The organism is Cellulomonas telluris, from assembly GCF_004886325.1.
Lineage (GTDB): Bacteria > Actinomycetota > Actinomycetes > Actinomycetales > Cellulomonadaceae > Cellulomonas > Cellulomonas telluris.
Map to the genome: position 1 here is coordinate 284292 of NZ_QXFN01000003.1, position 57671 is coordinate 341962.

General features: G+C 75.6%; 52 protein-coding genes and 1 riboswitch (2 of these 53 cut by a window edge). Of the genes, 33 read left to right on the top strand and 19 right to left on the bottom strand.

Annotated elements, in window-relative coordinates; genetic code table 11:
• Positions 1-19, bottom strand: partial view of a class I SAM-dependent methyltransferase gene (locus tag FB586_RS10215; protein WP_136519215.1) — the start only. 1175 nt of this gene lie to the left of the window's left edge; 19 of the gene's 1194 nt are visible here — the first part of the coding sequence; the start codon lies at positions 17-19; the stop codon falls past the left edge of the window.
• A gap of 208 nt (positions 20-227) precedes the next feature.
• Here FB586_RS10215 and groES point away from each other — a divergent pair, with 208 nt between their 5' ends.
• The gene (gene groES / locus FB586_RS10220; RefSeq protein WP_136519216.1) at positions 228-521 is read left to right on the top strand and encodes a co-chaperone GroES; all 294 of its coding nucleotides are present in this window, start codon (positions 228-230) and stop codon (positions 519-521) included.
• A gap of 188 nt (positions 522-709) precedes the next feature.
• Here the strand turns inward: groES and FB586_RS10225 are convergent, their stop codons facing one another.
• Positions 710-1006: a WhiB family transcriptional regulator gene (locus tag FB586_RS10225; protein WP_136519591.1), complete on the bottom strand. Its 297-nt coding sequence runs from the start codon at positions 1004-1006 to the stop codon at positions 710-712.
• A 368-nt stretch (positions 1007-1374) separates the two neighbouring features.
• Here FB586_RS10225 and FB586_RS10230 point away from each other — a divergent pair, with 368 nt between their 5' ends.
• The 4 genes from FB586_RS10230 (at position 1375) to FB586_RS10245 (ending at position 6264) form a co-directional block, all read left to right on the top strand.
• Positions 1375-2574 carry a MerR family transcriptional regulator gene (locus FB586_RS10230; protein ID WP_168800522.1) on the top strand — a complete coding sequence of 400 codons (1200 nt, stop codon included), beginning with the start codon at positions 1375-1377 and terminating at the stop codon, positions 2572-2574.
• Positions 2575-2754: 180 nt separating this feature from the next.
• Positions 2755-3435, top strand: coding sequence for a response regulator transcription factor (locus FB586_RS10235; protein ID WP_136519217.1), 681 nt, complete (start codon positions 2755-2757; stop codon positions 3433-3435).
• A gap of 94 nt (positions 3436-3529) precedes the next feature.
• Positions 3530-5050 carry an IMP dehydrogenase gene (gene guaB, locus FB586_RS10240; protein ID WP_136519218.1) on the top strand — a complete coding sequence of 507 codons (1521 nt, stop codon included), beginning with the start codon at positions 3530-3532 and terminating at the stop codon, positions 5048-5050.
• 89 nt (positions 5051-5139) lie between these two features.
• Positions 5140-6264: a GuaB3 family IMP dehydrogenase-related protein gene (locus tag FB586_RS10245; RefSeq protein WP_136519219.1), complete on the top strand. Its 1125-nt coding sequence runs from the start codon at positions 5140-5142 to the stop codon at positions 6262-6264.
• A gap of 88 nt (positions 6265-6352) precedes the next feature.
• Here FB586_RS10245 and FB586_RS10250 read toward each other — a convergent pair whose 3' ends face one another.
• The 4 genes from FB586_RS10250 to FB586_RS10265 are packed head-to-tail and all read right to left on the bottom strand — an operon-like array spanning position 6353 to position 10413.
• A complete protein-coding gene (locus tag FB586_RS10250; RefSeq protein ID WP_281276661.1) occupies positions 6353-7246 on the bottom strand; it encodes an ABC transporter ATP-binding protein in 894 nt (297 codons plus the stop codon).
• Positions 7243-8295 carry a FecCD family ABC transporter permease gene (locus FB586_RS10255; RefSeq protein WP_222928341.1) on the bottom strand — a complete coding sequence of 351 codons (1053 nt, stop codon included), beginning with the start codon at positions 8293-8295 and terminating at the stop codon, positions 7243-7245. Before FB586_RS10255 ends, FB586_RS10250 begins: the two co-directional genes overlap by 4 nt.
• Positions 8292-9341: a FecCD family ABC transporter permease gene (locus FB586_RS10260; protein ID WP_136519220.1), complete on the bottom strand. Its 1050-nt coding sequence runs from the start codon at positions 9339-9341 to the stop codon at positions 8292-8294. The genes FB586_RS10255 and FB586_RS10260 overlap by 4 nt, the downstream gene beginning before the upstream one ends.
• A gap of 16 nt (positions 9342-9357) precedes the next feature.
• Positions 9358-10413, bottom strand: coding sequence for an iron-siderophore ABC transporter substrate-binding protein (locus FB586_RS10265; RefSeq protein WP_136519221.1), 1056 nt, complete (start codon positions 10411-10413; stop codon positions 9358-9360).
• 300 nt (positions 10414-10713) lie between these two features.
• Between FB586_RS10265 and FB586_RS10270 the strand changes: the two genes are divergently transcribed.
• The 7 genes from FB586_RS10270 (at position 10714) to FB586_RS10300 (ending at position 18386) form a co-directional block, all read left to right on the top strand.
• The gene (locus tag FB586_RS10270; RefSeq protein WP_136519222.1) at positions 10714-11475 is read left to right on the top strand and encodes a DeoR/GlpR family DNA-binding transcription regulator; all 762 of its coding nucleotides are present in this window, start codon (positions 10714-10716) and stop codon (positions 11473-11475) included.
• The gene (pfkB, locus tag FB586_RS10275) at positions 11472-12425 is read left to right on the top strand and encodes a 1-phosphofructokinase (RefSeq protein ID WP_136519223.1); all 954 of its coding nucleotides are present in this window, start codon (positions 11472-11474) and stop codon (positions 12423-12425) included. The genes FB586_RS10270 and pfkB overlap by 4 nt, the downstream gene beginning before the upstream one ends.
• A 1-nt stretch (position 12426) precedes the next feature.
• Complete coding sequence (locus FB586_RS10280; protein WP_136519224.1) at positions 12427-12894, top strand: PTS sugar transporter subunit IIA; 468 nt, start codon at positions 12427-12429, stop codon at positions 12892-12894.
• Positions 12891-14414, top strand: coding sequence for a PTS fructose transporter subunit IIC (locus FB586_RS10285; protein ID WP_136519225.1), 1524 nt, complete (start codon positions 12891-12893; stop codon positions 14412-14414). The genes FB586_RS10280 and FB586_RS10285 overlap by 4 nt, the downstream gene beginning before the upstream one ends.
• 40 nt (positions 14415-14454) lie before the next feature.
• The gene (locus tag FB586_RS10290) at positions 14455-14772 is read left to right on the top strand and encodes an HPr family phosphocarrier protein (RefSeq protein ID WP_136519226.1); all 318 of its coding nucleotides are present in this window, start codon (positions 14455-14457) and stop codon (positions 14770-14772) included.
• Positions 14769-16484 (top strand): phosphoenolpyruvate--protein phosphotransferase, encoded by a 1716-nt coding sequence (gene ptsP / locus FB586_RS10295; RefSeq protein WP_246036685.1) that lies wholly within the window; start codon positions 14769-14771, stop codon positions 16482-16484. The genes FB586_RS10290 and ptsP overlap by 4 nt, the downstream gene beginning before the upstream one ends.
• 288 nt (positions 16485-16772) lie before the next feature.
• A complete protein-coding gene (locus FB586_RS10300) occupies positions 16773-18386 on the top strand; it encodes a succinic semialdehyde dehydrogenase (protein WP_136519227.1) in 1614 nt (537 codons plus the stop codon).
• A gap of 9 nt (positions 18387-18395) precedes the next feature.
• Here FB586_RS10300 and FB586_RS10305 read toward each other — a convergent pair whose 3' ends face one another.
• The 4 genes from FB586_RS10305 to FB586_RS10320 form a co-directional block, all read right to left on the bottom strand.
• Entirely contained in the window at positions 18396-19619 is a 1224-nt protein-coding gene (locus FB586_RS10305) for an MFS transporter (protein ID WP_136519228.1), read from the bottom strand.
• Positions 19620-19682: 63 nt separating this feature from the next.
• Positions 19683-20900 carry an acetate kinase gene (locus tag FB586_RS10310; protein ID WP_136519229.1) on the bottom strand — a complete coding sequence of 406 codons (1218 nt, stop codon included), beginning with the start codon at positions 20898-20900 and terminating at the stop codon, positions 19683-19685.
• Between the two features lie 5 nt (positions 20901-20905).
• Entirely contained in the window at positions 20906-23092 is a 2187-nt protein-coding gene (gene pta / locus FB586_RS10315) for a phosphate acetyltransferase (RefSeq protein ID WP_136519230.1), read from the bottom strand.
• A gap of 94 nt (positions 23093-23186) precedes the next feature.
• Positions 23187-25742 (bottom strand): phosphoketolase family protein, encoded by a 2556-nt coding sequence (locus FB586_RS10320; RefSeq protein ID WP_136519231.1) that lies wholly within the window; start codon positions 25740-25742, stop codon positions 23187-23189.
• A 187-nt stretch (positions 25743-25929) separates the two neighbouring features.
• Here FB586_RS10320 and FB586_RS10325 point away from each other — a divergent pair, with 187 nt between their 5' ends.
• Positions 25930-26862, top strand: coding sequence for an SURF1 family protein (locus FB586_RS10325; RefSeq protein ID WP_246036686.1), 933 nt, complete (start codon positions 25930-25932; stop codon positions 26860-26862).
• Between the two features lie 63 nt (positions 26863-26925).
• On the opposite strand, the gene FB586_RS10330 is transcribed toward FB586_RS10325, so the two are convergent.
• Together FB586_RS10330 and FB586_RS10335 are read right to left on the bottom strand one after the other, a co-directional pair.
• Positions 26926-28686, bottom strand: coding sequence for an ABC transporter ATP-binding protein (locus tag FB586_RS10330; RefSeq protein ID WP_136519232.1), 1761 nt, complete (start codon positions 28684-28686; stop codon positions 26926-26928).
• Entirely contained in the window at positions 28683-30539 is a 1857-nt protein-coding gene (locus FB586_RS10335) for an ABC transporter ATP-binding protein (protein WP_136519233.1), read from the bottom strand. Before FB586_RS10335 ends, FB586_RS10330 begins: the two co-directional genes overlap by 4 nt.
• A gap of 130 nt (positions 30540-30669) precedes the next feature.
• Here FB586_RS10335 and guaA point away from each other — a divergent pair, with 130 nt between their 5' ends.
• From guaA to FB586_RS10355, 4 genes are all read left to right on the top strand, one after another.
• Positions 30670-32256 carry a glutamine-hydrolyzing GMP synthase gene (guaA, locus tag FB586_RS10340; RefSeq protein WP_136519234.1) on the top strand — a complete coding sequence of 529 codons (1587 nt, stop codon included), beginning with the start codon at positions 30670-30672 and terminating at the stop codon, positions 32254-32256.
• Positions 32257-32305: 49 nt separating this feature from the next.
• A complete protein-coding gene (locus FB586_RS10345; RefSeq protein WP_136519235.1) occupies positions 32306-32758 on the top strand; it encodes a DUF3817 domain-containing protein in 453 nt (150 codons plus the stop codon).
• Positions 32759-32775: 17 nt separating this feature from the next.
• Complete coding sequence (locus FB586_RS10350; protein WP_136519236.1) at positions 32776-33918, top strand: glycosyltransferase family 4 protein; 1143 nt, start codon at positions 32776-32778, stop codon at positions 33916-33918.
• Positions 33919-34132: 214 nt separating this feature from the next.
• Positions 34133-34600 (top strand): aromatic ring-opening dioxygenase LigA, encoded by a 468-nt coding sequence (locus tag FB586_RS10355; RefSeq protein WP_136519237.1) that lies wholly within the window; start codon positions 34133-34135, stop codon positions 34598-34600.
• 84 nt (positions 34601-34684) lie between these two features.
• Here FB586_RS10355 and FB586_RS10360 read toward each other — a convergent pair whose 3' ends face one another.
• Together FB586_RS10360 and FB586_RS10365 are read right to left on the bottom strand one after the other, a co-directional pair.
• Positions 34685-35074 (bottom strand): hypothetical protein, encoded by a 390-nt coding sequence (locus FB586_RS10360; RefSeq protein WP_136519238.1) that lies wholly within the window; start codon positions 35072-35074, stop codon positions 34685-34687.
• Complete coding sequence (locus FB586_RS10365; protein ID WP_136519239.1) at positions 35071-36558, bottom strand: PspC domain-containing protein; 1488 nt, start codon at positions 36556-36558, stop codon at positions 35071-35073. Before FB586_RS10365 ends, FB586_RS10360 begins: the two co-directional genes overlap by 4 nt.
• A gap of 160 nt (positions 36559-36718) precedes the next feature.
• On the opposite strand from FB586_RS10365, the gene FB586_RS10370 reads away from it, so the two are divergent.
• A complete protein-coding gene (locus FB586_RS10370; RefSeq protein ID WP_136519240.1) occupies positions 36719-38080 on the top strand; it encodes an ATP-binding protein in 1362 nt (453 codons plus the stop codon).
• Positions 38081-38115: 35 nt separating this feature from the next.
• On the top strand, positions 38116-38727 hold the full coding sequence (locus FB586_RS10375) for a LuxR C-terminal-related transcriptional regulator (protein ID WP_246036729.1): 612 nt from the start codon (positions 38116-38118) through the stop codon (positions 38725-38727).
• An 18-nt stretch (positions 38728-38745) separates the two neighbouring features.
• Here FB586_RS10375 and FB586_RS10380 read toward each other — a convergent pair whose 3' ends face one another.
• Positions 38746-39384 (bottom strand): HIT family protein, encoded by a 639-nt coding sequence (locus FB586_RS10380; protein ID WP_136519242.1) that lies wholly within the window; start codon positions 39382-39384, stop codon positions 38746-38748.
• A 140-nt stretch (positions 39385-39524) separates the two neighbouring features.
• Here FB586_RS10380 and FB586_RS10385 point away from each other — a divergent pair, with 140 nt between their 5' ends.
• The 8 genes from FB586_RS10385 to FB586_RS10420 all read left to right on the top strand — a co-directional run bounded on the left by FB586_RS10385 (position 39525) and on the right by FB586_RS10420 (position 47515).
• Positions 39525-39869, top strand: a complete 345-nt coding sequence (locus tag FB586_RS10385) for a hypothetical protein (protein ID WP_136519243.1) — start codon at positions 39525-39527, stop codon at positions 39867-39869.
• Between the two features lie 67 nt (positions 39870-39936).
• Positions 39937-40431: a DUF456 domain-containing protein gene (locus FB586_RS10390; protein ID WP_136519244.1), complete on the top strand. Its 495-nt coding sequence runs from the start codon at positions 39937-39939 to the stop codon at positions 40429-40431.
• An 85-nt stretch (positions 40432-40516) separates the two neighbouring features.
• Entirely contained in the window at positions 40517-43075 is a 2559-nt protein-coding gene (gene pcrA, locus FB586_RS10395) for a DNA helicase PcrA (protein ID WP_136519245.1), read from the top strand.
• Between the two features lie 56 nt (positions 43076-43131).
• Complete coding sequence (locus tag FB586_RS10400; RefSeq protein WP_136519246.1) at positions 43132-43362, top strand: ribbon-helix-helix domain-containing protein; 231 nt, start codon at positions 43132-43134, stop codon at positions 43360-43362.
• Entirely contained in the window at positions 43359-43709 is a 351-nt protein-coding gene (locus FB586_RS10405) for a type II toxin-antitoxin system PemK/MazF family toxin (protein WP_136519247.1), read from the top strand. The genes FB586_RS10400 and FB586_RS10405 overlap by 4 nt, the downstream gene beginning before the upstream one ends.
• A gap of 183 nt (positions 43710-43892) precedes the next feature.
• Positions 43893-45074, top strand: a complete 1182-nt coding sequence (gene sucC / locus FB586_RS10410) for an ADP-forming succinate--CoA ligase subunit beta (protein ID WP_136519597.1) — start codon at positions 43893-43895, stop codon at positions 45072-45074.
• A gap of 38 nt (positions 45075-45112) precedes the next feature.
• Positions 45113-46000, top strand: a complete 888-nt coding sequence (gene sucD, locus FB586_RS10415; protein WP_136519248.1) for a succinate--CoA ligase subunit alpha — start codon at positions 45113-45115, stop codon at positions 45998-46000.
• A 216-nt stretch (positions 46001-46216) separates the two neighbouring features.
• Positions 46217-47515, top strand: coding sequence for a cell division protein PerM (locus FB586_RS10420; protein WP_136519249.1), 1299 nt, complete (start codon positions 46217-46219; stop codon positions 47513-47515).
• On the opposite strand, the gene FB586_RS10425 is transcribed toward FB586_RS10420, so the two are convergent.
• Entirely contained in the window at positions 47512-48108 is a 597-nt protein-coding gene (locus FB586_RS10425) for a hypothetical protein (protein WP_136519250.1), read from the bottom strand. The two genes, FB586_RS10420 and FB586_RS10425, sit on opposite strands and share 4 nt — an antisense overlap.
• Positions 48109-48219: 111 nt before the next feature.
• On the opposite strand from FB586_RS10425, the gene purN reads away from it, so the two are divergent.
• Entirely contained in the window at positions 48220-48840 is a 621-nt protein-coding gene (gene purN, locus FB586_RS10430) for a phosphoribosylglycinamide formyltransferase (protein WP_222928356.1), read from the top strand.
• A 21-nt stretch (positions 48841-48861) separates the two neighbouring features.
• Here purN and FB586_RS10435 read toward each other — a convergent pair whose 3' ends face one another.
• Positions 48862-49836 carry an NAD-dependent epimerase/dehydratase family protein gene (locus FB586_RS10435; RefSeq protein WP_136519252.1) on the bottom strand — a complete coding sequence of 325 codons (975 nt, stop codon included), beginning with the start codon at positions 49834-49836 and terminating at the stop codon, positions 48862-48864.
• Positions 49837-49967: 131 nt separating this feature from the next.
• On the opposite strand from FB586_RS10435, the gene FB586_RS10440 reads away from it, so the two are divergent.
• The gene (locus FB586_RS10440; RefSeq protein ID WP_136519253.1) at positions 49968-50744 is read left to right on the top strand and encodes a TetR/AcrR family transcriptional regulator; all 777 of its coding nucleotides are present in this window, start codon (positions 49968-49970) and stop codon (positions 50742-50744) included.
• A gap of 49 nt (positions 50745-50793) precedes the next feature.
• Positions 50794-50882: riboswitch (ZMP/ZTP riboswitch) on the top strand.
• 31 nt (positions 50883-50913) lie between these two features.
• The gene (purH, locus tag FB586_RS10445) at positions 50914-52530 is read left to right on the top strand and encodes a bifunctional phosphoribosylaminoimidazolecarboxamide formyltransferase/IMP cyclohydrolase (RefSeq protein WP_136519254.1); all 1617 of its coding nucleotides are present in this window, start codon (positions 50914-50916) and stop codon (positions 52528-52530) included.
• A gap of 152 nt (positions 52531-52682) precedes the next feature.
• Here purH and FB586_RS10450 read toward each other — a convergent pair whose 3' ends face one another.
• Positions 52683-53945: an NAD(P)/FAD-dependent oxidoreductase gene (locus FB586_RS10450; RefSeq protein ID WP_136519255.1), complete on the bottom strand. Its 1263-nt coding sequence runs from the start codon at positions 53943-53945 to the stop codon at positions 52683-52685.
• A gap of 53 nt (positions 53946-53998) precedes the next feature.
• Between FB586_RS10450 and FB586_RS10455 the strand changes: the two genes are divergently transcribed.
• A complete protein-coding gene (locus FB586_RS10455) occupies positions 53999-54481 on the top strand; it encodes a DUF3017 domain-containing protein (RefSeq protein ID WP_136519256.1) in 483 nt (160 codons plus the stop codon).
• 103 nt (positions 54482-54584) lie between these two features.
• Here the strand turns inward: FB586_RS10455 and FB586_RS10460 are convergent, their stop codons facing one another.
• Positions 54585-55682: an aquaporin gene (locus FB586_RS10460; RefSeq protein ID WP_136519257.1), complete on the bottom strand. Its 1098-nt coding sequence runs from the start codon at positions 55680-55682 to the stop codon at positions 54585-54587.
• A gap of 259 nt (positions 55683-55941) precedes the next feature.
• On the opposite strand from FB586_RS10460, the gene FB586_RS10465 reads away from it, so the two are divergent.
• Together FB586_RS10465 and FB586_RS10470 are read left to right on the top strand one after the other, a co-directional pair.
• Entirely contained in the window at positions 55942-57159 is a 1218-nt protein-coding gene (locus tag FB586_RS10465; RefSeq protein WP_136519258.1) for an NADP-dependent isocitrate dehydrogenase, read from the top strand.
• Positions 57160-57331: 172 nt separating this feature from the next.
• Positions 57332-57671, top strand: the beginning of a protein-coding gene (locus FB586_RS10470) for a malate dehydrogenase (protein ID WP_136519259.1). The gene runs 650 nt beyond the window's last position; only the first 340 of its 990 coding nucleotides appear in the window; it begins with the start codon at positions 57332-57334; the stop codon falls past the right edge of the window.

The following is a 57671-nucleotide window of genomic DNA, read 5'->3' on the forward strand; positions in this document are numbered from 1 at the left end:
CCAGCCCGGCGAGGTCCACACGCCCAGCCTGCCACGCCCCGTGCCCCACGACGCGCTGGCACTCCGGTTGACCGAGTGCTAACGCGTTCCTAGAGTGACGGTTGGCACTCTCCTGGTGAGTGTGCCAACCGTGCCAGTGGCTCCGGCACCCGCGACGACGGCGGCCCGACGGTACGGCGCAGACATTTTCCGCTGAAGAACAACTCATGCGAAGGGGAGGTCCGCCTGTGTCGGTCTCCATCAAGCCCCTCGAGGACCGGATCGTCGTCAAGACCCTCGAGGCCGAGACGACGACCGCGTCGGGTCTCGTGATCCCGGACAGCGCCAAGGAGAAGCCGCAGGAGGGCGAGGTCCTCGCGGTGGGCCCGGGCCGCATCGACGACAAGGGCAACCGCGTCCCGCTCGACGTGTCGGTCGGTGACAAGGTCATCTACTCCAAGTACGGCGGCACCGAGGTGAAGTACGACGGCGAGGAGTACCTCATCCTCTCCGCGCGCGACGTGCTCGCGATCGTCGGCTGACACCCGGCCACGGCCCGCCGGGCGTCGCCCGGTGACCACGAGAGCCCCCTCCCGTCCGCGGGAGGGGGCTCTCGTGCGTCCGCCTCCCTGCCGCCGGCGGCGGGCAGGGCCCGGACGTGCGACCGCCCCGGAGGGGACGCCGCTCGTCGTCGAGCGACGCCCGCTCCGGGGCGGTCGGGTGGAGGAGGTCAGGCGGTGACGCGGCGGCCGGCACGCTCGGCGAGGACCGCCGCGCGCTCGTCCTCGGACAGGCCGCCCCACACGCCGTAGGGCTCGCGCACCGCGAGCGACTGCTCGCGGCACTCGTTGATCACGGGGCACGTGGCGCAGATGGCCTTGGCGGCCTCCGCGCGACGGCGGCGGGCCGAGCCGCGCTCGCCCTCCGGGTGGAAGAAGAGGTCCTGGTCGGCGTCGCGGCAGGCTCCTTCGAACTGCCACTCCCACAGGTCCATCACCGGTCCGGGCAGACGCGAGATCTCGGCCATGTGCTCCTCCTCGTACGACGTCGTCCGGCGGGTCACGCCGGACGGAAGCTGCGGGGTGTGCGCCCGCCGCCGGGACCGGGGTCCCTGCGTGGCGCGTTCCTGCGATGTGCCGTAACCGTACAACCGCGCCAGAAGTTGTTCAAGGCCCTCTTCTGAATCGAAGTCCTGCAACGATCTGGACGCGTGGCCAGGAGGCGGATGGGATCGCGACCACGGCGTCCTCGCTGGTGAGGCACGAGTTGACGGAAGCGTTGCAGCGGTGGACCGCGTGGCGCGGTTCTGGCGCGATCTGCCGTCCCCGCCGGTTCGCCACGGCGCGATCGGGGGAGGGGCCGGTGCTCCGGACCGCCGGCTGGCAGAATCGCGCCATGACCGAGCCGGAGGACCCCGTGACGGGGGAGCCGACGGCGCCCGGCGCCGGGCGTCCCGACGCGCCCGGCACCCTCGACGCGGACGCCGAGGCGGCCGCGGACGGGCACGCCGCCGCGGGTGCCGCCACCGGTGCCACCGCGGACCCCGACGGCCACGCCCCCCTGGGCTCCGCCCCGCTCACCGTCGCCGCCGTCGCGCGCCGCCTGGGCGTCGCACCCGCCACGCTGCGCACCTGGGACCGTCGCTACGGCCTGGGCCCCTCCGAGCACTCCGCGGGGGCCCACCGCCGGTACTCCGCGCACGACCTCGAGCGGCTCCTGGTGATGCGCCGGCTGACGCTCGAGGGCGTGGCGCCGTCCGAGGCCGCACGCCTCGCGCTCGCGTCCCCGGGCGCGGGCGTGCCGACGCCGCACACCAGCACGGACGTCACCGCGCGCTTCCCCGGCGACGACGTGCCGTCCGGGCCCGTGGACGAGGCCCCGCCCGTCGTGGAGGTGCCCCTGCCGGACCCGGCGCGGCACGCGGCCCCCGTGCAGCGCCTTCCCGTCGAGCCGCGGACCGGGGCGACGCCGAGCACCGCCGCGGCGGTCGTCGCCCTCGTGGACGCGGCGCTCGCCGGACGGTCGGACCGCTGCGCCGGACTCCTGACCGTCACGGCCCCGGAGGGGGTGACGGGCTGGTGGACCGCGCTGGTGGAGCCCGCGCTGCGGGCGCTCGCGCAGCGCACGGTCGTCGAGCGGCCGGGTGTCGACGCCCAGGCGACCCTCACCGCCGCGGCGCTCGGAGCGCTGCGTGCGCACACGGCCCAGGCGCCCGCCCCCGGTGCACCCGTCGTGCTGCTGCTGCCCGCACCGGGGGAGCCGCGCCCGCTCGTGGTGCACGCGCTCGCCGCGGCGCTCGTGGGCGGCGGCGTGGACGCCCGCCTCGTCGGCGGGCCCGTCTCGACCCGCCACGCGGGGGAGCTCGCCGTGATGACGCGCGCCCGGGCGGTCGTCACCGTCTTCGAGCGTCCCGCCCCGGACCTGTCGGTCGTCGCCCGGCTCGCGCAGGAGCGCCCCGACCTGCCGCAGTACGTCATGGTCCGCGACGGGGCCGCCGAGCGCGTGCCCCTCGACCGGTCCGTGCACCGCGCCCGGACGTTCGTCGGGCTGCTGCACGAGGCGCTCGCCGCCGTGGCGGAGTCGTCGCCGCTGTGACCAAGGCGACCGTCCAGTAACGTCGACGCACCCGAACGGCTGATCGCGGCGCGTCCGGGGGCCTCCAAGCGGGAGGAAACGGTGTCGCGACGCGACCGCCGTCCATCGCCAGGGCTAACGTGACGCTCCGTTGACGCCGATGCAGCCATCAGGGTGACCGGCGCGCGCGAGGAGGATCACATGGCAGGCGTCGTGGTGTGCCACGGCTCGGCGGCCGTCCGGGAACGGCTCGTCGTGACCTCGATCGGGGTGCCCTCGCTCGCCCCCGTGCGCGCGGCCGCCACGGCCGACGAGCTCGTCGCGCTCGCGCGCCGGATCGCGCCGACGGTCGTGCTGCTGGACGCGCACCTGCCCGGTGCCGGGCCGGCCGAGGCGATTCGCCGGCTGCGGTCGGTGGCGCCGTCCGCGGCCGTCGTGCTGCTGGCCGGGCCGGAGGACGGCGAGGCGCTCGACCGCGCGCTCGCGCTCGGGGCACGCGGGTTCCTCGCGCCCGACGTCGGTCGGGCGGAGCTCGCGGCCGTCGCCGCGCACGTGCAGGCGAGCCCCGCCGCCGCGGCCGCCGCCGCGCCGTCGGCCGGGTCGGTGCCGCACCCCGTCCCGCCGCTGCAGGAGTCGCAGCCGCCGCGCGTCGAGGCACCCGTGGGGGCGCGTCCCGTGGACGGCACGCCGGTGCTGACCAAGCGGGAGATCGAGGTGCTGGTCGGCATGAGCCACGGCCGCTCGAACGCGCAGATCGGGCAGGAGCTGTTCCTCTCCGAGGACACCGTCAAGACGCACGCCCGCCGGCTGTTCCGCAAGCTCGGTGCCGCCGACCGCGCCCAGGCGGTCGCCATCGGCCTGCGCCGCGGCATCATCGACTGAGCGTCGCTCCCGGGGGCGCGCGGCCCGTCCACGTGGTGGTACTCACCTGTCCGCACCGGTCGGGTACGCCCCGCCGGGGCCGTATCCTGGACCGATGACGGAGCTGGCACCCGGCGCCCCGGCCGACCCGTTCGCCCGCATCGGGCTCACCTACGACGACGTCCTCCTCCTCCCCGGAGAGACCGACGTCATCCCCAGCGAGGTCGACACGACCTCGCGGCTCACCCGCGAGATCTCGGTGCGCGTGCCGCTGGTCTCCGCGGCGATGGACACCGTCACCGAGGCCCGCATGGCGATCGCCATGGCGCGCCAGGGCGGTGTCGGCATCCTCCACCGCAACCTGTCCATCGCCGACCAGGCCCACCAGGTCGACCGCGTCAAGCGCAGCGAGTCCGGCATGATCACGGACCCCGTGACGGTGTCGCCGGACGCGACGCTCGCCGAGCTCGACCGCCTGTGCGGCACGTACCGCGTGTCGGGTCTGCCCGTCGTGGACGCGGACGAGCGCCTGGTCGGCATCATCACGAACCGCGACCTGCGGTTCGTCCCCCCGGGCGAGTTCGAGACCCGGCGCGTGCGCGACGTCATGACGTCGATGCCGCTGATCACCGCCCCGGTCGGCATCGCCCGGGACGACGCCGCGGCCCTGCTCGCCAAGCACAAGGTCGAGAAGCTGCCCCTGGTGGACGCCGCGGGCAAGCTCGCGGGCCTCATCACGGTCAAGGACTTCGTGAAGTCCGAGCAGTACCCGCACGCCACGAAGGACGCCGACGGCCGCCTCGTGGTCGGCGCGGCGATCGGCTTCTTCGGCGACGCCTGGGAGCGCGCGGGCGCGCTCGTCGAGGCCGGTGTGGACGTGCTCGTCGTCGACACGGCGAACGGGCACGCCCGCCTCATGCTCGACATGGTCCGCCGGCTCAAGGCGGACCCCGGCACGGCGCACGTGCAGGTGATCGGCGGCAACGTCGCCACCCGCGAGGGTGCGCAGGCGCTCGTCGACGCCGGTGCCGACGCCGTGAAGGTGGGGGTCGGGCCGGGCTCGATCTGCACCACGCGCGTCGTCGCGGGCGTGGGCGTGCCGCAGGTGACGGCCATCTACGACGCCGCGCAGGTGTGCCGCCCGGCCGGCGTGCCGGTCATCGGCGACGGCGGCCTGCAGTACTCGGGCGACATCGCGAAGGCCCTCGTGGCCGGCGCGGACACCGTCATGCTCGGCTCGCTGCTCGCCGGCTGCGACGAGTCGCCCGGCGACCTCGTCTTCGTCAACGGCAAGCAGTACAAGCACTACCGCGGCATGGGCTCGCTCGGTGCGATGGCCTCCCGCGGGCGCGTCTCGTACTCCAAGGACCGGTACTTCCAGGCCGACGTCGCCACCGACGAGAAGATCGTCCCCGAGGGCATCGAGGGGCAGGTGCCGTACCGCGGCCCGCTGTCCGCCGTCGCGCACCAGCTCGTCGGCGGTCTGCACCAGTCGATGTTCTACGTCGGCGCCCACACGATCCCGCAGCTGCAGGAGCGCGGGAAGTTCATCCGGATCACGCCGGCGGGGCTCAAGGAGTCCCACCCGCACGACATCCAGATGACCGTCGAGGCGCCGAACTACACGGGCCGCTGACGCCGCCCGCACCGCACCACCCGCGGCCCGTGCCGCCGCCCCACCGGGCGGCCGCACGGGCCGCGTGCGTGCGCCGGTAAACTCGCACGGTGAGCACCGACATCGAGATCGGACGTGGCAAGCGCGGCCGACGCGCCTACTCCTTCGACGACATCGCGGTCGTGCCGTCGCGGCGCACCCGGGACCCGGAGGAGGTCTCGGTCGGCTGGCAGATCGACGCCTACCACTTCGACCTGCCCGTGCTGGCGGCGCCGATGGACTCCGTCGTGAGCCCCGCCACCGCGGTCGCGCTGGGCAAGGCCGGCGGCGTCGGGGTCCTCGACCTCGAGGGCCTGTGGACGCGCTACGAGGACCCGACGCCCCTGCTCGAGGAGATCGCGTCGCTCGAGGCGGGCCGCGCGACCGCGCGCATGCAGGAGATCTACGACGAGCCGATCAAGCCCGAGCTGATCCGCGCGCGCATCCAGGAGGTGCGCGACGCCGGCGTGACCGTGGCGGGCGCGCTGAGCCCGCAGCGCACGCAGGAGCACTGGCGCACGGTCGTCGACGCCGGGGTCGACCTGTTCGTCATCCGCGGCACCACCGTCTCCGCCGAGCACGTGTCTGGGCGTGCCGAGCCCCTCAACCTCAAGCGCTTCATCTACGAGCTCGACGTGCCCGTGATCGTCGGCGGTGCGTCGACGTACACGGCCGCGCTGCACCTCATGCGCACGGGCGCCGCGGGTGTGCTCGTCGGCTTCGGCGGGGGAGCGGCGCACACCACGCGCGTGTCCCTCGGCATCCACGCCCCCATGGCGACGGCCGTCGCCGACGTCGCGGCCGCGCGCCGCGACTACCTCGACGAGTCGGGCGGCCGGTACGTGCACGTCATCGCGGACGGGGGCGTCGGGCGCTCCGGCGACCTCGTGAAGGCGATGGCGTGCGGCGCGGACGCCGTCATGCTGGGTGCCGCCCTCGCCCGCGCGGAGGAGGCCCCGGGCCGTGGCTACCACTGGGGGTCGGAGGCGCACCACCCGCAGCTGCCGCGCGGCGAGCGTGTGCACGTGGGCACCGCCGGCACGCTCGAGCAGATCCTGTTCGGCCCCGGCCAGACCGCCGACGGCACCGTGAACCTCATCGGCGCGCTGCGCCGGGCCATGGCCACGACCGGCTACTCGGACCTCAAGGAGCTGCAGCGCATCGAGGTCGTCGTCTCGCCGTACCAGCCGCACTGACGCCGGGCCCGACACCGGGCCGCAGGACCGACGAGGGCGGCCACCCGCACGGGTGGCCGCCCTCGTCGCGTCCCTGGGTCGGGTGGCGTCAGGGGACGCGCTGCGTCAGGGGCTCCTCGCTGCGCACGGTGCCCCGGGCGTCGTCGACGTCGCGCGGTGCGCCGCCGTGGTGACGGCCGAGCGGCAGGACCAGCGGCGACCCGGCGACGGGGTCGGGCACGACGCGCGACTCCATCCCGAACACGTCGCGCACCATCTGCTCGGTCACGACCTGCGAGGGGTCGCCCTGCGCGTACAGCCGCCCCTGCCGCACCGCGACGAGGTGGTCGGCGTAGCGCGCGGCGAGGTTGAGGTCGTGCAGGACCATGACGACCGTCGTGCCGCGCTGCCGGTTGAGGTCGGTCAGCAGGTCGAGCACCTCGACCTGGTGGGCGACGTCGAGGAACGTCGTCGGCTCGTCGAGCAGCAGCACGTCGGTGCGCTGCGCGAGGGCCATCGCGATCCACACGCGCTGGCGCTGCCCGCCGGACAGCTCGTCGACCGGCCGGTCGGCGAGCTCGAGCGTGTCGGTGGCGCGCAGGGCCTCCTCGACGATGGCGTCGTCCTCGGCGGTCCAGCGCTTCAGCCAGCCCTGGTGGGGGTAGCGGCCGCGGCCGACGAGGTCGGAGACCGCGATGCCCTCGGGTGCGACGGGCGTCTGCGGCAGCAGGCCCAGCACGGTGGCGACCTCGCGGGAGGGCCGGTCCGTGATGGGGACGCCGTCGAGCAGGACGCGCCCGGAGCGGGTGCGCAGCAGGCGCGCCATGGCCCGCAGCAGCGTGGACTTCCCGCACGCGTTCGCGCCGACGACGATCGTCACCTTGCCCGGCGGGACGGCGAGCGACAGGTCGTGCACGACGACGCGGTCGTCGTACCCGATCGTCGCGTCCTCGACGGCGAGGGTGTGCACGGCCCGCTCCTGCGGGGTGGGGCGGGTGCTCACAGGGTGCCTCCCGAGCGGTCGGACCTGGCCAGGAGCCAGAGCAGGTAGGGCGCGCCGACGACGCCGGTGACGACGCCGACGGGCAGGCGGGCGGGCAGCAGGTGCTGCCCCACGAGGTCGCCGACCAGCACGAGCAGCGCGCCGACGAGCGCGGCGGGGACCACGAGCGAGCCCGTGCCGCGCACGAGGCGCTGCGCGAGCGGGCCGGCGAGGAACGCGACGAACGCGATGGGGCCGGTGGAGGCGGTCGCGACCGAGATGAGGCCGACCGCGACGACGATGAGGGCGAGGCGGGTCCGGTCGGGGCGCACGCCGAGGCCGGCGGCGAGCTCGTCGCCGAGCTGCAGCGCCGCCAGCCGGCGCGCGAGCAGCACCGCGACGGGCGCGAGCACCAGGACGGGCACCGCGACCTGCGGGAAGCCCTCCCAGAACGCGCTGTTGAGGCTGCCGCTGAGCCAGCGCATCGCGTCGGCCGCGTCGTAGACGTTCGCACGGGTGAGCGCGTACTGGACGACGGACTGCAGCATCGCGCCGACGCCGATGCCGACGAGCACGAAGCGGGCGCCGTGCACGCCGCGCCGCCACGCCAGCAGGTAGATCGCGGCCGCGACGCCGATGCCGGCGGCGACGGCGACGACCGGCACCGCGGTGCCGACCAGGCCGATCGACGTGATGGACAGGACCGCGGCCGCGCTGGCGCCCGCGGTCACGCCGATGATGTCGGGGCTCGCGAGCGGGTTGCGCAGCATCGTCTGGAACACGACGCCGCCGATGCCGAAGGCGACGCCCACCAGGACGCCGGTGAGCGCGCGCGGCAGGCGCAGGCGCCCGACCGTGAACGACGCGCCCGGCACGTCCTGCCCGGTGAGGACCCGCAGCACGTCGCCCAGCGGGTAGACGCGGTCGCCGACGACGAGCGAGACCACGGCGACCGCGAGCGTCAGGGCGGCGAGCACGGCGACGACCGTCCACCAGTGCCGGGCACGGCGCCGCCGGCCGGGGGCGACGACGCCGCCGGCGGGCGCGGGGGGCGCCACGACGGCGCTCACAGCTCACGCACCTTGGTGCGGCGGACGATCGCGATGAGCACGGGCGCGCCGAGCAGAGCCGTCATGATCCCGACCTGCAGCTCCTGCGGACGGGCGACGACGCGGCCGAGGACGTCCGCGGCGACGAGGAGCACGGCGCCGAAGGCGGCGGAGTAGGGCAGCACCCAGCGGTGGCTCGGCCCGGTGAACCCGCGGGCGAGGTGCGGCATGACGAGCCCGACGAACGCGATGGGACCGGCGACCGCGACCGCCGCGCCGGACAGCAGCACCGCGGCGAGGGCGCCGAGCACCCGGACGGTCCCGACGTGCTGGCCGAGGCCGGTCGCGAGGTCGTCGCCGAGCGCGAGCGCGTCGAGGCCGCGCGCGACGGCCACCGCGAGCACCGCGCCGACGACCAGGAAGGGCGCGACCGTGAGGATCGCGGCCGACTCGGCGCGGCCCAGGGACCCGACCTGCCAGAACCGGAACGTCTCGAGCACGTCGGTGCGGGTGAGCAGCACCATGCTGATCATCGACGTCACGGCGGCGGTCACGGCCGCGCCCGCGAGGGCGAGCTTGAGCGGCGTCGCGCCGCCGCGGCCCACCGAGCCGACCGCGTACACGACCGCCATGGTCACGGCCGCACCGAGGAACGCCACCCAGACGTAGCCGAGAAGCGTGGACAGCCCGAACCACGCGATGCCGACGACGACGGCGAGCGAGGCGCCGAAGCTGACCCCGAGGATGCCGGGGTCGGCAAGGGGGTTGCGCGTCAGGCCCTGGAGGACGGCGCCCGCGAGGCCGAGCGCGGCGCCGACGACGAGGCCGAGCAGCGTGCGCGGCACGCGGGACGCCACCGCGGCCTGGGCGATGTCGTCGGGGTCCGGGTGCAGCACGCCCGCGACGACGTCGGACCAGGTGACCAGGCGCGAGCCGAACGTCACTGACAGCACGCACACGACGACGAGCGCGAGCACGCACACGACGAGGCCGAGCGCGCGCCGGCGCGACGACGCCGGCCGCCGCACCGCGGGCGGGGCCGGCGTCGTCGTGGGGGAGGTGGTCACGGGAGGAGGGGTCCCGTCACTGCACGTTCTGGGCGGCCGCCTGGAAGAGGTCCAGGTAGTCCTCGAGCGCCCACGGGACCGACAGCACGGTCGGGCCGGACGTCGCGGACGCCAGCGGGGTGTTGTCGGGCAGGACCGCGACGGCACCGTTGGCGATCGCGGGGATCTTCGACCACAGCGGGTGGGCCTGCAGCGTCGGGAGCAGGGTCTCGTCGCCGTAGATCGCGACCATGTCGGCGTCGGCGATGGTGTCGGCCTGCTCGGCGGACAGGTCGACGTAGAACAAGCCGTCGTCCTCGAACGACTCGACGCTCTCGGGCAGGGTCATGCCGAGGTCCGAGAGGAGCTGCACGCGCGCGTCGATCTTGGTGTAGACGCCGATCGACGACAGGTCCGTCGGGTCGACGTAGAGGTACGCGACGGACTTGCCGGCGACGTCGGGGCGGTCGGCCAGGGCGTCCTCGATCTGCTGCTCGACCTCGTCGATCTTCTCCTGCGCCTCGTCCTCCAGGCCGAGCGCGCGGCCGTTCGTCAGCGCCATGTCGCGCCAGTTGGTGCCCCACGCGACCTCGGGGTAGGAGACGGTCGGCGCGATCTCCGACAGCGTCGTCCACTCCTCCTCCGTCAGGCCGGAGTAGGCGGCGAGCACGACGTCGGGCGCGGTGTCGGCGACGGCGGCGAAGTCGATGCCGTCGGACTCGTCGAAGAGCGCGGGCAGCGCGTCGCCGGTGCCGTCGAGCTCCTCGAGCGCCTCGTAGGTCCAGGGGTGGATCCCGTCGCCGTCGTCGTCGCCGTAGGTCTGCTCGGCCATGCCGACGGGCACGACGCCCAGTGCGAGTGCGACGTCGTGGTTGCCCCACGCGACGGAGGCGACCGCCTCGGGCTTCTCCTCGACCACGGTCTCGCCGAACGTGTTCTCGAGCGTGACGGGGAAGGTGCCGTCGCCGCCCGCGGCGGAGGTGGCGTCGTCGGTGCCGCCCTCGGTGCCGGAGGAGCAGGCGGCGAGCAGGAGTGCGGCGGCGGCGCCGGCGACGAGGGGTCGCAGGGCGCGGCGGCGGGGCGCAGTGCGCATCGTGTCCTTCGCAGGGGGAGTCGGCACGGGGCCGTCCGGCGGCGGGCGAGCCCGCCGTTGTAGGTAAGGCTCACCTTAGAGTACGCCGCCCCGAGCCCGGTACGTGGCGCGGGTCACCCCGGACCGGCCCCCGAGCGCGCCCGGCGCACGTGCGCCGGTGCTGTCCGTTCCCACATGACCGGACATCCGGAAAAGCCCGGGTGTGCCCGAACCTGTTGACGTTCCTGCATCGGCGGCGCATGCTGGGACGACGAGGCCCGGTCGGGCCAGGACGACGGAGTTCGGGACGACGGAGTTCACGTGTACGCACCGGAGCGCCACCAGCAGATCCTCAGCAGGGCCCGTACCGACGGGCGCGTCGACGTGACGCGCTTGGCCGACGAGCTCGACGTCACGCCCGAGACGATCCGCCGGGACCTCACCGCGCTCGAGCGGCACGGCCTCGTGCGGCGCGTTCACGGCGGCGCCATCCCCGTCGAGCGCCTCGGCTTCGAACCCGGCCTCGCCGACCGCGAGGGCATGCTCGCGGGGGAGAAGGAGCGCATCGCCAAGGCCGCGCTCGACGAGCTGCCCGACGGCGGGTCGGTCCTCCTCGACGCCGGCACGACCACGGTCCGCCTCGCGGAGCTGCTCCCCACGGACCGCGAGCTGACGGTCGTCACCCACGCCCTGCCCGTCGCGACCGTCCTGGCGCCCCGGCCCGGCACCACGCTGCACCTCGTCGGCGGGACCGTGCGCGGCCGCACCCTCGCCGCCGTCGGCTCCTGGGCCCTGCGCGACCTCGCGGAGATCCACGTCGACGTCGCCTTCCTGGGCGCCAACGGCATCACCGCCGAGCACGGGGTCACGACGCCCGACCTCGGGGAGGCCGCCGTCAAGCGGGCGCTCGTCGCGGCCGCCCGCCGCACCGTCGTCCTGGCCGACCACACGAAGGTGGGGCGCGTCGACCTCGCCCGCGTCGTCGACCTCGCCGCCGTCGACACCCTCGTGACCGACTCGGCCGTGGAGCCCGAGCTCGCCGACGAGATCGAGCAGGCCGGCACACGGGTGGTGCGCGCGTGATCGTCACCGTCACCCCCAACCCGAGCGTGGACCGGGCGCTCGACCTCGACCGCCTCGAGGTCGGGGAGGTCAACCGCGCGCACACCACGCACGTGCACCCGGGCGGCAAGGGCATCAACGTCGCCCGGGCGCTCGCCCGGCACGACGTGGCCGCGCTCGCGGTCGTCCCCACCGGCGGCCCCGACGGGGCCCGGCTGTCCGCGCTGCTCGCCGAGCACGGCGTCGCCGCCGTGCCCGTCCCGGTCGCCGGCGACACGCGCACCAACATCACGCTCGTCGACGCGGACGGCCGCACGACCAAGGTGAACGCCCCCGGCCCGCAGCTGACCGACGCCGAGGTCGACGCGCTGCTCGCCGCCGTCGAGGCGCAGCTCGCGACCGGGCCGCGGGCCGTGGTCGCCGCGGGGTCGCTGCCCGCCGGCGCGGGCGACGCGTTCTTCGTCCGCCTCGCCGCGCTCGCGGGCCGCCACCACGTCCCGCTCGTGCTCGACTCGTCGGGCGCCCCGCTCGCCCGCGCCGTGCGGGCGGGCGGCCTCACGCTCGTCAAGCCGAACGAGCAGGAGCTCGGCGAGCTCGTCGGGCGCGAGCTCGTCACCGTCGGGGACGTCGTCGCCGCCGCGCAGGAGGTCGTCGAGCAGGGGACGCGGGGCGTGCTCGTGAGCCTCGGCGCGCACGGTGCGCTGCTGGTCTGCCGCGACGCCCCGCACCCCTGGTGGGCCGGCGGTCCGCCGCTCGTGCCGCTGTCCACCGTCGGCGCGGGGGACTCGACCCTCGCCGGCTTCCTCGCCGCCGCCGGGCCCGCGCCCGAGCGGCTGCGCACCGCGGTCGCGTGGGGACGCGCGGCCGTGCTCCGGCCCGGCACCGAGGTGCCCGGCCCCGACGACCTGGACCTCGGCGCCGTGCGCGTCGTGGCCGACCCCGACCCGCACCTGGCCCTCAAGGAGCTCTGACATGACCACGTCGGCCGCCACACCCCTGATCACCCCCGAGCTCGTCGCCGTCGACCTGCACGCGACCGACCGCGTCGCCGCGACGCGCGCGCTCGTCGACCTGCTCGCCGCCGCCGGCCGCGTCACCGACGCCGACGGGTTCACCGCCGACGTCGCCGCGCGCGAGGCGCAGATGGCCACCGGCATGCCCGGCGGCGTCGGCCTGCCGCACGCGCGCTCCGAGCACGTCGTCGCGCCGAGCCTCGCCGTCGGCAAGCTCGCGCAGGGCGTCGACTGGGGCGCCCCGGACGGGCCCGCCCGGCTGGTCTTCCTCATCGCGGCGCCGGCCAGCGGCGACGCCGACCACCTGCAGATCCTCGCCGCGCTCGCCCGCCGCCTGGTGCACGAGTCGTTCCGGGCCTCGCTGCTCGAGGCGCCCGACGCGCGGACCGTCGCCGACATCGTCACCCGAGAGGTCGTGCCCTCATGAAGCTCGTCGCCGTGACCTCGTGCCCCACGGGGATCGCCCACACGTACATGGCCGCCGAGGCGCTCGAGCAGGCCGGCAGGGCCGCCGGGCACGAGGTGCACGTCGAGACCCAGGGCGCCGCCGGCTCGACGCCGCTCGACCCCGCCCTCGTCGCGTCCGCCGACGGCGTCATCTACGCCGCCGACCTCGAGGTGAAGGACAAGCAGCGCTTCGCCGGCAAGCCGTTCGTCGACGTCGGCGTGAAGAAGGCGGTGCACGACGCGCCGGGTGTCATCTCCGCCGCCGTCGCGGCGGTGGAGTCCGCCCCCGCCGCCAGCACGCCGGCACCGCCCACCGCCGCCGTCCCGGCCCCCGCGGCCGCCGCCGACCGGGGCCCCGGCACGGGCACCCGGGTCCGGCAGTGGCTCATGACCGGCGTCTCCTACATGATCCCGTTCGTCGCCGCGGGCGGGATCCTCATCGCGCTGAGCTTCATGCTCGCGCAGGTGGCCTGGGGCGGCGCCCAGGGGGCCGTGGAGGTCACGGCCGTCGACGCGGCCGAGGTCGTCGCGGCGTTCGACCCCGCCTCGCTGCAGGACTGGTCGGTGATCCTGCTGAGGACAGGCCAGCTCGCGTTCGGGTTCCTCGTGCCCGTGCTGTCCGGGTTCATCGCGTACGGCATCGCCGACCGGCCCGGCCTCGTGCCCGGCTTCCTGGGCGGCGCCGCGGCCGTGTTCGTGGGCGCCGGGTTCCTCGGCGGGCTCGTCACCGGCTTCCTCGCCGGGTTCGTGGCGCTGTGGATCAGCCGCTGGAACGTGCCGAAGGGCGTACGCGGCATCATGCCGGTCGTCGTCATCCCGCTGCTGTCGTCCGCGGTCGTCGGGATCGTCATGCTCGTGCTGATCGGCCGGCCGATCGCCGCCGCCATGGAGGGGCTCACGAGCTGGCTGAACGGCCTGTCCGGCGCGAACCTCGTGCTCATGGGCGCGCTGCTCGGCGCCATGATGGGCTTCGACCTCGGCGGGCCGGTCAACAAGGTGGCGTACACGTTCGCCGTCACCGGGCTCGCGACCGAGGGGCTGACCACCGGCGCCGTGCAGTACCAGGTGATGGCCGCCGTGATGGCCGCGGGCATGGTCGCCCCGCTCGCGCTCGCGCTGGCGACGACCGTCCGCAAGCGCCTGTTCACGCACGCCGAGCAGGAGAACGGCAAGGCGGCGTGGCTGCTCGGGGCGTCCTTCATCTCCGAGGGCGCCATCCCGTTCGCCGCCGCCGACCCGTGGCGCGTCATCGTGTCCTCGCTCGTCGGGTCCAGCGTCACCGGGGCGCTCGTCATGGCGTTCGGGTCCTCGCTCGTCGCCCCGCACGGCGGCGTCTGGGTGCTCCCGCTCATCGGCAACCCGCTCGGCTTCCTCGCCGCGGTCGTCGCCGGCGTCCTCGTCTCCGCGCTGCTCGTGGTGGTCCTCAAGACCGTCAAGCGCGACCCCCTCGTCGCGGCGGACCGTGCCGACGACGACGACCGCGACCTCGTCGCGGCCTGACCCTCCCGAACCCGCACGACCCCACCACCGAGGAGCCCTCATGGCCGAGCGCACCGTCGCCGTCGCGTCCCGCGTCGGGCTGCACGCCCGCCCCGCGATGCTGTTCACCCAGGCCGTCGCGGCCGGCGGCGTGCCCGTCACGATCGCCCGGCAGGGCGGCGCCCCCGTGGACGCCTCCAGCATCCTGTTCGTCATGTCGCTGGGCGTGCCGCACGGCGAGGAGGTCGTGCTGCACGCGGACGGGCCGCACGCCGACCGGGTCCTCGACGAGCTCGTCGCGCTGCTGTCCACCGACCTCGACGCGCCCGAGGCCGGGGGCGACGGCGCCGGTGCGCCCGCGGCCGAGGCGTCGTCGTGACCGCCGCGACGGTCGGCGCCCCCGGGGTGCTGCAGGGCGTCGGGGTGGGGCGCCGGGCCGTCGTGGGCCCCGTCGCCCAGGTCCGGTCCGCGCCCGACGTCCCGCCGGACGCCGCCGTGCAGGTGGACGGCCGGCCCGCGACGCCGCAGGAGACGCACGCGGCCGTCGAGAGCGCGTTCGCCGAGGTCGCGGAGAGCCTGCGGGCCCAGTCCGCGGCCGCCGGCGGCACCGTCGGGGACGTCCTCGCGGCCACCGCGCAGATGGCGGCCGACAACGCGCTGCGCACGCAGGTGCTCGCCCGCGTCGACGCGGGCGAGCCGCCCGTCGCGGCGCTGGACGGCGTCGTCGACATGTTCGCGGCGATGTTCACGCAGGCCGGCGGGTACCTGGCCGAGCGGGTCACCGACCTGCGCTCGGTGCGCGACCGCGTGGTCGCGCGGGTCCTCGGCCTGCCGGACCCGGGCGTGCCGCGGCTCGCGCGGCCGTCGGTCGTCGTCGCCCGCGACCTCGCCCCGGCCGACACAGCGGCGCTCGACCTGGAGAACGTGCTGGCCATCGTCACCGAGCTGGGTGGCCCGACCGGGCACACCGCGATCATCGCGGGGCAGCTCGGGCTGCCGTGCGTCGTGCGGGTCACCGGTGCGACCGGCCTGGAGGACGGGGTCGAGGTCGCCGTCGACGCCGCCGCGGGGACGGTCACGCCGCACCCGGGGGCCGACCTGCGTGCAGAGCTGGACCGCCGCCGCGCCGCCGACGAGCTCCTCACCGCCGACACCGCCCCGGGCGCCACCGCCGACGGGCACGCCGTGGCGCTGCTCGCGAACGTCGGCACACCCGCCGACGCCGAGCGGCTCGGCGGCTCCGGCGCCGAGGGGGTCGGGCTGTTCCGCACCGAGGTGCTCTTCCTCGAGCGCACGCAGGCGCCGACGGTCGAGGAGCAGGCGGAGGCGTACGCCGCCGTGCTCCGCGCCCTCGACGGGCGCAAGGTCGTGGTCCGCACGCTCGACGCGGGCGCCGACAAGCCGCTCGCGTTCGCGACCCAGCCCGACGAGGAGAACCCCGCGCTCGGTGTGCGCGGCTACCGCCTGGTCCGCCCGCACCCCGAGCTGCTGCGCACGCAGCTCGAGGCGCTCGCCCGCGCGCAGGAGGCGACCGGGACCACGCCGTGGGTGATGGCGCCGATGATCGCGACGGCCGACGAGGCGCGTGACTTCGCGGCGCAGGCCCGTGCCGCCGGTGTCGCCACGGTGGGCGTCATGGTCGAGGTCCCGGCCGTCGCGCTGCGGGCGCGCGACGTCCTCGCGGAGGTCGACTTCGTCTCCCTCGGCACCAACGACCTGGCGCAGTACACGATGGCCACCGACCGGCTGCGGGGCGAGCTCGCCGACCTGCTCGACGCCTGGCAGCCCGCGGTGCTCGACCTCGTGGCGGCGACCGCGGCGGCGGGCGTCGAGGCCGGCAAGCCCGTCGGCGTCTGCGGGGAGTCCGCGTCCGACCCGCTCATGGCCCTCGTGCTGGTCGGGCTCGGCGTGACGAGCCTGTCCATGGCGGCCGGCGCGCTGCCCGCCGTGCGGTACGCCGTGCGCCGGCACACGCACGAGCGGTGCGTCGCGATGGCGGCGGCGGCCCGGGCGGCGCGCTCGGCGGCGGACGGCCGGGCGGCGGTGCTCGCGCTCGCGGACCCGCAGGTGCGGGCGACGCTCGGCCTCTGACGCCAGGACGGGACCCGCCCGCGTCGCGCGACCCGGCGAGCGCACTCTCGTGCATCCCTGGCGCAGCCCGTGAAGGGCACCAGGTTGCGTTCGACCGGGATCGGCGAGGCGAGGAGGCGGACGGGGCCCGTCGCGGCCGGGCGGCCGAGGACGGGCCCGCCGCCCGGACGCCGAACGGGACGTGATCCGTCGGTGCCGCGCAGCACGTGCGAACCATGTCCCGTTCGTCGGCCCCGGGTTCCGGGGCCGGGCGCGGGGGGCGGGGCACGTGCGGCGTAGCCTGGCGCGATGGCGCACGAGCATGCCGACCTGCACGACCCGGAGACCGACCCGCTCGCCACCTACGTCCTCGAACCCGACGACGTGCGGCCCCTGCTCGCCCGGGTCGTCGCCGGGCCCGGGCACGCGACGCACGCCGCCACGGCGCCGTTCACGGGGGCGCCCATCGCGGCCGTCCCGCTCACGACGCCGGACGACCTCCCCGCCGCCGCGCGCCGTGCCCGCGCCGCGCAGCGGCTGTGGGCGGCCCGTCCGCTGCGCGAGCGCACCGCCCTGCTGCTGCGCGTCCACGACCTGCTGCTGGAGCGGCAGAGCGACGTGCTGGACCTGATCCAGGTGGAGACCGGCAAGGCCCGCACGCACGCGTGGGAGGAGGTCGGCGACGTCGCGAACGCGGCGCGCTGGCACGCCCTGCGCGCGCGGTGGCTGCTCGCGCCGCGGCACGTGCGCGGGCTCGTCCCCGGGTTCACCTCCGCGCGGGTCGAGCGCGTCCCGCACGGCGTCGTCGGGGTCGTCACGCCGTGGAACTACCCGCTGTCCCTCGGGCTCGGCGACGCGCTGACGGCCGTCGTCGCCGGGAACGCCGTGCTGCTGCGGGCCGACCCGCAGACCGCGCTCACGCTGCTGTGGGCCGCGGAGCTGCTGGAGGACGCGGGCGCGCCGGAGGACCTCGTGCAGGTGCTCGTCGGCGGTCCGGACGTCGGCATGGCGCTGCTCGAGCACGTCGACCACGCGGTGTTCACGGGCTCCACCCCGTCGGGGCGGGTCTTCGCGGCCCGGGCGGGGGAGCTGGGCGTCCCGGTGACGCTCGAGCTCGGCGGCAAGAACGCGATGTACGTCGCGGACGACGTGGACGTCGAGGCCGCCGCCGAGGGGGTCGTGCGCGCGTGCTTCGGGTCCGCCGGGCAGGTCTGCGCGGGTGTCGAGCGGCTGTACGTGCACGCCGGGGTGCACGAGGCGTTCGTCGCCGCGTTCGTGCGCCGCACGGCGGCGCTGCGGCTGGGCGCCGGGCTCGACTACCGCAGCGACATGGGGTCGCTCGCCTCCGCCGACCAGCTCGCGCGGGTCGTCGAGCACGTCGAGGACGCGGTGGGGCTCGGCGCGACCGTGCTGACGGGCGGCGTGCAGCGGCCCGACCTGGGCCCGTGGTTCTACGCGCCGACGGTGCTGGCCGACGTCCCGCCCGAGGCGCGCGCGTACCGGGAGGAGACGTTCGGCCCCGTCGTCGCGGTGGAGCGCGTGCGGTCCGACGACGAGGCCGTCGCCGCGGTGAACGACACCGAGTACGGGCTGGTCGCCGGCGTGTGGGCCCGGGACGTGCGCCGCGCGCGGGGGATCGCCGCGCGGCTGCGGGTCGGCGCCGTCGTCGTCAACGAGACGCACCAGGCGCTGTGGGGGAGCGTCGGCGCGCCGATCGGCGGCGTCGGTGCCTCCGGGTACGGCCGGCGGCACGGCCGGGAGGGGCTGTGGGCGGCGACGTGGGAGCGGTCGGTCGTCGTGCAGCGAGGCGTGCACGGCGGGCGCGCGCTGGGGCTCGCGCAGGTGCAGGCGCTCGGCACGGAGGTGTGGCCGCGGGTGCTCACGCGCGCGCTGGAGGTGCAGCGGTCGCTGCGGCTGCCGTGAGCCCCGGCGTCAGGCGTCGGCGCGCTCGGGGCGGCCCGTGCGGCCGGTGAGGACGCCCGCCAGCGCGACGACCGCGAGGCCGGCGAGCGGCACCACGAGCAGGCCGGTCCGCAGGCCGACCTCGTCGGCGACCGCGCCGACGACCGGCGGCGAGAGCAGGAACCCGAGCCGCATGAGCCACGACACGACCGTCAGCCCCGTGCCGTGCCTGAGGCCCGGCAGCTCGTCGGCCTGGTGCATCGCGGCGGGCACGAGCGTCGCCACGCCGAGGCCCGCGGCGGCGAACCCGAGCACCGTGCCCGGGACGGTCGGGAACGCCAGCGCGACGCCCATGCCGACGGCGACGACCACGCCGCCGGCCCGGGCGACCGCCCGCTGCCCGAAGCGGTCGACCAGCCGGTCGCCGAGCAGGCGGCCGACGAACTGCGCGCCGACGAGCGCCACGAACCCGGCCGCGGCGACGGCCGACGCCGCACCGAGCGGCCCGGAGAGGTACACGGCCGCCCACGAGCTGCCGGCGTCCTCGACCACCGCACCGGCGACCGCGACGAGGACGAGCGCGCCCAGGACCAGCACGGTGCGGGCGCCCGCGGCCCGCAGCCCGCGCGCGGCCGGCGTCGCGTCCACGGCGTCGCCCGGCACCTCCGCGACGTCGGGACCCGGCAGGCAGTACCGCAGCGCCGTCAGGGCGACGACGGCGAACAGGACCGCCGTGACCGTGAGGTGCACGCCGCGCGGGACGTCGAGCGCGATGGCCGCCGCGGCCATGAGCCCGCCGGTCACGGCGCCGACGGACCACACCGCGTGGAAGGCGTTGAGGATCGAGCGGCCGTAGCGCCGCTGCACACGCAGGCCGTGCGCGTTCTGGGCGACGTCGGTCGCGGCGTCGGCCGCGCCGCCGACGAGCAGGGCGGCCGCGAACGCGACCGGCGACGGCATGAGCGCGGCGACGAGGATCGCCAGCCCCGTCGCCCACGTGCCCGCGACGGCGACGCGTGCCGAGCCGAACCGGCGGATCAGCGCGCCCGCGCCGAGGCCCGCGACGACCGCGCCCGTGGGGAAGGCGGCGACGGCGAGCCCGTACGCCGCGTTCGTGAGGTCGAGGTCGGCCTTCACCTCGGGGTAGCGCGGCACGAGGTTGGCGAACAGGGCGCCGTTGGTGAAGAACAGGGCCGCGACGGCGGCCCGCGCGAGCCGGTCGGAGCGCGCGGGGGCGAGGGTGGCGAAGGCCATGTGGTCGATCGTACACACGGATGTGTACGACCGAACACATGGACTCCGGGGCGTCCGCGGCGGTCAGCCGCCGATGACCTCCAGCGCCTGCCGGGCGATCGCGAGCTCCTCGTTCGTCGGCACGACCATCACCGTGACGCGGGACCCCTCGGGCGAGATCACGCGCGGGCCGGACGTGCGGGCCTCGTTGCGCTCCGGGTCGACGGCGATGCCCATGACGTCCAGGCCGTCGACCGCCCGCGCGCGCACCAGCGCGTCGTTCTCGCCGACGCCCGCCGTGAACGTCAGCACGTCCAGCCGGCCGAGCACCGCGTGGTAGGCGCCGATGTACTTGCGCAGGCGGTGCAGGTACACGTCGAGCGCGAGGTTCGCGCCCTCGTCGCCCTTCTCCACCAGCTCGTGCAGCGCGCGGAAGTCGTTCTCGCCGGACAGCCCCTTGAGGCCCGAGCGCCGGTTGAGCAGGTCGTCGATCTCCGCCGAGCTCATGCCCGCGTTGCGGTGCAGGTGGAAGATCACCGCCGGGTCGATGTCGCCCGACCGCGTGCCCATCACGAGGCCCTCGAGCGGCGTCATGCCCATGGACGTCTCGACCGCCCGGCCGCCCCGGACGGCCGACGCCGACGCGCCGTTGCCGAGGTGCAGGACGATCTGGTTGAGGTCCTCCAGCGGCCGCCCGAGCACCTCCGCGACCTTCTGCGAGACGTACTGGTGGGACGTCCCGTGCGCGCCGTAGCGGCGCACGCGGTGCTGCGCCGCGACCTCCCGGTCGATCGCGTACGTCGCCGCGGCGTCGGGCAGGGTGCGGAAGAACGCCGTGTCGAACGCCGCGACGTGCGGCACGTCCGGCAGCAGCGCCTGGGCCACGCGGATGCCGGTGAGGTTCGGCGGGTTGTGCAGCGGGGCCAGCGGCGACAGCATCTCGATCGTCGCCTCGACCTGGTCGTCGACCAGGACGGGCCCGTCGAACCGCGAGCCGCCCTGCACCACGCGGTGCCCGACCGCCACGACGTGCGCCTCCGCGAGGTCGGGCCCGATCTCCTCGAACAGGCCGAGCACGATCCGCAGGGCCTCCTCGTGGTCCGGGACCGGCAGCTCACGCCGCGTCGTCTCACCGTGCGCCACGTGCTTCACGGCGCCGCGCGGCTCGCCGATGCGCTCGACGAGACCCGACGCGATCGCCTCCCCGCCCTCCGGGTCGACGAGCTGGTACTTCACGGACGACGAGCCGGAGTTGACGACGAGGACGGTGCCGCGGGGGGCGCCCGCGGGGGTGGTGGACATCGGGCTCAGGCCTCCGGGTCGGTGGTCGTGGCGGGGGTCGCCGGGTCGGTGGAGGGCGCGCGCGTCTCGGGGACGGGCGTCTCGCCGGGCTCCTGCTGCACCACCTCCGGCTCGCCGGCGCCCGCGCTGGGGCCGGCCAGCGCCTGCGCCTGGATCGCCGTGATCGCGACGGTGTTGACGATGTCCTGCACGAGCGCGCCGCGCGACAGGTCGTTGACGGGCTTGCGCAGGCCCTGGAGCACCGGGCCGATCGCGACCGCACCGGCCGAGCGCTGCACCGCCTTGTAGGTGTTGTTGCCCGTGTTCAGGTCGGGGAAGACGAACACGGTGGCCCGGCCGGCGACGGCGGAGTCCGGCATCTTCGTCTGCGCCACGGACGCGTCCACCGCGGCGTCGTACTGGATCGGGCCCTCGACCGACAGGTCGGGCCGGCGCTCGCGGACCAGGGCGGTCGCGGTGCGGACCTTCTCGACGTCGGCGCCCGTGCCGGAGGCGCCGGTCGAGTACGACAGCATCGCGATGCGCGGCTCGATGCCGAACTGGGCGGCCGTGCCCGCTGACGAGATCGCGATGTCCGCGAGCTGCTCCGCCGTCGGGTCCGGGATGACCGCGCAGTCGGCGTACACGAGCACCCGGTCCTCGAGGCACATGAGGAACGCGCTCGACACGCTGTTCGTCCCGGGCTGGGTCTTGATGATCTCGAACGACGGCTTGATGGTGTGCGCCGTCGTGTGGATCGCGCCCGAGACCATCCCGTCCGCGAGGCCCAGCTGGACCATGAGCGTGCCGAAGTACGACACCGACGACACGATCTCCCGCGCGCGCTCCACCGTCATGCCCTTGTGCCTGCGCAGCTCGGTGTAGACGGCCGCGAACCGCTCGAGCAGCTCGCCGTTCTTCGGGTCGATGACCTGCGCGGCGTCGAGGTCGAGGCCCAGCTCGGTGGCGCGGGCGCGGATCGACGCCTCGTCGCCGAGGATCGTCAGGTCCGCGACCTGCCGCTGCAGCAGCGTGGAGGCCGCCCGCAGGATCCGGTCGTCGCCGCCCTCGGGCAGGACGATGTGCTTGCGGTCCCGCCGCGCCCGGTCGAGCAGCTGGTACTCGAACATCAGCGGCGTGACGACCTCGGGGCGCTGCACGTCGAGCGCGGCCAGCAGCGCCGCACCCTCCACGTGCCGCTCGAACAGCGCCAGCGCCGTGTCGACCTTGCGCTGCGCGTCGCGCGTCAACCGCCCGCGGGTCCCGGCCGCCGCGCTCGCGGAGCGGAACGTGCCGAGGTGGGTGCGGATGAGGGGGAGCCGGGAGCCGAGGCCCTCGACGAGCCGCTGGATCGTCGGCGCCGGCTCGAAGCCGCCGTTGAGGATGATGCCCGCCAGCGACGGGAACCCGTCCGCCTGGTGCGCGAGCAGCAGCCCCAGCAGGACGTCGGCCCGGTCGCCCGGCGTGATGACCACCGCGCCGTCCTGCAGCCGGTCGAGCAGGTGCTCGATCGACATGGCGCCGACGAGCACGTCGAGCACCTCGCGCCCCAGCAGCTCCTCGTCCCCGCCCGCCAGCTCGCCGCCGACGGCGTCCATGAGCTGGCGCAACGTCGGCGCGTACAGCAGGGGCGACTCCGGCAGCGCCCACACGGGCACGTTCCCGGACAGCCCGCGCACGACGTCCGCCAGCGCACCGGGCGCGACCCGGTTCACCACGACGCCCACCACCTGCGCGTGGTTCGCGGCGATCTCGGTGCCCGCGACCTCCGCCGCGTGGCGCACGTCCTCGGGCGTGCGGTTCGCGCCGTTGACGACGAGCAGGACGGGCGCGGCGAGGTTCGCGGCGATGCGCGCGTTGTACGCCAGCTCCGTCGGGCCGGCGACGTCCGTGTAGTCCGTGCCGACCACCACGACGGCGTCGCAGCGCCGCTCGACGTCGTGGAAGCGCGCGACGATGCGGGACAGAGCCTCCTCGGGGTCGGCGATCACCTCGTCGTACGTGGCCCCCACGGCCTCGTCGTAGGCGATGTCGACGCCGTCGTGCGCGAGCAGCAGGTCCAGGACGTAGTCCGGTTCGTCCGTCGAGCGCGCGACGGGCCGGAACACCCCCACCCGCTGCACCGACCGCGTCAGCAGGTCGACCAGGCCGAGCGCGACGACGGACTTGCCCGTGTCGCCCTCGGCGGACATGACGTAGATCGTGCGCGCCACTGCGTGCTCTTCCTCCCCGAAGGTCGCCCGTCCCCCACGGACGGGCGGTGGTGGGTGCGACGGTCGCCCGCCGCACCCACCGCCTCACCGGCTGCTACTCGTTGTCCCCGCCGGTGTCGCTCGCCGAGAGCCGGTCGGCCTGCGGGCCGCCGACCTCCGTCCCCGTCTCCCCGGCGTCCGGCCAGACCCAGTCGCGCACCTCGGGGATGTCCTCGCCGTGCTCGCGCGTGTACTGCCGCGCGGCGATGCGCGCGTCGACCATCTTCTGGCGCAGGCCCGCGTACGACGCCCGCAGCCAGTGCACGTGGTCGATCACGTCGATCACGAGCCGGTACCGGTCGAGGTCGTTGAGCATGACCATGTCGAACGGCGTGGTGGTGGTGCCCTCCTCCTTGTACCCGCGCACGTGCAGGTTCTTGTGACCCGTGCGGCGGTACGTGAGGCGGTGGATGAGCCACGGGTAGCCGTGGTACGCGAACACGATCGGCCGGTCCGTCGTGAAGATCGTGTCGAACTCGCGGTCCGACAGGCCGTGCGGGTGCTCCCGCTCGTCCTGCAGGCGCATGAGGTCGACCACGTTGACGACGCGGACCTTCAGCTGCGGCAGCTCCCGCTTGAGGATGTCCGCCGCGGCGAGGACCTCGAGCGTCGGCACGTCGCCCGCGGCGGCGAGCACCACGTCCGGCTCCTCGGACTCGACCTCCGTGCCGGCCCACTCCCAGATGCCGAGCCCGCGCGTGCAGTGCGCGACGGCCTCGTCCATCGTGAGGAAGTTGGGCGCGGGCTGCTTGCCGGCGACGACGACGTTGACGTACTGCCGGCTGCGCAGGCAGTGGTCGTACGTCGACAGCAGCGTGTTCGCGTCCGGCGGCAGGTAGACCCGCACGACCTCGGCCTTCTTGTTGACCACGTGGTCGATGAATCCCGGGTCCTGGTGGCTGAAGCCGTTGTGGTCCTGGCGCCACACGTGGCTCGAGAGCAGGTAGTTCAGGCTCGCGATCGGCCGCCGCCACGGGATGTCGTTCGTGACCTTCAGCCACTTGGCGTGCTGGTTGAACATCGAGTCGACGATGTGGATGAACGCCTCGTAGCTCGTGAACAGGCCGTGCCGCCCGGTGAGCAGGTAGCCCTCCAGCCAGCCCTGGCACTGGTGCTCCGAGAGCATCTCCATGACGCGCCCCACCCGCGCCATGTGCTCGTCGACCTCGGGCCCCTCGAACGTGGCGTTCCACTGCTTGTCGGTCGCGTCGTAGACGGCCTGCAGCCGGTTCGACGCGGTCTCGTCGGGGCCGAAGATCCGGAAGTTGTCCGGATTCCGGCGCACCACCTCGGTCAGGTACTGGCCGAGCACCCGCGGGGCCTCGGCGAACGTCGCCCCGGGGCGCGGCACGTCCTGCGCGAACTCGCGGAAGTCCGGCAGGCGCAGGTCCCGCATGAGCAGGCCGCCGTTGGTGTGCGGGTTCGCGCTCATGCGCAGCTCACCCGCGGGGGACAGGGCGCGGATGTCGGCGTCGATGCGCCCGGTCGCGTCGAACAGCTCGGCCGGCCGGTACGACTGCAGCCACTCCTCGAGCACCGCCAGGTGCTCGGGGGTGTCCCGCGCGCTCGCGAGCGGCACCTGGTGCGCGCGCCACGAGCCGGTCGTCTTCTTCCCGTCGATCTCCGCCGGGCCCGTCCACCCCTTCGGCGTGCGGAACACGATCATCGGCCACATCGGCCGGGACTCGTCGCCCTCGGCCGCGCGCTGCTTGATCTCCGCGATGCGGTCGAGCACCCGGTCCAGCAGCTCGGCGAAGCGCCGGTGGATGCTCAGGTCGTCCTCGTCGTCGAAGCCCGCGACGAACGTGAACGGCTCGTGGCCGTACCCGACCATGAGCGAGTTCAGCTCCTCGTCGGGGATGCGCGCGAGCACCGTCGGGTTCGCGATCTTGTACCCGTTGAGGTGCAGGATCGGCAGCACGACCCCGTCCTGGCGCGGGTTGACGAACTTGTTCGAGTGCCAGCTCGTCGCCAGCGGGCCCGTCTCGGCCTCGCCGTCGCCCACGACCGCCGCGACCAGCAGGTGCGGGTTGTCGAACGCCGCGCCGTACGCGTGGCTCAGCGCGTAGCCGAGCTCACCGCCCTCGTGGATCGAGCCGGGCGTCTCCGGTGCGACGTGGCTGGGGACGCCGCCGGGGAACGAGAACTGCCGGAACAGCCGGCGCATGCCCTCCTCGTCCTCGGTGACGTCCGAGTACACCTCGGAGTACGTGCCGTCGAGGTACGCGCTCGCGACGAGGCCGGGTCCGCCGTGGCCGGGGCCCGTGACGTAGATGGTCGACTGCTGGCGCTCCGCGATCGCACGGTTGAGGTGCGCGTAGAGGAAGGTCAGGCCCGGCGTGGTCCCCCAGTGGCCGAGCAGGCGCGGCTTGACGTCGTCGCGGTCCAGCGGGCGGCGCAGCAGCGGGTTGTCGAGCAGGTAGATCTGGCCGACCGACATGTAGTTGGCCGCGCGCCACCACTTGTCGATGCGCTGCAGGGTGGCGTCGTCGATGCTGCCGCTGCCGGTGCGCCACGCGCTCCTGGCCTCCGCGGCGGCGAAGTCTCCGGCGGCCACCGGGGCGGGACTCTCGGTGGTGTGCTGCAGCTCCCTGTCGGTGCTCGTGCTCATGTCCCCTCCGGTGCTGGTGGTTCGAGGCGTCGTCCCTGGTCACCCAGCCTTCCGTGCCCGCCGGTCGTGCCGTGGGACGTCTGGCCCAGAGCGGTTGTGCTCCTGGCCACATGCCATACAACCCCAGGTGGGCCCGCCCCGCAGCGCGCGGGTCCGGTGCCCTCGCGCGCGCGGGTTACCGTGAGGTGTGGCCGACGCACCGACCTCCCTGTGGCGGGCCGCCGTGCGTCCGCGGATGCTCGGCCTGCTGGTGCTGCTGCTGGCCGCCGCCGCCGTCTGCGGCCGGCTCGGGGCGTGGCAGCTCGAGCGCGCGGAGGTGCGCGGGCACGCCGCCGAGGAGCGGCGTGCCGAGCAGATCGCCGCCGCGGAGCCGGTCCCGCTCGACGAGGTGCTGCGCCCGGGGGAGTCGGTGACGGGCGAGATGGTCGCGCGCAAGGTCGTCGTGACGGGGACGTGGGAGCCCGAGGGCACCCTCCTCGTCGAGGGGCGCGCGCACGACGGCGTCACCGAGGGGGCGCTCGTCCTCACGCCGCTGCGGGTCGGCGGGGCCGGCGACGTCGCGGCGGGGGACGCGCTGCTGCCGGTCGTGCGGGGCTGGACGACCGGTGCGGAGCCCGTGCCCGACCCGCCGGCGGGGCCCGTGACGGTCGTCGGCTGGCTGCAGGGCGGGGAGGAGGCCGGGGCGGCCGTCGTGGACGGGCGCACCGACGCGATCAGCCCGGCCCAGCTGGTGCACACCTGGGGGTCGCCGGTCTACACCGGCTACCTCGTGGTGCAGTCGCTCGACCCCGCCGACCCGGCGGACCTCGAGCTGCTCGACCCGCCGACGCGCGCCGGCACCGGGCTCAACGTGCAGAACCTCGCCTACGCGGCGCAGTGGTGGATCTTCGGCCTGTTCGCCGTGGGCCTGTGGTGGCGGCTGGTGCGCGACGAGGCCGCGGGCCGGCCGCCGGTGCCGGGCGACGAGGACGACGAGGGCCCGGTCCCGGGCGGTGACGGCACACCGGTCGACGGAGCGGCCGGCGACGGCACGCCGGGGGCCCGCCTGCCGGGGGACGGCGCGCCGGGGGACGACGCGCCGGCGACCGCGGACGCGGGACGCGTGGCGCGCGCCCGCTGACGGCCCGGCGGGGCACAGGCCGCGGGTGCCCCCGGCCGCGTCACCGGCCGGGCGCCCGCCCGCTCAGCCCTGCTCGGCGGACTCGTGCTGCCACGAGCGCCACAGCGCGGCGTACTCGCCGCCCGCGGCCACCAGCTCCTCGTGCGGGCCGATCTCGCTGATCCGGCCGCCGTCGACCACGGCGACGCGGTCGGCGTCGTGCGCGGTGTGCAGGCGGTGCGCGATCGCGACGACCGTGCGGCCCTCCAGGACCGCCGACAGCGACCGCTCCAGGTGCCGCGCGGCCCGCGGGTCCAGGAGCGACGTCGCCTCGTCCAGCACGAGCGTGTGCGGGTCGAGCAGCACCAGCCGCGCGAGCGCGACCTGCTGCGCCTGCGCCGGCGTCAGCGGGGTGCCGCCGGACCCGACCTCGGTCGCCAGGCCGTCGGGCAGGCCCTGGACCCAGTCCCACGCGTCCACGGCGCGCAGCGCGCGCTCGAGGTCGGCGTCGTCCGCCCCGACCCGGGCGAGCCGGAGGTTGTCGGCGAGCGTGCCGACGAACACGTGGTGCTCCTGGGTGACCAGGGCGACGTGCCGGCGCAGCTCGTCGAGCGGCAGGTCGACCAGCGGCACGCCGCCGACCGTCGCCGTGCCGCCCGTCGGCGGGTGGATGCCCGCGAGCATCCGGCCGAGGGTCGACTTGCCGGCACCGGACGGCCCCACGACGGCGAGCCGCTCGCCCGGGGCGAGGTCGAGGTCGATGCCGTGCAGGACGTCGTGGCCCTCGCGGTACGCGTACCGCAGGCCGCGCGTGGCGATCCGCTCGTCCGTGGGGCGCTCCCCGGTCGCCTCGCGGTCGGGTGCGACGAGCTGCACGCCGACGATGCGTGCCAGCGCCGTCGCGGCGACCTGGATCTCGTCGACCCAGAAGATGAGCTCCCAGACCGGCCCGGCCATCTGGTACGCGTACAGCACGATCGTGGTGACGACGCCGAGCGAGACCTGCCCCTGCGCGGCGAGCCAGCCGCCCCACACGAGCACCGCGACCGGGGCCAGCACGAACGCCAGGTCGATCGCCGGGAACAGCACGGTGCGCAGCCGCAGCGTGACCTTCTCGGCGGCGAACGCGTCGGCGAGGTCCGCGTCGATCCGCCGGGTGCGGCGCGACGTCAGCCCGAGCGCGTCCACCGTGCGCGCCCCCTCGACCGTCTCCGTGATCGTCCCGTTGAGGACGGCGTACGTGGCCGCCTCCCGGACGTACGCGGGCGTGGCGCGGCGCAGGTACCAGCGCACGACGAGCAGCATGGTCGGCACGCCGACGAACAGCGCCAGCGCGACCAGCGGCGACAGCAGGAGCGACGCCGCGACCGTGAGGGTGATCGTGACGACCGCGACGATCACGCGCGGCACGCCGAAGCGGACCGCGTGCTGGAGCTTGTTCACGTCGTTGGTCGTGCGCGCGACCAGGTCGCCCGTGCCGGCCCGCTCCACCGTCGACAGCGGCAGCGCGGTGACCGTGTCGACGAACTCCTCGCGCAGCTGGGCGAACACCTCCTCGCCGAACAGCATCGACGCGCGCTGCGCGTACCGGATGAGCCCGGTCTGCAGCAGCACCGCGACGACGCCGACGACGATGAGCGTGTCGACGTAGCGGGCCGTGGTGCCGGTGGTGACCGCGTCGACCAGGCGCCCGAGCAGCAGCGGACCGGCCAGGCCGGCGACGGCGGCGAGCGTGTGCAGCACCGCGATGCGGGTGAGCGGGCGCCCGTTGCGGCGCAGCAGCGCGCCGGCGTACCGGCGCACCACCGCCGTGTCGGCGACGGGCAGCGTCGTGGCCGTGCTCATGCCTCACCTCCGCCGTGCTTCTCGTCCGTGCCGCACTCGGGGCTGCCCGGGCGCGCGAGGGCGGGCTCCGGGACCGACTCGTCCTGCACCTCGAACGCCTCCTCGACGCTCGTGTCGTCGTCCATCCGGCGGCCCACGACGCGGCGGTACTCCGCCGCCACCGCACGGCCGGCCGCGCCGTCGAGCAGCTCGGCGTGCGTGCCGCGCGCGACGAGCACGCCGTCGCGCACGAGCTGCACCTCGTCGACGTGGTCGAGCACGAGCGGGCTCGCGGTCACGACCAGCGTCGTGCGGCCCCGGCGGGCGTCGGCGAGCCGGGCGGCGATGCGGGCCTCGGTGTGCGCGTCGACCGCGCTCGTCGGCTCGACGAGCACGAGGACCTCCGCGCGGGTGAGCAGCGCCCGCGCGAGGGCGACGCGCTGGCGCTGGCCGCCGGACAGCGACCGCCCCTTCTCGGGCAGCTCGCCGTCGAGGCCGTCCGGCACGGAGTCGAGCACGTCGTGCGCGTCGGCGAGCGCGACGGCCTCGAGCAGGTCGTCGCGGGTCGCGGCGCCGCGCACGTCGAGCTCGCCCGCGAGCGGACCGGAGAACAGGTGCGGCATGGCCTCGGCCACCACGACCCGCTCGCGCACCGCGTCCTTCGGCAGGTCCGCGAGCAGGACCCCGCCCAGCCGCACCGGCGTGGCCGCCTCGGCCTCGTCGTCGAACCGGCCCAGGCGCGTGGCGATGCGGGCCGACTCGTCGGGGTCCGCGCTCACGAGCGCCACGACCCGGCCATGCTCGAGCGTCACGCCGCTGACCTCGTCGACCAGGGGGGACCCGGGCGGCGGGACCGCCGCCGTGCCGGGGCGGGCGCCGGTCGACGGGACCACCCGGAGGACGGCCAGCACCTTGCGCGCGGCCACCACGGCCCGCGTCGTGGCCTGGAGCATCATCGTGGCGTTCTGCACCGGCCAGGCGAGGAACGCGGCGTACCCGTAGGTGGTGACGAGCTCGCCGGGCGTGATCGTGCCCTCCAGCGCCATGTGCGCGCCGACCCAGACGAGCGCGACCACGAACAGCCCGGGCAGCAGCACCTGGAGCGCGTCGAGCCAGGACTGCGGGACGGCGACCTCCTCGCCGCGGCGCCGCACCAGCTGCGACTGCTGCCGGTAGCGCCCCGTGAACACCTCCTCGCCCCCGATGCCGCGCAGGATCCGCAGCCCGGAGACGGTGTCGGCGCCCAGCGTCGTCAGACGTCCCGATGCCTCGCGCTGCGCGGCCTGACGACGCTGCAGCGGCTTGACGAGCAGGCCGAGGACGGCGGCGACCGTCGGCAGCCCGACGAGCACGATGACGCCGAGCGGCACGGACACGCGCAGCATGAGCACGGCGACCGCGCCGTAGGCGACGAGCGAGCCGACGAACCGCGCGAGCGTCGCGTACACCTCGCCGACGCGCAGCGCGTCGTTGGCGACCGCCGAGACGACCTCACCGGTGGGGAGCTCGGCCGTGATGGCGGGGCCCGACCGTGCGGCGGTGCGCCCGACGAGCTGGGAGGTGGTGAACGCGGCCCGCAGCCAGTTCTGCACGTCGTAGCGGTGCCCGAACGCGCCGGCCGCCGCGCTGACCAGGCCGAGCACGAGCAGCAGCCCCGTGGCGCGGAACAGGCCCGGCCCGAAGCCGTTGGCCAGGCCGTCGTCGATGGCCTGCCCGGTCAGGTACGGCAGGAACGCCTGGCAGGCGAACACCACGACGCCGCACAGCACGGCGGCGAGCAGGATGCCCCACTGCCGGCGGGCGATCCACCACAGGTAGGCGACGGGGCCGCGCAGGGGCGGGGTGCCGGGGTCGGCGAGGGGCAGCGAACGCACCCGCCTCACGTTACGGGCGGCCACCGACACCGGGGGAAGCCCTTTTCCGTGGCCCACGCCGCCCCCCAGCCGCCCGCGTGCACCGGCCGTCCGTCCCGGCCGTGCACGGACCGCAACTAGGCTGGGTCCCGTGACGCAGCCCCCCGAGCCCGCCACCACCCACCGCCCCGTCCTGGTCGTCGACTTCGGCGCCCAGTACGCGCAGCTGATCGCGCGGCGGGTGCGCGAGGCGAACGTCTACTCCGAGATCGTGCCGCACACGGCGAGCGTCGAGGACCTGCTCGCCCGGGACCCGGCCGCGATCATCCTGTCCGGCGGCCCGTCGTCGGTGTACGCCGCGGGCGCCCCGTTCGTCGGGCCCGAGCTGTTCGAGGCCGGCGTGCCCGTGATGGGCATCTGCTACGGCTTCCAGGCGATGGCGCAGGCCCTCGGCGGCACGGTCGCGCAGACCGGTCAGCGCGAGTACGGCGGCACGGCGGTCGAGGTCGCCGCCGAGGGGACCGTCCTCGAGGGCAGCCCGGAGCAGCAGACCGTGTGGATGAGCCACGGCGACGCCGTGCACGCCGCACCCCCCGGGTTCGAGGTCCTCGCGACCTCCTCCGGCAGCCCCGTCGCGGCGTTCGAGGACCGCGAGCGGCGCCTGTACGGCGTGCAGTGGCACCCCGAGGTCAAGCACTCGCCGCTCGGCCAGAAGGCGCTCGAGAACTTCCTCTACAAGGGTGCGGGCCTCACACCCGACTGGAACCCCGGCAACGTCATCGCCGAGCAGGTCGAGCGCATCCGCGCCCAGGTCGGCGACGCGCGCGTGATCTGCGGCCTGTCCGGGGGCGTCGACTCCTCGGTCGCGGCCGCGCTCGTGCAGCGCGCCGTCGGCGACCAGCTCACGTGCGTGTTCGTCGACCACGGCCTGCTGCGCTCCGGCGAGGCCGAGCAGGTCGAGCAGGACTTCGTCGCGGCGACCGGCGTGCAGCTGAAGGTCGTCGACGCGCGCGAGCGGTTCCTGCACGCGCTGCACGGCGTGAGCGACCCGGAGACCAAGCGCAAGATCATCGGGCGCGAGTTCATCCGCGTCTTCGAGGACGCCGCGCGCGAGGTCGTCGAGGACGCCGGCGCCCACGGCGAGACCGTGAAGTTCCTCGTCCAGGGCACGCTCTACCCCGACGTCGTCGAGTCCGGCGGGGGAGAGGGCGCGGCGAACATCAAGTCGCACCACAACGTGGGCGGGCTGCCGGAGGACCTGCAGTTCGAGCTCGTAGAGCCGCTGCGCACGCTGTTCAAGGACGAGGTGCGCGCGGTCGGCCTCGAGCTCGGCGTGCCCGAGGGCATCGTCTGGCGCCAGCCGTTCCCCGGCCCGGGCCTCGGCATCCGGATCGTCGGCGAGGTCACGGCCGAGCGCCTGGAGACGCTGCGCGCCGCCGACGCCATCGCCCGCGAGGAGCTCACGCGCGCCGGCCTGGACCGCGAGATCTGGCAGTGCCCCGTCGTGCTGCTCGCCGACGTGCGCTCCGTCGGCGTCCAGGGCGACGGCCGCACCTACGGCCACCCGATCGTGCTGCGGCCCGTCTCGTCCGAGGACGCGATGACGGCCGACTGGACGCGTCTGCCGTACGACGTCCTGCAGATCATCTCCACGCGCATCACCAACGAGGTCCCCGAGGTCAACCGGGTCGTCCTCGACGTCACGAGCAAGCCGCCGGGCACCATCGAGTGGGAGTGACCCGCACGGGCACCCCCGGGGCGACCCGACGGACCGACGAGAGGACGACGTGACCACCCAGCCCGACCCCGCCACCGCGACGAGCGCCACCGCCGACCCCCGGGCGGCGTCCACCGCGACCTGGGTCCGCAAGGCCACCGGGTCGCTGAAGCGCTACCGGGTGATGGCCTGGGTGACCGGCGTGATGCTCCTGCTGCTGTGCGTCGAGATGGTGCTCAAGTACGTGCTGCAGGTGCCGGGCTTCAACGTCGAGGGCGACCCGCGCTCGGAGGCCGCGCGCATCATCGCGATGGTCCACGGGTGGGTCTACGTCGTGTACCTGGTGACGGTGTTCGACCTCTGGTCGACGCTGCGCTGGAAGCTGGGCCGGCTCGTCACGATGGCGCTCGCGGGTGTCGTGCCCGTCATGTCGTTCGTCCTGGAGCGGCGCGTGCACGCGCAGGCGCAGGCGCGCATCGACGCCGCGGCGTCCGCGCGCCCCGCCCCGGGCGCGGCGGCCTGAGCCGGACGGCCGGACGCGTGCGGGTCGTCCACGTCTCCGACTGCTTCGCGCCGCGTACCGGCGGCATCGAGACGCAGGTCGGCGACCTGGCCCGCCACCAGGCGGCCGCGGGGCACGAGGTGCACGTGCTCACCGCGACCCTCGGCGAGGGCGGTGAGCGCGGCGGCGTCGTCGACGTCGAGGACGGTGTGCACGTGCACCGGCTCGGCGCGCGCCTGCCGTTCGACCTGCCCGTCAACCCGCTCGCGGGCCCGCGGCTGCTCCGCGACGCGTACACGGACCTGCGTCCCGACGTCGTGCACGTGCACGCCGGGGTGCTCTCGCCGTTCGCGTTCGACGGTGCGCGGCTCGCGATGGCGGCCGGCCTGCCGACGGCGGTGACGTGGCACTGCATGCTGGACGGCGTCGCCGCACCCGCCGCGCACCTCGTCGCCCGGACGCGCTGGTCCCGACCGCGCGCGGCGCTGAGCGCCGTCAGCTCGGCCGCGGCGGAGCGCGTGCGCGAGCTGTTCGCCGGCGCGGACGTCGCGGTGGTCCCCAACGGCATCGACGCGGACCGGTGGGCGCCGGCGCCGGCGTCCGCCCGTGCCGAGGACGACGGCCCGCTGCGGCTCGTCGCGACGATGCGTCTGGCACCGCGCAAGCGTGCGGTGCCGCTCGTGGAGGTGGTGGCGGCCGCGGCGCGGCGCCTGCCGCCCGGTGCGCTGCACCTGACGGTGGCGGGGGACGGCCCCCTGCGGGACGCGCTCTCCGCACGCGTGCGGGCGCTCGGGCTCGACGACGTCGTGGAGCTGCCCGGCCGCCTCTCCCGCGACGAGGTCCGTGCGGCCTACGTCGACGCGGACGTCTTCCTCGCCCCCGCGCGGCTCGAGGCGTTCGGCATCGCGGCGCTCGAGGCCCGGACCGCGGGACTCGTCGTGCTCGCCCACACCGGCACGGGGATCGGGGAGTTCGTGACGGACGGGCTCGACGGGTTCCTCGTCGCCGACGACGCGGAGATGGCGACCGCCGTCGTGCTGCTCGCCCAGGACCGTGCCCTGCTCGCGCGCATGCGTGCGCACAACCGCGCGGTGCGGCCCGCGTTCGCGTGGGCGGACGTCCTCGCGGCCGCCGACGCCGAGTACGCGCGCGCGGCCGTCCTCGCCGGCCCCGGGTCCTAGGTCCCGGGCGCGTCTTCGCAGGTCAGGCCGAAGGTCCCGGTTCCGGCGTGACGGGACGCGGGACGGCGCCCGGACGGTCCTGAACGGGGGACCAGGGTCCTACGGCGGGCGCTGCGGGCGGGGTCAGAGTGGTCACGTGAGCCGAACGGTTCACCGGGACCGGCCAGGGGGACGGACCCGCTCTCGGGGAGACACAGAAGGATCGGGGAGTCCGATGTCCGCAGCAGTCCGCAAGCCCGCCCACCTCAAGGCCCTCGCCGTCGTGGTGATGGTGTTCGGCGTGATCTTCGCCGTCGCCGGCACGGCCACGTGGGCGCTCGTCTCCGGCAACCTGCGCAACGAGCAGATCACCGTCGCGGAGGACGCCTCGATGTTCGCCGGCGAGCTGGTCGACACCCCGTGGGAGGCGTGGGCGCAGGCCGACATCATCAACCACCACGCGCTGGACGCCTCGGGCGGCAAGACGTACTCGCAGCTCGACCGCGAGGACCCGGTCCGCGACACGATGATGAACGGCTCGTTCCTGCGGGCCTCGCTGTTCACGTCGATCGTCGCGTTCGGTGTCGCGCTCCTCGTCTTCGGCCTCGGCGTCGTGTTCATCGTCGTCGGCGAGGCGCTGCGGCGGATCGCCGCCCGCGTCGACGCCCCGGTGCTCGACGCCGCGGAGCCCGTCACCGTCTGACGCACCGCGGACAGCGCGAGGGCCGGTACCCCGTCCGGGGTACCGGCCCTCCTGCGTGCGCGCTCGCCCGGTGGGGCGGGGGCGTCAGCGTCGGGCCGTGTCGTCCGCGCCGCGGCGCCGGGCGCTCGCGACCAGCGGCCCGACGATCAGCCCCAGGCCCGCCAGGACGAGCAGGCCGATCGCCGCGAGCTCGAGGTCGATCGTGTAGCCGGCGGCCACCAGCAGGACCCCGACGCCGAGCAGCGCGATGACCACGCCCCACACGACCGTCCCGACGCGGACCCGGTCGCGCCGGGCCTCCGTCGCGTCCTTCGCCTCGTCCTGCGTCTCGTCCCCGATGGAGTCCGCGCCGGCCGTGCGGCCCGTGCCCGCGGCCGGGCGGCTGCCGGTGTCGGCCGGCAGCGTCCGCGTCGCGTCCACCGGCAGCGGCTGGGTCTCGTCGACCGGGAGCGGCCGGGTCTCGTCGGTGCTCATGCTGCGTCCTCCTCGATGATCCGGACCTCGCCGACGCCCGAGCTGATGTCGAGCACCAGGTCGGGCTCGCCGGCCGAGGCGTCCTGGTCGCGGAACGTCATGTCCCCGATGCCGACGCCGTCCTGCGAGCGACGCTCGCCGTCCAGCTCCCACACGACCGACCCGACGCCCGCGGACACGCGGGCCTCGACCGCCGCGTCCGTCGGCACCACGACCGTGAGGTCGCCGGCCCCGAGCGAGAGCGGGACGTGCAGGGGGCCGCCCTCCAGCGGGACCCCGGTGAGGTCGACCGTGCCGGTGCCGACGCCGAGGTCGAACCCGCGCTGGGCCTCGTCGCGTGCGGTGATCACCGCGTCGATGCGCTCGCCGCGGAACTCGGCGGGGCTGCCCCACCAGTCCTCGCGGTCGGCCTGGGTGACCAGTGCCAGCGGCACCCAGACGAGGGCCGCGACCACCGCGAGGAAGCCGACGACGCCGCTGGTGCGGCCGCGCAGCCCGAGGGTCACGATCCCCAGACCGGCGAGGACGAGCGCGACGCCGCCCGCGGTGAGGCCGACGGGGCCGTCGAAGGTGCCCGTCCGCTCGCCCAGCAGGAGCACGGCGAGGCCGAGGACGCTCAGGCCGACGACGACGCCGACGGTGGCGGCGTCCGCACCCTTGCGGGGCGGGCGCGCGGGTCGCGGCGGGAGGGGCGGTGCGGGCGGCACGGGCGGCACCGGCGGTGCGGCCCAGCCGCCGACGGGGGGCGCGGGAGGCGGGGTCCACCCGCCGGCGGGGTGCGGGGGTGCCGGGGCGGTCACGCGCTCGCCGGGGGCGGTCGGTGCGGCCCAGGCGGGAGCCGCCGGTGCGGCGGGGGCACCCGCCGCCGGGTAGGGGGGCGTGTACGGCGGGGCGTACGGCGCGCCCGCGGTGGGGCCGGTGTGCGTCCACGCTCCCGGCGGCACCGGGCCGCGCGGACGACGCCGCACCGCGAGCACCACGAGCGCGACGAGACCGCCGACGAACGCGAGCCACAGCAGGCCGGAGAACCAGCCGGTGCCGTCCCAGAACCACCACCAGCCGTCGCCGCGGGCGAGACCGACGAGCACGAACGCGAGCGCGCCGAGCAGCGCGACGTCGCCGTCCCCGGCCACGAGGCGCTCGAGGTGGATGCGCCCGTCGCGCTGCTCCGGCAGGAGCGCCCACGCGACGCCGTACAGGAGCAGGCCGAGCCCGCCGAGCAGGAACGTGACGGCGAGGATGCCGCGCACGAGGAGCGGGTCGACGTTGAGGCGGGCCGCGAGCCCGCCCGCGACGCCGCCGATCCAGCGGTCGTCGGACCGGTACAGGCCGGTGCGACGCACGCCGTCCCAGAAGCCCTGCGCACCGGAGGGCCGGGGTCCGCCGGTCGCGGGGTCGGGGGCGCCGGCCGCGGGGCCGGGGCCGGTGCCGGGCCCGGGGCCCGGGGTGCCGGCGCCGCCGCCGGCAGGGGTCTGCGTGTCCATGGCTCGATCCTGACTCCGAGGGGGGCGCGCCGGCATCGGGGGTCGTCCCTGAGCCGACCCTGGCCCGCACCCGGGTCTGCGGTGCCGGCACCCCTGATCTGCGCCCGGACCCGCCCGGACGGGGGTCGGCCGGGGGCGCGGGACGTGTGACGATCGGGGCGTGAGCACCGCACCCGCACCCTCGGCCGTCCCGGCGGCGCCCGCGCGGCTGCCCCTGCGGCGCCCCGACTCCGGGCGCTGGTTCGCGGGCGTGGCCGTCGGGCTGGCCGCGCACCTCGACCTGCCCGTGGTGGTCGTCCGCGTCGCGCTCGTGGCGCTCGTGCCGGTCGCGGGCATCGGCCTGGTGCTCTACGTCTTCTGGTGGCTGACCGTGCCGGTCGGCGACCCGGCGACCGACGCGGCGGGTTCCCGCCCGAGCGCGCTCCAGCGGCTCGCCCGGCGGCAGACGCTCGGCGAGAGCCGCAGGGTCCCGTTCGCCGACCTCGCCCTGGGGGCGCTGCTCGTGCTGGCCGCGGGCGTGCTCGTCGCGATGCGGCTCGGCGCGGAGGTGGACTCGACGTGGGTGCTGCCGGCCCTCCTGGTGCTCGTCGGGCTCGGGCTGGCCTGGAGCCAGCTCGACGCCGTGCAGCGCCGGCAGGGCGACCGCCGGCGCATCAGCGTGCTGCGCCTGATCGGCGGGGTCCTGCTCGCCGCGGCCGGCGTGCTGCTGCTGGTGGGCGAGAGCGTCGGGCGGGGCGTCGAGCCCGCGCTCATGGTGCAGGCGGGCATCGGCGCGCTCGCGGTGCTGCTGGGCGTCGGGCTCGTGCTCGCGCCCTGGTGGGTGCGCCTGGTCCGCGAGCTCGGCGACGAGCGCGCCGCCCGCGCGCGGGAGGCCGAGCGCGCCGACATCGCCGCTCACCTGCACGACTCGGTGCTGCAGACGCTCGCGCTCATCCGCGCCCGCGCCGACGAGCCGGCGGAGGTGGCCCGCATGGCGCGCGCGCAGGAGCGCGAGCTGCGCGAGTGGCTCTACGACGACCGGCACGAGCCGGGGACGTCGCTGGCCGCGGCGCTGCGCGCCGTCGTCGCCGAGGTGGAGGACTCCCGCTCGGGCCCCACCGGCGAGCCCGTCGCCGTCGACGTCGTGGTCGTCGGCGACCGCGTGCCCGACGCGGACACGCAGGCGCTGCTGCAGGCGACGCGCGAGGCCCTCGTCAACGCCGTCGTGCACGGCCGGCCGCCGGTGTCGCTCTACCTCGAGGTGGGGCCGTCCGTCGTGGAGGTGTTCGTGCGCGACCGCGGCGACGGGTTCGACCTGGACGCGGTCGGCTCGGACCGCTTCGGCGTGCGCGAGTCGATCATCGGGCGCGTGCGCCGCCGCGGCGGCACCGCCCGGGTCACGAGCAGCCCGCAGCGCGGCACCGAGGTGCACCTGTGCATGCCCGTCGGCGGCACGGCGCCGTCCGCCGACGCCGCCGGCGCCCGTCCCGCCGCCCCCGACCCCGCGGCCGAGCGCCGCACCGACCCGCAGGAGGACGCGTGAACGCCGTCGACGTCGTGCTGGTGGACGACCACCACATGTTCCGGGCGGGGGTGCGCGCGTCCCTGGACGACCGCGTGCGCGTCGTGGGGGAGGCCTCGACGGTGGACGAGGCCGTGCGTGTGGTGCACGAGCTCGCGCCGCCGGTCGTCCTGCTCGACGTGCACCTGCCCGGCGGCGACGGGGGCGGCGGCGCGGAGGTCGTGCGGCGCTGCGTGGACGTGCCGGGCACGCGCTTCCTCGCGCTGTCCGTCTCCGACGCGGCGGAGGACGTCGTCGCCGTCATCCGCGTCGGCGCGCGCGGCTACGTGACGAAGGCGATCGACCCGGCGGCGCTCTCCGACGCGGTGCTGCGGGTCGCGGGCGGCGACGCGGTGTTCTCGCCGCGGCTCGCGGGCTTCGTCCTCGACGCGTTCGGCGCGGCGGCGGGCGACGTCGCGACGGGCGACGACGAGCTCGACCGGCTCTCGGCGCGCGAGCGCGAGGTGATGCGGCTCATCGCACGCGGGTACACGTACCGCGAGGTCGCGGCGGAGCTGTTCATCTCCGTCAAGACCGTCGAGACCCACGTGTCCGCGGTGCTGCGCAAGCTCCAGCTGTCCAACCGCAACGAGCTCACGCGGTGGGCGGCGGCGCGCCGGCTGCTCTGACGCCCTCCCGCACCCGTGCTACGCCGACGTGGCGGCGCCGCCCGCACCGAGTCCGGCGACGACCGCGGCCACGATGGCGTGCCACTCGTCGTCGGGCAGGGCCGGCAGGTGGCTCGACCAGACCGGCATCGTGAGGCCGCGCAGCTGCAGCAGGCCCTCGGGCCGGGCGAGGAAGAACACGTGCAGGTGCGCCGCACCGTCGCCCCACCGGTGCACGTGGACGCGGCCGACGCCCGGCACGGCGGCGAGGGCGCGCTCGACGCGGACGACCATGCGGCCCAGCGCGCCGGCGCCGTCCTCGTCGAGGTCGCCGAGGTCGACGTGCACGCGCGGCTCCAGGACGAACCTGGGCAGCTGCACGCGCTCGGGCGCCTTCAACCGCCACCTGTCGTCCGTCCAGGCGTAGGCCGCGTCGGGCGCGGCGCACGCGCGGCACGCGGTCGGGTCCTCACCGGACCGTGGCGGCTCGGGCACGACGGGGTCCGCCAGGGAGCGCACCCGCAGCCCGTCCCGCTCGAACGGGAAGGTGTTCCAGGTCGCGACGTCGCCGACCGACGGGCGCCCGTCCGGACCGGCCGCCACGCGCGTGCGCTCGGCGATCGCCGCGCCGTCGAGGCGTGCCTCACGTCGCGCCCGTCCCTGTGCGCTGCTGACCACGTCGGCTCCTGTCGGGTCGGGTCGGGCTCGCGGCGGTGCGGGCCGTCCGAGACGGTAGTGGTCCCGGTGCGGTCTGTGGTCGGTACCGCCCGATCTGACGTCGTGTCAGAACGGGGTGCCGCTCGCCTAGGATGGCCCGCATGGACGTCGTCTACGGGATCCTCGTCGTGCTCCACCTGCTCGGATGGGCCATGGTCTTCGGCGGTGCCCTCGCCGGCATGCGCAAGGCGACCCTGAACCCCGGGGTGTTCCACGGCATCCTCACCGCGCTGCTCACCGGCATCCTGCTGACCGGCCTCGCCTCGGCGGACGTCGTCGACCGCGACGTCGACAACACGAAGATCGCGGTCAAGCTGGTCGTGGCGCTCGCGGTCACGGCGCTCGTCGTCCTCGGCCGGCGCCGGGGCGAGAAGGTGACGACGGGCTGGCTCGGCGCGATCGCGGGCCTGACGGCCCTGAACGTGGCCATCGCCGTCCTCTGGTGACGTCCCGCCGGGTCGCCTCGCCATCGCTGCCGGGCGACCGGTCGCGGCGGCCGCTACGGTCGGCGCCGTGACGATCGACTGGGGCACCGAGCTCGACCTGCTGACCGGCCTGCTCGTGGTGGTCGGCCTCGTCGGGGTCGTGGTGCAGGTGCTGCCCGGCGCCCTCCTCGTCGCGGGGGCCGTCGTGCTGTGGGGCGTCCTGCAGGGCACCGGGCTCGGCTGGGGCGTGGCGATCGCCGCGGTGGTGCTCACCGCCGTCGCGCAGGTCGTCAAGTACCTGCTCGCCGGCCGCCATCTGCAGCGCGGCGGCGTGCCGAACCGCACGCTCGTGCTGGGCGCGGTGGCGGGCGTCGTCGGGTTCTTCGTCGTCCCCGTCGTGGGGCTGTTCCTGTTCTTCGTCGGCGGCGTGTACGCGGCCGAGCGCGTGCGCCTGCGCGACCACGCCACCGCGTGGCGGTCGACCGTGCGCGCGCTGCAGGCCACCGGCCTGACCATCCTCGTCGAGCTCGCGGGCGCCATGCTCGTCGTCGGCGCCTGGGTGCTCGGCCTGATCTTCCGCTGACGGCCTCGGGCCGACCGCTCCGCCGGCCCTCGGCGGTGGTCGCACGGTCCGCCGTGTCGGTGGGGAGACCTACCCTGGTGGGGTCATGACGTCCTTGTTCGAGAGCCTCTCCCTGCCCGTCCCCGCCGGCGCCACCCCGCGCCCCCGTCCGGACGCGCGGGCCGCCGTCGCGCGCTCCCACGCGGGTGAGTCGTCCGGCCTGCCGCTCGTGGTCCCGCCCCGCGGCGACGACGCCGAGGAGGAGCACCCCGCGGTCCGGGCCCGCGCCGAGCGTGACGCCGCGCGGGCCGAGGCCCTCCTCGAGGGGCTGAACCCGCAGCAGCGCGAGGCCGTGCTGCACGCCGGGGGGCCGCTGCTCATCGTCGCCGGCGCCGGGTCGGGCAAGACCCGCGTGCTGACGCACCGGATCGCGCACCTGCTCGCCACGCACCGCGCCCGGCCGGGCGAGGTGCTGGCCATCACGTTCACGAACAAGGCCGCGGCGGAGATGCGCGAGCGCGTCGAGGCGCTCGTCGGCCCCTCCGCGCAGCGGATGTGGGTCTCGACGTTCCACTCCGCGTGCGTGCGCATCCTGCGCCGCGAGGCGGCGACGCTCGGCCTGCGGTCCAGCTTCTCGATCTACGACCAGGCCGACTCGCAGCGGCTCATCACGCTCGTCGCCCGCGAGCTCGACCTCGACCCGAAGCGCTACCCGCCGAAGGCGCTCGGGGCGAAGATCTCGAACCTCAAGGACGAGCTCGTCGACCCCGACACGTTCGCCGCGACGTCGGGCGGCGGCAGCGCGAACGACTTCGACACCGTGCTCGCGCAGGTCTATCGGCGCTACCAGCAGCGGCTGCAGCAGGCCAACGCCCTCGACTTCGACGACATCATCGTGCGGACCGTCGAGCTGCTGCAGACGTTCCCGGAGGTGGCCGAGCACTACCGCCGCCGGTTCCGGCACGTGCTCGTGGACGAGTACCAGGACACCAACCACGCGCAGTACGTGCTCGTGCGCGAGCTCGTCGGCGTCGACGGCGGCGCGGACGGCGCGGGCGTGGAGCGCGGCGAGCTGACGGTCGTCGGCGACGCGGACCAGTCGGTCTACGCGTTCCGCGGCGCGAGCATCCGCAACATCCTCGAGTTCGAGGCGGACTACCCGGACGCCCGCACGATCCTGCTCGAGCAGAACTACCGCTCGACGCAGACGATCCTGTCGGCCGCGAACGCCGTCATCGCGAAGAACCCGAACCGGCGGCCGAAGCGGCTGTGGACCGACTCCGGCGCCGGCCCGCAGATCGTCGCCTACGTCGCGGACTCCGAGCACGAGGAGGCGCGGTTCGTCGCGGAGGAGATCGACCGGCTCGGCGACTCCGACGGCGTGCGGCCGGGGGACGTCGCGATCTTCTACCGCGCCAACGCGCAGTCGCGTGCCCTGGAGGAGGTGCTGGTCCGGGTCGGCCTGCCGTACAAGGTCGTCGGCGGCACGCGCTTCTACGAGCGGCGCGAGATCCGCGACGCCATCGCCTACCTGCGCACGGTCGCCAACCCGGACGACGACGTCAGCACCCGCCGCATCCTCAACGTGCCCAAGCGCGGGCTGGGGGAGCGGTCGGAGGCCATGGTCGCCGCGTTCGCGGAGCGCGAGCGGATCTCCTTCGGCGCCGCCCTCGCGCGCCTCGACGAGGTGCCGGGCCTCGGCACGCGCGCCGTCACCGGCCTGTCGGCGTTCGCCACGATGCTCGACGAGCTGCGGGACCTCGCCGCGACGGCCGGTCCGGCCCAGGTGCTCGGTGCCGTCCTCGACCGCAGCGGCTACCTCGCGGAGCTGCGTGCGAGCGAGGACCCGCAGGACGCCTCACGCGTCGAGAACCTCGCCGAGCTGCACGCGGTGGCCTCGGAGTTCGAGCAGAGCGACCCCGAGGGCGACCTCGCCGACTTCCTCGAGCGCGTCTCGCTCGTGGCGGACTCCGACCAGATCCCCGTCCCCGACGGCGCGGACGGCGACGCGGACGGACGCGCCGACCAAGGCGTCATCACGCTCATGACGCTGCACACCGCCAAGGGGCTGGAGTTCCCGGTCGTCTTCCTCACCGGCATGGAGGACGGCACGTTCCCGCACATGCGGTCGCTGGCCGACCCCGACCAGCTCGCGGAGGAGCGGCGCCTGGCGTACGTGGGCCTCACCCGGGCCCGCCAGCGGCTGTACGTGTCGCGCGCGGCGGTGCGGACCGCGTGGGGCGTCCCGAACGAGTTCCCGCCCAGCCGGTTCCTCGACGACATCCCCGACGAGCTCGTCGACTGGCGGCGCCGGGAGTCCTCGACGTCGCGGCTGCGCGGCGGCTGGGGCTCCGGGTTCGGCACCGGCGGCGGACGCGGGTCCGGCTGGAACGAGCAGCGCGGCGGATCGGGCAACGGCCCGGTGCGCACGGAGCAGCGCACCCCGCTGCCGCGCACCGGCGCGTCCTTCGGGTCGGCCACGCCGCGCGCGACCGGCGACGTCCCGGACCTGACCGTCGGAGACAAGGTCACCCACGACTCCTACGGCCTGGGGTCGGTCGTCGCGCTCGAGGGCGCCGGGGCGAACGCGGTCGCGAAGATCGACTTCGGCTCGCACGGCACGAAGCGCCTGCTGCTGCGGTACTCGCCGGTCACCAAGCTGTAGACCTCCGGACCGCAAGAGCGCGGCGGCTCGGTAGTACCGGGAGTAGCATCACGAGTATGAAGCTGAGTGTGAGCCTCCCGGAGGGCGACGTCGCAACGCTCGACGCCTACGTCGAGAGACACGGCACGACGCGGTCAGCCGCCCTGCACGAGGCGGTGCGCCTGCTCCGCGAGCGGAACCTGGTCGAGGAGTACGACGAGGCCTTCCGCGAGTGGGACGGCTCGGACGACGCCGTCGCATGGGACGGGGTCGTCGCTGACGGGCTCGACCAGGGCGCGCCCGAGTGAGCCGTCGGGGCGACGTCTGGCTGGTGGATCTCGACCCGGCGCGCGGACGCGAGGCGAACAAGACCCGCCCTGTCGTCGTCGTGAGCAACCAGGCCGCGGTCACGTCGGCCTTCACGGCCGGCCGTGGGGTGGTGACCGTCGTGCCCCTGACGTCGAACGTGGCACGCGTGCTGCCGTTCCAGGCGTACCTCCCCGCCGGCGACACGGGCCTCGAGGTCGACTCCAAGGCACGGGCCGAGCAGGTCCGGTCGGTGGACGTGGGACGGTTCGTCGAGCTGGTCGGCGTGGTGCCTCCCGTGCTGATGCGCGACGTCGACCGGGCCCTGCGTCTCCACCTGTCGCTGTGAGGGCAGCGGCTCGGGCTCCCCGGGCGAGGGCGAGGGCCCGTCCCCCCGGTCGAACCCGCGCCCGCCGGGTGAGCGCGGCCACATCTCTCGATGTCGAGGGACCTGGGTCCCGGCGATACGCTGGGCCGGGCGATGCGGCCGCACCGGGCCGCCCGCGCGGTCGACGAGAGGAAACCGGACCAGGTGGACCTGTTCGAGTACCAGGCACGTGACATCTTCGAGAAGCACGGCGTGCCCGTGCTCGGCGGCATCGTCGCCACGACCCCCGAGGAGGCGCGTGCGGCAGCCGAGCGGCTGCTGCCGGCCGAGGGTGGCGTCGTGGTCGTCAAGGCGCAGGTGAAGACCGGGGGCCGTGGCAAGGCGGGCGGCGTCAAGCTGGCCCGGTCCGCGGACGAGGCGGCCGAGAAGGCCGGCGAGATCCTCGGCATGGACATCAAGGGCCACACGGTCCACCGCGTGATGATCGCGGAGGGCGCGAAGATCGCCACCGAGTACTACTTCTCCCTCCTGCTCGACCGCGCCGAGCGCCGCTACCTGGCGATGGCGTCCGTCGAGGGCGGCATGGAGATCGAGCAGCTCGCGGTCGAGCGCCCCGAGGCGCTCGCGCGCGTCGCGGTCGACCCCCGCACGGGCATCGACGCCGCGAAGGCGCAGGAGATCGTCGAGGCGGCCGGCTTCGACGCCGACGTCGCGCCGAAGGTCGCCGACGTCCTGCAGAAGCTCTGGACGGTCTACCGCGACGAGGACGCCACGCTCGTCGAGGTCAACCCGCTCGTCCTCACCGAGGACGGCCAGGTCGTCGCGCTCGACGGCAAGGTCACGCTCGACGCGAACGCGGACTTCCGCCACGAGGACCACGCGGCCCTCGAGGACAAGGCCGCGGCCGACCCGCTCGAGGCGCGCGCCAAGGAGAAGGACCTCAACTACGTCAAGCTCGACGGCCAGGTCGGCATCATCGGCAACGGCGCCGGCCTCGTCATGAGCACGCTCGACGTCGTCGCGTACGCCGGCGAGGCGCACGGCGGCGTGAAGCCCGCCAACTTCCTCGACATCGGCGGCGGCGCGTCCGCGGCCGTCATGGCGGCGGGCCTCGACATCATCCTGACGGACCCGCAGGTCAAGTCGGTGTTCGTCAACGTCTTCGGCGGCATCACGGCGTGCGACGAGGTCGCGCGCGGCATCGTCGAGGCGCTGCGGATCCTCGGCGACGAGGCCTCCAAGCCGCTCGTCGTCCGCCTGGACGGCAACAACGTGGCCGAGGGCCGCGCGATCCTCGCGGAGGCCGCGCACCCGCTCGTCACCCTGGCCGAGACGATGGACGGCGGCGCCGACAAGGCGGCCGAGCTCGCCCACGCCGCCGCCTGACGCCCGCCACCCACGAACCGAGAGAAGCAGACACCACCATGGCGATCTTCCTGACCGAGGAGTCCAAGGTCATCGTCCAGGGCATGACCGGGTCGGAGGGGCAGAAGCACACGACCCGCATGCTCGCGTCCGGCACGAACGTGGTCGGCGGCGTGAACCCCCGCAAGGCCGGGACGTCCGTGACGTTCCCCGCCGGTGAGGGCACGGTCGACGTGCCCGTGTTCGGCACGGTCGCCGACGCGCTGGAGAAGACGGGCGCCGACGTGTCCGTCATCTTCGTGCCGCCGGCGTTCACCAAGGCGGCCGTCATCGAGGCCGTCGACGCGGGCGTCCCGCTCGTCGTCATCATCACCGAGGGCGTCCCGGTCGCGGACACCGCCGAGTTCTTCGCGTACGCGCAGGACAAGGGCGTGCGCCTCGTCGGCCCGAACTGCCCCGGCCTCATCAGCCCCGGGAAGTCGAACGTCGGCATCATCCCGGCCGACATCACCGGCCCCGGCAGGATCGGCCTCGTGTCGAAGTCCGGCACGCTGACCTACCAGATGATGTACGAGCTGCGGGACTTCGGGTTCTCGACGGCCGTCGGCATCGGCGGCGACCCGATCATCGGCACGACGCACATCGACGCCCTCGCGGCGTTCGAGGCGGACCCCGAGACCGAGCTCATCGTCATGATCGGTGAGATCGGTGGCGACGCCGAGGAGCGCGCCGCGGCCTTCATCCAGGAGAACGTGACGAAGCCGGTCGTCGGCTACGTCGCGGGCTTCACGGCGCCCGAGGGCAAGACGATGGGCCACGCCGGCGCCATCGTCTCCGGCTCGTCGGGCACCGCGCAGGCCAAGAAGGAGGCCCTCGAGGCCGCCGGCGTCAAGGTCGGCAAGACGCCGTCCGAGACGGCCGAGCTCGCCCGGGCCCTGCTCTCCTGAGCACCTGACGCCCGCGGCCCCGCGTCGCGAGCACCCCGCCGCCCCCGGGCGGCACCCACGTCCGGCCCCGGTCCGCACCAGCGGACCGGGGCCGCGTGCTGCCACGGCTCCTCGCACCGCGGACGGGGTCCCACCGCACCCGCACCGCACGCGCGGCGCGCGACGCGCCGCCGCCGGCTGCGCGCCCGCACGCGTCCCACCCGCGACCATGGACCCGTGCCCCCCTCCACCGGTCCGGTCCCCGTCACGGGACGCGCCCGCCGCGTGCTGCAGGACGACGCGCGTCCGTCGTTCTTCACCAGCGCGATCGACGGTGCGCCGCGCTGGGGCGTGGGCGTCCTCGCCGCCCTCCAGGGGGCGGCCCTGTCGTTGCTCGTGCTCGCGGTGCCGGCGGTCGCGGTGTTCGTCGCGACCTCCGCGGACCCGTCGAACGCCGACGTGGCGTGGACGCGCGCGGTCGTGGTCGCGGCGCACCTGTGGCTGCTCGCGCACGGCGTGCCGGCGCCGGTCGGCGGGGCCGAGGTCACGCTCGTCCCGCTCGGCCTGACGCTGCTGGCGGCGTTCACGTGCGCCGCGTCCGCGCGGCGCTCCGGCGTCGCGACCCGCAGCGGCGCGCTGGCCTCGGTGGCCGCGTACGCGCTGCTCGCGGCCCTCGTGGCGCTCGTCTGCGGCACGGGTGGCGGAGGTGTGCTGCGTGCGCTGCTCGGCGGTCTCGTCGTCGGTGGCGTGGGGCTCGGCCGTGGTCTCCTGCGGCGGCCCGAGGCGCCGGCCCTCGGCGACCTCCTCGCGCCCGTGGCGGCCCGGGTGCCGACGGCGGTCCTGGTCGGGCTGCGGGCCGGCACCCTGGCGGTCGCGACCCTCGTCGCCGTCGCCGCGCTGCTCACGGCGGTGTGGGTGGTGGCCGGTCGGGCGACCGTCGCCGACGTCGTCGGGATGCTCGGCCTCGACGCGGTCGGCGGCGTGGTGCTCGCCGTCGCCGAGCTGGCCTACCTGCCGAACCTCGTCGTGTGGGTGCTGGCGTGGCTCGCCGGCCCCGGGTTCGCGGTCGGCGCCGGCACCCGGTTCGCCCCGGCCGAGGTCGTCGCCGGGCCCCTGCCGGCGGTGCCGATGCTCGGGGCGCTGCCGGCTCCCGACCTCGCCGGCGGGGCGCTGGTCGCCGTGCCCGCCGTGCTCGTCGCCGTCGGGCTGCTCGCCGGGTCGGCCGTCCACCGGTGGCTCGTCCCCGTGCGCGTGCGCGACGTGCTGACGGCCGTCGGCGTGGTCGCGGGTACGAGCGGGCTCCTGGCGGCCGTGCTCCAGCTCGTCGCCGGAGGAGCGGCCGGTGCCGGACGCATGGCCGAGGTCGGGGGCAGCGCCGCGCTCGTGGGGCTGGTCACCGCCGCCGGCGTGGGCGTCGGCGCGCTCCTGCTCGCCGTCCCCGCGGACACCACCGTGCGGGCCGCGGTCCGCGAGCGGTGGCATCGGCGTCGCGGCGCCGGGACGACGGCCGCCGACGACGGCGCCGAGGCGGGCTAGGCGCGCCCCTCGGGGGCGGTGGGCAGCAGGGAGCGGGTCGTGCGCTCGATGTCCTCGACCAGCCGGGCGTCGCACACCCGCTCCGCCTGGACGGTCAGCGCGCGCGCCCGGCACTCCTGGTGGGCCTCCCGGGCGGACGCGTACACGAAGACCTGCACGCTCATGAGCGTCCACAGGGCCGACGCGACGACGAGGACCGACGTGAGCACCACGGTGGCACCGCGCGCGTGCGCGCGCAGGCCCCGGACGACCGCGACGATGCCGAGCGTGAGCGCGGCGAGCGAGGCGACGGGCGTCGCGTACGCCCACGGGTAGGGCGCGGAGACGAGGAGGACGGCCACGAGCAGGGCGACGGCGCCCCACGCGGACGTGCGGGTGCTGCGCGCGAGGCCGGCAGGGTCCGGCGCCGGGGGAGCGGGGCGTCCCGGTGCGCCCGGCGAGCCGCCGGGGCCGGCCGGGTCGGGGGCGTCCACGGGCCGTGGCGGCGCGGCCGGGCCCTGCGACGGACGCGGGCCCTTGTCGGCGCCGTCCTGGACCTGTGGGGACGTCCCCTGCGGTCGGGGGTGCTCCGGCGGTGCCCAGGGGTTGCCCATGGGCCCCATCATCCCGCACCGCGGGAGAGCCCCGTCGCAGCCGGGTCGGCACCGGTACCGTTCGGGCGCGTGACCACCGCGCGCCCCACCCCGCCGCCGCCGAGCCCGCCCGTGCGCGGCGCCGACGGCACCCGCCGCCTCGTCGTGCTCGTCTCGGGCACGGGCTCGAACCTCGCGGCCCTGCTGGCGGCGCACGCGGACCCCGCGTACGGCGCGCGCGTCGTCGGGGTCGTCTCGGACCGGCCGGACGTGCTCGCGCTGGAGCGCGCCCGCGAGGCGGGCGTCCCCACGGCCGTCGTGCGGCTGCGGGACTTCGACGACCGCGCGGCGTGGGACCGGGCGCTCGCGCAGGCCGTCGCCGTGTTCGACCCGGACCTCGTGGTCCTCGCCGGGTTCATGAAGCTGCTCGGCGCACCGTTCCTCGAGCGGTTCGGCGGACGCGTCCTCAACACGCACCCCGCGCTGCTGCCGTCCTTCCCCGGGGCGCACGGGGTCCGCGACGCGCTCGCGTACGGCGTGAAGGTCACGGGGTGCTCGGTGATCGTGGTGGACGCGGGCGTCGACACCGGGCCGATCGTGGCCCAGGCCGCGGTGCCGGTGGAGCCCGACGACGACGAGGCGTCCCTGCACGAGCGCATCAAGGTGGTCGAGCGCGAGCTCCTGGTGCGCGCCGTGGGCGAGGTCGCCCGCGGGGGGATGCGCGTGGAGGGCCGGCGCGTCGTCGTCGGCTGACGCCCCGGCCCTGCCCGCGTCTCAGGCGGCGCGGCCGGGCGTCTCCGCGCGGTACGCCGCGAGGGTCGTCGCGACGACCGTGTCCCAGTCGGTCGGCTCGAGGCCGAGGGCGCGTCGGCTCGCGGTGTCGTCGGCGACGAACGGCTCGGTGAACTGGTACGCGATCGCGGCGACCTCCCGCAGCATCGGCTGCACCAGGCCCACCGCGCGGACCGCCGCCATCGGCACGGGTGCGATGCGCGGCACCGGCACGCCCGCCGCCCGGGCGAACCGGGTGACGAGCGACCGGAACGTGAGCGGCTCGGGCGACGGCACGTGCCAGGGGCGGCCCCACGCGTCCGGCGTCGTCGCGGCCGCGGCCAGCGCGGCGGCGAAGTCGGGCAGGTAGGTCCAGGTGTGCGGCTGGTCCGCGGACCCGATGGGGCGCACCGTGCGGCCGGCCAGCAGCGGGGCGAGCATGCGCGGGCCGGCGTGCGCGTGCGCCTCTGCCCCGGGGCCGAGGTAGTCGCTGCCGCGCACCTCGGTCGCCCGCAGCGCCCCCGCCTCGTGCCGTGCCAGGGCGTCGTGCCACATCTGCGCCCGGACGCGGCCCTTGGTCTCGCGCGTGGCGAGCGGGTCGTCCTCGTGCATGTGCCGGTTGCCCGCGCCGTAGACGTAGAGGTTGGCGGCCGTGACGAGGACCGCGCCGGTGCGCTCCGCGGCGGTGAGGAGCGCGTCCGCGACGGGCGGCCAGTCCGTGACCCACCGGTGGTAGGCCGGGTTGACGCAGTTGTAGAGCGCCTGCGCGCCCTGGGCGTGACGCACGAGGGCGCCCGCGTCGGTGCCGTCGACGCGGTGGTGCTCGATGCTGCCGCCCGCGGCGGTCGTGGTGCGCGCGGGGGTGCCCGGCCGCGGGCCGGAGCGGGACAGGACGCGGACCTCGTGGCCCGCGTCGGCGAGGTGGCGGGCCAGGGTGCGGCCGATGGGCCCCTTGCCGAGGACGGTTTGACGCGACATGGCGGTCTCCTCCGACGGATCCGTGCGAGAGCGGTGCTCTCTGCTGTGAGCGATGCTCGCAGCCCTCCTCGCTTGCGTCAAGAGCGGTGCTCTCGTTTGCGTCGCCCGCTCTCGCAGGGCACCATCGGCCCATGCCGACGCCGCCCGTCCCCCGCACGACCCCGCGCGAGCGCGCGCGGGCCGAGCTCATGCGCGACCTGCTCGCGTCGGCGCGTGCGCGCCTCGTCGAGGAGGGCGCCGCCGGCCTGTCGCTGCGCGCGGTCGCGCGCGACCTCGGGCTCGCCTCGTCGGCCGTCTACCGCTACGTCCCCTCGCGTGACGCCCTGCTCACGCTCCTGGTCGCGGAGTCCTACGACGCGGTCGGGCAGGTGTGCGAGGACGCCGCCGCGGCGTCGCGCGCGGCGGGACGGACGCCGGCCCGCCGTTGGCTGGACGTCGCCCGGGCGGTGCGGGCCTGGGCCCTCGCGGACCGGCACGCGTACGAGCTGATCTACGGCACGCCGGTGCGCGGGTACGCCGCCCCGCAGGACACGGTCGCGCCCGCCCTGCGCGTGTGGGGCGTCGTCGTCGACTGCCTCGTCGACGCCGGCGCGGACGGCAGTCTGCAGCCGGTCGGGCCGGAGTTCGACCCCGAGGGCGTCGTCACGCCCGGCGTCCACGCGTTCGGCGCGGAGCGGGGCGCCTGGGGAACGCTCGACGAGGTCGGGCGCCGACGTGCGGCGGTGCGGTCGCTGACGCTGTTCAGCAGCCTGCTGGGCGCGGTGAGCGCGGAGCTGTTCGGCCACCTGCGGGGGGTGCACGAGGACGCGCGGCGCACGTTCGACGTCACGATCGCGACCGCGGCCGCCGGGGTGGGACTGCACGTCGACCTCGACGCCGTGTGGCAGGAGGACGCGGCCGACGCCTGACCGCACCCGTCCGGGCGGGGCCGCGCACCGGTGCGCCGCCGGTAGACTCGACGCCGGTCGTGACTGGCGCAGGTGGAGGCAACCACCGGGGAGCGGCCGCAGCGCTCTTCCCCTGCACCGCCCGCCTGGGTGCACGGGGCCTCCGCCCGACGCTGCCCCTGGAGACGCCATGTCCGACGCGCCCACGTCCTCGCTCGCCTCCGACGCCACGCGCCGCCCCGTGCGCCGCGCGCTGCTGTCCGTGTACGACAAGACCGGCCTGGTCGAGCTCGCGACCGCGCTGCACGCGGCCGGGGTCGAGCTCGTCTCCACGGGCTCGACGGCCGCCACCGTGGCCGCGGCCGGCGTCCCCGTGACGCGCGTGGAGGACCTCACCGGGTTCCCCGAGTGCCTCGACGGCCGGGTCAAGACCCTCCACCCGCGCGTGCACGCCGGGATCCTCGCCGACACCCGCCGCCCGGAGCACCTCGCCCAGCTGGACGAGCTCGGGGTCGCGCCGTTCGAGCTCGTCGTCGTCAACCTGTACCCCTTCACGCAGACCGTCGCGTCCGGGGCGGACGTCGACGCGTGCGTCGAGCAGATCGACATCGGCGGCCCCTCGATGGTCCGCGCGGCCGCCAAGAACCACCCGAGCGTGGCGGTCGTCGTCGACCCGGCGCGCTACGACGAGGTCGTGGCCGCCGTCGCCGCGGGCGGGTTCACCCTCGCCGAGCGGACCCGGCTGGCCGCGCAGGCGTTCGTGCACACGGCGACGTACGACGTGGCCGTCGCGTCCTGGATGGGCAACGTGGCGACGACGACCGACGAGGTCGACGGCGTCGCCACGGGGTTCCCGGCGTGGGTCGGCGCGACCTGGGAGCGGTCGGACGTGCTGCGCTACGGCGAGAACCCGCACCAGCGCGCCGCCCTCTACACCGCCGGGCACGGGCCGGGCGGGCTCGCGCAGGCCCGCCAGCTGCACGGCAAGGCGATGAGCTACAACAACTACGTCGACGCGGACGCCGCCTGGCGGGCCGCGCACGACCACGACGCCCCCACGGTCGCGATCATCAAGCACGCGAACCCGTGCGGCATCGCCGTCGGCGCGGACGTCGCCGACGCGCACGCCAAGGCGCACGCGTGCGACCCGGTGTCCGCGTTCGGCGGCGTGATCGCCACCAACCAGGTCGTGACGCTGGCCGCGGCCGAGCAGATCGCGCCGGTGTTCACCGAGGTCGTCGTCGCGCCCGGCTTCGACGACGACGCGCTCGCGCTGCTGTCGCAGAAGAAGAACATCCGCCTGCTCGTGGTCGACACCCCGCCGTCCGGCGGGGTCGAGATGCGACCCGTCTCGGGCGGGCTGCTGCTGCAGTCGGTCGACCGCCTGGACGCACCCGGCGACGACCCGGCCGCCTGGACGCTGGCCGCCGGCGAGCCGGCCGACGAGGCGACGCTCGCGGACCTGCGGTTCGCGTGGCGCGCGGTCCGGGCGGTGAAGTCGAACGCGATCCTGCTCGCGCACGACGGCGCGTCCGTCGGCGTGGGCATGGGGCAGGTGAACCGCGTCGACTCGTGCCGCCTCGCGGTCGAGCGCGCGAACACCGGTGACGTCGAGCGGGCGCGGGGTGCGGTCGCGGCGTCCGACGCGTTCTTCCCGTTCGCGGACGGCCTGCAGGTGCTGCTCGACGCGGGGGTGCGCGCGGTCGTGCAGCCCGGCGGGTCGGTGCGTGACGAGGAGGTCGTGGCCGCGGCGGCGGCCGCCGGCGTGACGCTCTACCTCACCGGGACGCGCCACTTCGCCCACTGACAGCCGGACCGGCTCCCCGCCGGGCCCGGTTGACCTGCTCGTCCTTCGGGTGGGGCCGCGGCCGGGCCCGTCGGACGAGCAGGTCGCCTGCCCGGCCGTCCCACCTCGTGGGCGGTCGGCCGCAGGTGCCGCGGGGACGGGACGGCCGGCGGTCAGCGGCGGGGGAGCGCCGCGAGGCTGGTCACGCCGTCGAGGCGGACGTGCGGCAGCTCCGCGCCGCCGAGCAGCCGGCGCGCGGCACCGACGTCGCGGGGCCGGTCGACGGCGAGGGCCGCCGTCACCGGCCCCTCGAGCCCTCGCGTCCAGAGCACCGACCAGCCGCCGGCCGCGGGGTCGCCGAGCACGGTCGGCCGGTCGTCCGCGCCGGGCAGGCCGAACATCGCCAGGTCGTGCCCGAGCTGCGTCGAGAAGACGTACGGGGTGATCTCGCCGCCGTCGGTGTCGACGCCGAGCAGCCGGCGGACCATGAGGTCCGGGCCGCGCAGCGCCTCGTCCCAGTGCCCGCCCGGCACCCAGCCGTACCGGGCGGAGCGCCGACGGGCGACGTCGCCCACCGCGAGCAGCCCCTCGAACGGCCCGGCGGGGCCGAGCACCCGGTACGACGCGTCGACGGCGACCGCGCCGTCGGTGAGCGGCAGCGCACCGGCGAGCCAGCCCGTCGCCGGGCGGGCACCCACCGCCACCAGCACCACGTCGGCGGGCAGGTGCGCACCGTCCGCCAGGCGCACCCCGTCCGGGCCGGCCGACGTGACGGTCGCACCGAGCCGCAGGTCCACCCCGGCGTCCGCGTACCAGGGGGCGGTGAGCGCACCGACCTGCGCACCGAGACCGGTCGTCAGCGGCGCGTCGCGCGCCTCCACGACGGTGACCTGGTGACCCGCGGCCGCGGCGACGCCGGCGACCTCCGCCCCGATCCACCCGGCGCCGACCACGACGAGCCGGCGCGGTCCCCCGTCCAGACCGGCCCGCAGGCGGTCCGCGTCGGCGGCGGTGTGCAGGGTCAGCGCCGTCGGCCACGCCGGCACCCGCACCGCGTGCGCACCCGTCGCGAGGACCACGCAGGAGGCCGGCAGGTCGCCGCCGTCGGTGCGGACGACGGCACCCGGCCTGCCCGGCACCACCTCCAGCGCCCGTGCCGCGACGCCGAGCCGGACCTCGTCGGCCAGCCCGTGCAGGTCGAGCCCCAGCTCGTCGGTGAGCCACGCGGGCTCGGTGCGGTCCAGCAGGTGCTTGGACAGCGGCGGGCGGTCGTACGGGGGGACGTCCTCCGCACCGAGCACCCGCACCACGCCGTCGTAGCCGTGCGCGCGCAGCGCGGCGACGGTCTGCGCCCCCGCGAGGCCCGCCCCGACGACGAGCACGTCGCCCGGCGGCGACACGTGTGACGAGGTCGTGGAGGTGGTGGGCGAGCTCACGCGGCAACGCTAGCCTTGAGCGCGCAGTCCGTCGGACGGGAGAGGGAGCCGCCATGACCACGTCGCGGCACGCGGGCCCGACGACCGCCGTACCCGTCTGGCCGCCGCGCACGACGAGCCCGGCCGCACCGGCCCCGGACGCCGTCGCGTCCCGCCCGGAGGCGGCCGCGCCCGGCCCCGCCGCCCCCCGCCCGACGCCGCCGGCGGACGTGGCGGGCGAGGAGGTCCCGCCCGAGGAGCGCCCGCTCGACCCCCGCGCGATCGCGCGTGCCTCGCTCGCCGCCGGCCGCAACGCGTCGCTGTTCTGGACGCTCGCCGGGGTCGCCGCCTCGGTCGCGGCGGCCTACCTCGCGGGTGCCGCAGCCGGCGCCTTCGCCCTCGCGCTGCTGCTCGTGGTCTTCGCCGTCGTCCGGGCGGTGCTGCCGTCGCCCGGTCCGGCCGCGGTGAGCGTGCGGGCCAAGGGCCTCGACGTCGCCGTGCTGCTGCTCGCCGCCGCGGCGCTCGCGACGCTCGCGTGGGTCGCACCGACGTCCTGAGCCGCTCGGCCCGGCCGTCCCGGCGCCGGCTGCCCGCAGACGCCGCGGGCGTGCGGCCCGGCGCTGCCGGACCGCACGCCCGAGGGTGCGGTGCGAGGGGGCGTCAGCGGCCCTCGTCCACGACGACGACGTCGTCCTCGACCACGTAGGTCTCGTCCTCGCCGAAGAGCGAGTCCTCGGCCGGCTCGGCCGCGAACGCGCGGTACACGAGCGCGGCGATCGCCGCGCCGAGCAGCGGCGCGGCCCAGAACAGCCACACCTGCTCGAGCGCCCAGCTCTGCGAGAAGAGCGCCGCGGCGAGCGAGCGGGCGGGGTTGAGCGAGCCGTTCGTCACGGGCGTCGCGACGAGCAGGAGGACCGTGAGCGACAGGCCGACGGCGAACGGCACGTGCGCCTTGTTCGCGCGGCGGTCGGTGGCGCCGAGGATGACGCCCACGAAGACGGCGGTCGCGATGACCTCGACGAGCAGCGCCGCGACGAGCGTGAACTCGGCCTGGTCGCCCGAGAGGCGGGCGAGGGGCGAGTGGGCGCCGTAGCCGTTGGCGGTGGCGTCGAAGAGGCTGCGGCGCGAGGTCTCGGCGCCCTGGCTGAGGAGCCCGGGCAGCCCCGCGGGGATCGTCAGGTACAGCACGGCCGCGGCGAGCGCCGCGCCGACGACCTGCGCCAGCCAGTAGGGGAGCAGGTCGCGGAACGGCGTGCGGCCCGCGAGGCACGCGCCGAACGTCACGGCCGGGTTGAAGTGGCCGCCGGAGACCGCGCCGAACGCGACGATGCTGGCCAGCAGGGCGATGCCGAAGCCCAGGGCCACGGCGAGGCCGCCGCCGACGTTGCTGAACGCGGCGTACAGCGCGATGCCGACACCGGCCAGCACGACGAAGAACGAGCCGACGGCCTCGGCGCCCAGGCGGGCCAGCAGCCCGGGGGTCGCCGTGACCACCGTGCCGGCGGGGACGACGTAGGCGTCCTCCTCCGCGACCTCGTCGACGGCGGGACGGGCCGGTGCGGCCGCGGTCGACCCGGCGGCCGGCCCGGCGCCGGCGGGGCCCGCGGCCGACGTGCCGGCGTCCGGTGCGGCGGGGGCCGGCGTGCCCGCCGCGGCGGCGGGCAGGGACGCGCCGGCCGGGGTGGTGGCGCCGGCGGCCGGGGTGGGGTCCTCGGGCAGGGGAGTGCCCTCGGGGCTGTCAGGATTCTGCTGGGACATGTCGGTCCTGTCGTCTCGAGGTGACGTCGCCACCGTGCGAGGTGCCGGCCGCACCCGGACGAAACCGGACGTGCGGGGCACGTTGTCGTGTGCGCGGGCCAGCATGCCAGCCCCGGCGGCGCCGGGCACGAGGGGAGGCGGAGGTGGCCGCCGCGCGGCGGGAGGGTCGACGGTTCTCCCGGGCGGGGCCCCGCCCCGGGTCTCTCGACGTCGAGTAACCTGGGCGCGACATCCCCGGCACTGAAGAGGCAGGACTCGCATGGCGAAGATCAAGGTCGTCGGACCGGTCGTCGAGCTCGACGGCGACGAGATGACGCGCATCATCTGGCAGTTCATCAAGGACCGCCTGATCCACCCGTACCTCGACATCGACCTGCGCTACTACGACCTGTCGATCCAGAACCGCGACGCGACCGACGACCAGGTCACGATCGACGCCGCGCACGCCATCAAGGAGCACGGCGTCGGCGTCAAGTGCGCGACGATCACGCCCGACGAGGCGCGCGTCGAGGAGTTCGGCCTGAAGAAGATGTGGGTCTCGCCCAACGGGACGATCCGCAACATCCTCGGCGGCGTCGTGTTCCGCGAGCCGATCATCATCAGCAACATCCCGCGCCTGGTGCCGGGCTGGAACAAGCCGATCATCATCGGCCGCCACGCCCACGGCGACCAGTACAAGTCGACGAACTTCAAGGTGCCCGGCGCCGGGAAGATCACGATGACGTTCGAGCCGGCCGACGGCTCGGAGCCGCAGCAGTTCGAGGTCGTGACGATGCCCGAGGCGGGCGGCGTCGCGATGGGCATGTACAACTTCAACGAGTCGATCCGCGACTTCGCGCGCGCCTCGTTCGCCTACGGCCTGCAGCGCGGGTACCCCGTGTACCTGTCGACGAAGAACACGATCCTCAAGGCGTACGACGGTGCCTTCAAGGACATCTTCCAGGAGGTGTTCGACACCGAGTTCAAGGAGCAGTTCGACGCCGCCGGGCTCACCTACGAGCACCGCCTGATCGACGACATGGTCGCCGCCGCGATGAAGTGGGAGGGCGGCTACGTCTGGGCGTGCAAGAACTACGACGGCGACGTCCAGTCCGACACGGTCGCGCAGGGCTTCGGCTCGCTCGGCCTCATGACCTCGGTCCTCATGACGCCCGACGGCAAGACGGTCGAGGCCGAGGCGGCGCACGGCACCGTCACGCGCCACTACCGCCAGCACCAGCAGGGCAAGCCGACGTCGACGAACCCGATCGCGTCGATCTTCGCCTGGACCGGCGGCCTCAAGCACCGCGGCAAGCTGGACGGCACGCCCGAGGTCACGCAGTTCGCCGAGACGCTCGAGGACGTCGTCATCAAGACCGTCGAGAGCGGCAAGATGACGAAGGACCTCGCGCTGCTCATCAGCAAGGACCAGCCGTGGCTCACCACGGAGGAGTTCCTCGCCGCGCTCGACGAGAACCTCGCCGCGCGCCTGGGCTGACCTGGCACGACGCACCGCCGACGGCGTCCTCCCCGCACCGGGGAGGGCGCCGTCCGCGCGTGCGGGCTGCGGGGGCGCGGCCGGGGTAGGTTCGGACCGGTGGGCGACGTGCACGCCACCCACCGTCGCCGAGCACCCGCGCCGCCGCGTGCGCCGACCGAAGGAGACCCCCGTGCCCGTCAGCCCCGCTGTCGTCACCGTCACCGGCGCCGCCGGCCAGATCGGCTACGCGCTGCTCTTCCGCATCGCCTCGGGCCAGCTGCTCGGCCCCGACACCCCCGTCCGCCTGCGCATGCTCGAGATCACGCCGGCCCTGAAGGCGGCCGAGGGCGTCGCGATGGAGCTGGACGACTGCGCGTTCCCGCTGCTGGACGGGATCGACATCACGGACGACGCCACCGCCGCCTTCGACGGCGTGAACGTCGCGCTGCTCGTCGGCGCGCGGCCCCGCACGAAGGGCATGGAGCGCGGGGACCTCCTCAGCGCGAACGGCGGCATCTTCGGACCCCAGG

Coding starts and splice junctions, on each gene's coding strand:
- FB586_RS10425 (WP_136519250.1), bottom strand. CDS start 48,108: ATGGGCAACCCCTGGGCACCGCCGGAGCACCCCCGACCGCAGGGGACG.
- FB586_RS10310 (WP_136519229.1), bottom strand. CDS start 20,900: ATGTCCACCACCCCCGCGGGCGCCCCCCGCGGCACCGTCCTCGTCGTC.
- purH (WP_136519254.1), top strand. CDS start 50,914: ATGTCCGACGCGCCCACGTCCTCGCTCGCCTCCGACGCCACGCGCCGC.
- FB586_RS10355 (WP_136519237.1), top strand. CDS start 34,133: ATGTCCGCAGCAGTCCGCAAGCCCGCCCACCTCAAGGCCCTCGCCGTC.
- FB586_RS10280 (WP_136519224.1), top strand. CDS start 12,427: ATGACCACGTCGGCCGCCACACCCCTGATCACCCCCGAGCTCGTCGCC.
- FB586_RS10290 (WP_136519226.1), top strand. CDS start 14,455: ATGGCCGAGCGCACCGTCGCCGTCGCGTCCCGCGTCGGGCTGCACGCC.
- FB586_RS10465 (WP_136519258.1), top strand. CDS start 55,942: ATGGCGAAGATCAAGGTCGTCGGACCGGTCGTCGAGCTCGACGGCGAC.
- FB586_RS10385 (WP_136519243.1), top strand. CDS start 39,525: ATGGACGTCGTCTACGGGATCCTCGTCGTGCTCCACCTGCTCGGATGG.
- FB586_RS10305 (WP_136519228.1), bottom strand. CDS start 19,619: ATGGCCTTCGCCACCCTCGCCCCCGCGCGCTCCGACCGGCTCGCGCGG.
- FB586_RS10365 (WP_136519239.1), bottom strand. CDS start 36,558: ATGGACACGCAGACCCCTGCCGGCGGCGGCGCCGGCACCCCGGGCCCC.
- FB586_RS10440 (WP_136519253.1), top strand. CDS start 49,968: ATGCCGACGCCGCCCGTCCCCCGCACGACCCCGCGCGAGCGCGCGCGG.
- FB586_RS10235 (WP_136519217.1), top strand. CDS start 2,755: ATGGCAGGCGTCGTGGTGTGCCACGGCTCGGCGGCCGTCCGGGAACGG.
- FB586_RS10375 (WP_246036729.1), top strand. CDS start 38,116: ATGTTCCGGGCGGGGGTGCGCGCGTCCCTGGACGACCGCGTGCGCGTC.
- guaB (WP_136519218.1), top strand. CDS start 3,530: ATGACGGAGCTGGCACCCGGCGCCCCGGCCGACCCGTTCGCCCGCATC.
- FB586_RS10435 (WP_136519252.1), bottom strand. CDS start 49,836: ATGTCGCGTCAAACCGTCCTCGGCAAGGGGCCCATCGGCCGCACCCTG.
- FB586_RS10330 (WP_136519232.1), bottom strand. CDS start 28,686: ATGAGCACGGCCACGACGCTGCCCGTCGCCGACACGGCGGTGGTGCGC.
- FB586_RS10285 (WP_136519225.1), top strand. CDS start 12,891: ATGAAGCTCGTCGCCGTGACCTCGTGCCCCACGGGGATCGCCCACACG.
- FB586_RS10455 (WP_136519256.1), top strand. CDS start 53,999: ATGACCACGTCGCGGCACGCGGGCCCGACGACCGCCGTACCCGTCTGG.
- FB586_RS10400 (WP_136519246.1), top strand. CDS start 43,132: ATGAAGCTGAGTGTGAGCCTCCCGGAGGGCGACGTCGCAACGCTCGAC.
- FB586_RS10360 (WP_136519238.1), bottom strand. CDS start 35,074: ATGAGCACCGACGAGACCCGGCCGCTCCCGGTCGACGAGACCCAGCCG.
- FB586_RS10320 (WP_136519231.1), bottom strand. CDS start 25,742: ATGAGCACGAGCACCGACAGGGAGCTGCAGCACACCACCGAGAGTCCC.
- FB586_RS10300 (WP_136519227.1), top strand. CDS start 16,773: ATGGCGCACGAGCATGCCGACCTGCACGACCCGGAGACCGACCCGCTC.
- FB586_RS10265 (WP_136519221.1), bottom strand. CDS start 10,413: ATGCGCACTGCGCCCCGCCGCCGCGCCCTGCGACCCCTCGTCGCCGGC.
- FB586_RS10225 (WP_136519591.1), bottom strand. CDS start 1,006: ATGGCCGAGATCTCGCGTCTGCCCGGACCGGTGATGGACCTGTGGGAG.
- sucD (WP_136519248.1), top strand. CDS start 45,113: ATGGCGATCTTCCTGACCGAGGAGTCCAAGGTCATCGTCCAGGGCATG.
- pcrA (WP_136519245.1), top strand. CDS start 40,517: ATGACGTCCTTGTTCGAGAGCCTCTCCCTGCCCGTCCCCGCCGGCGCC.
- FB586_RS10460 (WP_136519257.1), bottom strand. CDS start 55,682: ATGTCCCAGCAGAATCCTGACAGCCCCGAGGGCACTCCCCTGCCCGAG.
- FB586_RS10230 (WP_168800522.1), top strand. CDS start 1,375: ATGACCGAGCCGGAGGACCCCGTGACGGGGGAGCCGACGGCGCCCGGC.